Origin of the sequence: Escherichia sp. E2586, assembly GCF_005781105.1 — a bacterium.
In the GTDB taxonomy this organism is placed as follows: Bacteria; Pseudomonadota; Gammaproteobacteria; order Enterobacterales; family Enterobacteriaceae; genus Escherichia.
Genome location: NZ_VATN01000006.1, coordinates 503,386 through 561,056, shown reverse-complemented (window position 1 = coordinate 561,056; position 57,671 = coordinate 503,386). Strand labels below are relative to the sequence as shown.

Genomic DNA, 57,671 nt, shown 5'->3' with positions numbered 1-57,671 from the left:
GTAACCCCGCGCGGTGAACTCCAGCAACTGGAATAGAGTAAAGCATAGCGTCCGTGTATAATGCGCCGCGCTTTTATAACCGGAGTTTTCTTTTTGTCTGAAGTCGAATTTAGTCACGAATACTGGATGCGCCATGCTATGACGCTGGCAAAGCGTGCCTGGGACGAGCGGGAAGTACCGGTCGGCGCGGTATTGGTGCATAACAACCGGGTAATCGGCGAGGGCTGGAATCGTCCGATTGGTCGGCATGATCCTACCGCGCACGCTGAAATCATGGCCCTGCGTCAGGGCGGTCTGGTGATGCAAAATTATCGCCTGATCGACGCCACATTATATGTCACGCTGGAGCCGTGTGTGATGTGCGCCGGAGCGATGATTCACAGCCGGATTGGTCGTGTAGTTTTTGGTGCACGAGATGCGAAAACGGGGGCTGCCGGATCATTAATGGATGTGTTGCACCATCCGGGCATGAATCACCGGGTGGAAATCACGGAAGGGATATTGGCGGAAGAGTGTGCAGCGCTGCTCAGCGACTTCTTTCGCATGCGCCGTCAGGAAATCAAAGCGCAGAAAAAAGCGCAATCTTCTGCGGATTAATTTTGCTTCTTTTCACTTCCCTTCCTGGAAAACAGCAGCGAAGGGGAGTGTGTCAGGTAGTTAGATGACGACTGTGAAAGAAACGAGAGAAAAGGAAATTTCCCTTTACTCAATTCTGTTGGCGACACTGCCGGATAATCCTGAGCCAGCTGCATCGCCGCTTCTGTTGCCTGCTTTTCTTTCTCTTGCAGATACCCCACCAGACTAATCTGATACTTACGGATATTCTCGACATAGGCGTAAGCTTCATGTCCCCGCGCATAACCGTAAGTCAGCTTGCTGTAATAGGGTTTCTGGCTAAGTAAAGGCAGACGTTGTTTAACATCGGTCCAACTGTCTGGATTACCTTTGGTTTTTGCCGTCAGGGCGCGAGCATCCAGCATATGCGCATAACCCATATTGTAAGCGGCGAGCGCAAACCAAATCCGTTCATTTTCTGGCACGCTTTCCGGCACTTTACTCATCATATCCTGCAAATAACGCGCGCCGCCGCTGATGCTTTGTTCAGCATCGGTACGATCGGTAATGCCCAGGCTTTGCGCGGTATTTTTGGTCAACATCATCATGCCGCGCACACCGGTCGGCGAGGTGGCCTGCGCGTCCCAATGTGATTCCTGGTAAGCAATAGCCGCCAGCAAACGCCAGTCAATTTCCTCGGCGTATTTCTCAAATAAAGGTTTTAATTGTGGCAGCACCGCATCGACGGCGCGTAAAAATGTGCGCGTATCGACATAATCAAAATCATCGCCATGCCCCAGGTATTTCTCTTCAATGCGTGCCAGCGTGCCGTCCTCATTCATTTTGTTGAAGAAGTCGAGCAGAGCTGCGGAAAGGGTATTATCGTCATCTAACTGGCTAAACCAGGTCACTGGTTGTTCATCGGTGATATCGAGTGCCACGGCGAGTTCCGGATGAACTCGCTGGAACAGGCTGATGGCGACAGAATCAGCAATGGTGTAATCCAGCTTACCTCCGATGACATCTTCCAGTAATTCCGCTGAGCCTTTTTTGTCGTCCACCTTCCAGCTTAAATCCGGGAATTTAGTTTCTTTCAGTCTTTGTAGATCGTTAACGACGACGTGTCCTGGTGCGATGGAGAGCTGTTCCGCCGTCAAATTGCCCAGCGTGCGTGGGCGATATTGACCCACTTTGTAAACCAGTTGTTGTGATACGGAATAATAGGTAGGACCAGGCTGATAGTTTTTTACCCGCTCACTGTTATAAACCAGACCTGCTGCCAGCAGGTCGGCGTTGCCGTTGTCGAGATCGTCAAACAACTGGCTGATATTCTGCCGTACGGTCACTTTCAGTTTCACGCCGAGGTAGTCGGCAAATTGTTTGGCCAACTCATAATCCAGCCCGGAAGATTTACCGTTAATCTCATTCCATGTGAGGGGAGTATGAATGGTGCTCACGCGCAATTCTCCCCGCGCTTGAATGGCGGCGATACGGTTGTCGGCTTTACCAAACCAAGGAATAGATGGCCAGAGAGCTACCGCGAGAAGCAGTGCCAGAATGCCAATGAACAGATAATTAATCTTTAATTTTTTCAATTAGTTAATTCTCTGTGTCGTTCGTGTCCTGGCTTGAAAAAACGATATGCTAAACAAAGGTATAATCATCAATGAGCGGCATTTTGCGTAAACCTGTGCCAGTTGGCAACTTATTACAACCATTGGCGGCACGCGTTGCTAATTCACGATGGTGATTTTATTTCCACGCAAACGGTTTCGTCAGCGCAGCAGATTCTTTATAATGACGCCCGTTTCCCCCCCTTGGGTACACCGAAAGCTTAGAAGACGAGAGACTTATGATGGAAATTCTGCGTGGTTCGCCTGCACTGTCGGCATTCCGAATCAATAAACTGCTGGCGCGTTTTCAGGCTGCCAGGCTCCCGGTTCACAACATTTACGCCGAGTATGTCCATTTTGCTGACCTCAATGCGCCGTTAAACGAAGAAGCGCACGCGCAACTTGAACGCCTGTTGAAATATGGTCCGGCACTCGCCAGCCATGCCCCGGAAGGCAAATTACTGCTGGTGACCCCGCGCCCAGGCACCATCTCTCCCTGGTCTTCAAAAGCGACCGATATCGCCCATAACTGCGGGCTGCAACAGGTAAACCGCCTTGAGCGCGGCGTGGCTTACTATGTAGAAGCCGCTACGCTGACCAATGAACAGTGGCAGCAGGTTACCGCTGAACTACACGACCGTATGATGGAAACGGTCTTTTTTGCTTTAGATGATGCAGAGCAGCTGTTTGCGCATCATCAACCGACTCCAGTCACCAGCGTTGATTTACTGGGGCAGGGCCGTCAGGCGCTGATCGACGCTAACCTGCGTCTCGGCCTGGCACTGGCGGACGATGAAATTGACTATCTGCAGGATGCTTTCACAAAGCTTGGTCGTAATCCGAACGACATCGAGCTGTATATGTTCGCCCAGGCGAACTCTGAGCACTGCCGCCACAAAATTTTTAACGCCGACTGGATTATCGACGGTGAACAGCAGCCGAAATCGCTGTTTAAGATGATCAAAAACACCTTCGAAACCACGCCGGATCACGTTCTCTCAGCTTATAAAGATAACGCCGCGGTGATGGAAGGTTCTGAAGTTGGCCGCTACTTTGCCGACCACGAAACGGGCCGCTACGATTTCCATCAGGAACCGGCGCACATCCTGATGAAAGTCGAAACTCACAACCACCCGACGGCGATTTCTCCGTGGCCGGGCGCGGCGACGGGGTCTGGCGGTGAAATCCGTGATGAAGGTGCCACCGGACGCGGCGCGAAGCCGAAAGCCGGTCTGGTCGGTTTCTCCGTTTCCAACCTGCGTATTCCTGGCTTTGAACAGCCGTGGGAAGAAGATTTCGGTAAGCCTGAGCGCATTGTCACCGCGCTGGACATCATGACCGAAGGTCCGCTGGGCGGCGCGGCATTTAACAACGAATTTGGTCGTCCGGCACTGAACGGCTACTTCCGTACTTATGAAGAAAAAGTGAACAGCCACAACGGCGAAGAGCTGCGCGGTTATCACAAACCGATCATGCTGGCGGGCGGGATCGGCAACATTCGCGCCGATCACGTACAAAAAGGCGAGATCAACGTTGGTGCGAAGCTGGTCGTTCTCGGCGGTCCGGCAATGAACATTGGTCTTGGCGGCGGTGCGGCGTCTTCTATGGCGTCTGGTCAATCTGATGCCGACCTCGACTTTGCTTCTGTTCAGCGCGACAACCCGGAAATGGAACGTCGTTGCCAGGAAGTGATCGACCGTTGCTGGCAGCTTGGTGATGCCAACCCAATCCTGTTTATCCACGACGTTGGCGCAGGCGGTCTTTCTAACGCGATGCCGGAACTGGTAAGCGACGGCGGGCGCGGCGGTAAATTTGAACTGCGCGACATCCTGAGCGACGAACCGGGCATGAGCCCGCTGGAAATCTGGTGTAACGAATCCCAGGAACGTTACGTGCTGGCGGTTGCTGCCGATCAGTTACCGCTGTTTGACGAACTGTGTAAGCGTGAACGCGCGCCCTACGCGGTGATTGGTGAAGCGACCGAAGAACTGCATCTTTCTCTGCACGATCGTCATTTTGATAATCAGCCGATCGATCTGCCGCTGGACGTACTGCTTGGTAAAACACCGAAGATGACCCGCGATGTGCAAACGCTGAAAGCGAAAGGCGACGCGCTGGTCCGTGAAGGGATCACCATTGCTGACGCGGTGAAACGTGTGCTGCATCTGCCGACCGTGGCGGAGAAAACCTTCCTTGTGACCATTGGCGACCGTAGCGTAACCGGCATGGTGGCGCGCGATCAGATGGTTGGCCCGTGGCAGGTGCCGGTCGCTAACTGTGCGGTCACTACTGCCAGCCTCGACAGCTACTACGGTGAAGCGATGGCAATTGGCGAACGTGCGCCAGTTGCGCTGCTGGATTTCGCCGCTTCTGCCCGTCTGGCGGTCGGTGAAGCGTTAACCAACATCGCCGCAACACAAATTGGCGATATCAAACGCATCAAACTTTCCGCCAACTGGATGGCGGCGGCAGGCCACCCTGGCGAAGATGCTGGCCTGTATGAAGCTGTTAAAGCGGTGGGCGAAGAGCTTTGTCCGGCGCTGGGCCTGACGATCCCGGTGGGTAAAGATTCAATGTCGATGAAAACCCGCTGGCAGGAAGGTAACGAAGAGCGTGAAATGACGTCGCCGCTGTCGCTGGTCATTTCTGCATTTGCCCGCGTGGAAGATGTGCGTCACACCATCACGCCGCAGCTTTCTACCGAAGATAACGCACTGTTGCTGATTGATCTGGGCCTTGGCAATAATGCGCTGGGCGCAACGGCGCTGGCGCAGGTTTATCGTCAGCTTGGCGACAAACCGGCTGATGTGCGCGACGTCGCACAACTGAAAGGCTTCTATGACGCGATTCAGGCGCTGGTTGCACAGCGTAAGCTGCTCGCGTACCACGACCGCTCTGATGGTGGTCTGTTGGTGACGCTGGCGGAAATGGCATTTGCCGGTCATTGCGGCATTGAAGCGGATATCGCCTCTCTGGGCGACGATCATCTGGCGGCGCTGTTTAACGAAGAGCTGGGTGCGGTGATTCAGGTTCGTGCCGCTGACCGTGAAGCGGTCGAAGCGGTACTGGCACAGCATGGCCTTGCTGAGTGCGTCCATTATGTTGGCCAGGCGGTTTCCGGTGACCGTTTTGTGATTACCGCCAACGGGCAGGCTGTATTCAGCGAAAGCCGTACTACGTTGCGTGTCTGGTGGGCAGAAACCACCTGGCAGATGCAGCGCCTGCGTGACAACCCGGAGTGCGCCGATCAGGAACATCAGGCGAAATCCAACGACGCTGATCCGGGCCTGAATGTGAAACTGTCGTTCGATATTAACGAAGATGTAGCAGCTCCGTTTATCGCTACTGGCGTGCGCCCGAAAGTTGCCGTACTGCGTGAGCAAGGCGTGAACTCGCATGTTGAAATGGCGGCAGCTTTCCATCGTGCGGGCTTCGATGCTATCGACGTGCATATGAGCGATCTGCTGGCTGGACGCAATGGTCTGGAGGATTTCCACGCCCTGGTCGCGTGCGGTGGTTTCTCCTACGGTGATGTGCTGGGTGCCGGTGAAGGTTGGGCGAAGTCTATTCTGTTCAACAACCGTGTACGCGATGAGTTTGCAACCTTCTTCCATCGTCCGCAAACGCTGGCGCTGGGGGTATGTAACGGTTGCCAGATGATGTCTAATCTGCGTGAGCTGATCCCAGGTAGCGAACTGTGGCCTCGTTTCGTGCGTAACACCTCCGATCGCTTTGAAGCGCGTTTCAGCCTGGTTGAAGTGACCCAAAGCCCGTCTCTGCTGTTGCAGGGGATGGTGGGCTCGCAGATGCCGATTGCTGTGTCTCACGGTGAAGGGCGCGTTGAAGTACGCGACGCGGCGCATCTGGCGGCACTGGAAAGCAAAGGGCTGGTTGCGTTGCGCTATGTCGATAATTTCGGCAAAGTCACCGAAACCTACCCGGCTAACCCGAACGGTTCCCCGAACGGTATTACAGCGGTCACTACCGAAAGCGGTCGTGTCACCATTATGATGCCGCACCCGGAACGTGTTTTCCGTACTGTCAGCAACTCCTGGCATCCGGAAAACTGGGGCGAGGATGGCCCATGGATGCGTATTTTCCGTAATGCGCGTAAGCAGCTGGGGTAAGGCTGCGGAAATTCCACGCAACCCATTGTTTTGTAGGCCGGATAAGGCTTTCACGCCGCATCCGGCATTACACACAACCACTTCGCCAACAATTATAAGCTCCCAACTCCGGGAGCTTTTTTTGTGTCTGTAAATCACGACAATGGGTGGTTTGCCGTGTCGCTTATAGGTGACATATAACTTATTGATTTAATTTAAAACGAATAATTTAAGCTTTGGGCGTCTCTTTTAAGCGACACACTGGCTGATTTATAGCCAACCAGTGGAACAGCCATTAATCCATTAAAGTTATGTTTTATCAGTACGTTATAAAACTATTTTATTTATTGGCACAGTTACTGCATAATAATAACCAGTGGCTCATTCACCCACTTATGTCAGCCCCTTCGGGACGTGCTACATAAAATTCGAATGACGCACAACAAGGTGCCTGCCGTCCAACTTCTGATATCAGCGTAGCTATATCAACCATCGGGCGAAACGTCGAGTTAGGCACCGCCTTATTCCACAACAAAGCCGGGTAATTCCCGGCTTTGTTGTATCTGAACTCCCCCTCGGTTAGCATCAGGCTATTCGCGTCTGACGAGAGTAACACCTTGAAACGCTGGCCTGTTTTTCCCCGTTCATTACGACAATTAGTCATGCTGGCATTCTTGCTGATTCTGCTGCCTCTGCTGGTACTGGCATGGCAAGCCTGGCAAAGCCTTAATGCGCTTAGCGATCAGGCGGCGCTGGTCAATCGCACAACGCTTATTGACGCCAGGCGCAGTGAGGCAATGACTAATGCGGCACTGGAGATGGAGCGTAGCTACCGTCAGTATTGCGTGCTGGACGACTCAACCCTGGCGAAGGTCTATCAAAGCCAGCGTAAACGTTACAGCGAAATGCTCGATGCCCACGCTGGCGTGCTGCCGGACGATAAACTTTACCAGGCATTGCGTCAGGATTTGAACAATCTTGCCCAACTCCAGTGTAACAACAGTGGGCCGGATGCGGCGGCTGCCGCGCGTCTGGAAGCTTTTGCCAATGCCAATGCCGAAATGGTACAGGCCACGCGCACCGTGGTGTTTTCACGCGGGCAGCAACTCCAGCGAGAGATAGCCGAACGCGGACAGTATTTCGGCTGGCAGTCACTGGTGTTGTTTCTGGTGAGTCTGATAATGGTGCTGCTTTTCACCCGAATGATTATTGGTCCGGTGAAAAATATCGAGCGGATGATCAACCGTCTGGGGGAAGGACGCTCACTGGGTAATAGCGTCTCGTTTAGTGGACCGAGCGAGTTACGCTCGGTAGGGCAACGTATTCTTTGGTTAAGTGAACGCCTGTCATGGCTGGAATCCCAGCGCCATCAATTTTTAAGACATTTATCTCATGAATTAAAAACGCCACTGGCGAGTATGCGCGAGGGCACTGAATTACTGGCTGACCAGGTTGTCGGGCCGCTTACGCCAGAGCAAAAAGAGGTGGTGAGCATCCTTGATAGCAGCAGCCGCAATTTGCAAAAACTGATAGAACAACTGCTTGATTACAACCGTAAACAGGCAGATGGCGCGGTGGAACTGGATAATGTTGAGTTAGCACCGTTGGTGGAGACGGTAGTTTCCGCTCACAGTCTGCCAGCTCGGACTAAAATGATGCATACCGACGTTGATCTCAAGGCAACAGCATGCCTGGCGGAACCCATGCTGCTGATGAGCGTGCTGGATAATCTTTACTCCAATGCGGTGCACTACGGGGCTGAATCCGGTAACATTTGCCTTCGCAGCAGTTTACATGGCGCACGGGTTTATATTGATGTCATCAATACAGGCACGCCCATTCCGCAAGAGGAACGCGCCATGATCTTCGAACCCTTTTTTCAGGGAAGTCACCAGCGAAAAGGGGCGGTGAAGGGGAGCGGTCTGGGATTAAGCATTGCCAGGGATTGTATTCGCCGTATGCAGGGGGAACTGTATCTGGTCGACGAGAGCGGGCAAGACGTTTGCTTCCGCATTGAATTGCCTTCGTCGAAAAACACGAAATAATGTTAAGGCCTATCCCATTAGGCTATTTTATTTGCCAGTTCGGCCCCGGGCAGTGCTCGAAATCCTCACGTACTACGTGTACGCTCCGGTTTCTCCGCGCTGTCCGTGTCCAAACTGCCTGCAACAATTACGCCCACTGGGATAGGCTCTGAGTCTGGTGAATATGCGACACATTTTTCAACGATTTTTATCCCGACGGCTGTGGCTGGCGGGGTTGCCTTGTCTGGCGCTGCTGGGCTGCGTGCAGAATCACAATAAGCCAGCCATTAATGCGCCAGTAGAAGAAAAAATCCCGGTTTATCAACTGGCTGATTATCTTCCTACTGAATGTAGCGACATCTGGGCGTTGCAAGGTAAATCAACTGAAACTAACCCGCTTTACTGGCTACGGGCGATGGATTGCGCCAACCGCTTAATGCCAGCGCAGTCGCGTCAGGAAGCGCGCAAGTATGGTGATGGCAGCTGGCAAAATACCTTTAAGCAGGGGATTTTGCTTGCCGATGCCAAAATCACGCCTTTTGAGCGCCGCCAACTGGTCGCGCGCATTGATGCGTTAAGTACTGAGATCCCGGCGCAGGTTCGCCCGTTGTATCAACTCTGGCGCGACGGACAGGCGTTGCAACTGCAACTGGCGGAAGAGCGCCAACGCTACAGCAAACTCCAGCAATCCAGCGACAGCGAACTGGACGCCCTGCGCCAGCAACATCACGTTCTACAGCAACAACTGGAACTTACCACCCGCAAGCTGGAGAACCTGACGGATATTGAACGCCAACTCTCGACTCGCAAACCGGCCGGAAATTTCCCACCGGACACGCCGCACGAGAGTGAAAAAACCGCGCCATCCACCAATGAGGTCACCCCTGATGAGCCATAAACCTGCGCATTTATTATTGGTCGATGACGATCCGGGATTACTGAAATTACTTGGCCTGCGCCTGACCAGCGAAGGCTACAGCGTGGTCACGGCAGAAAGTGGTGCCGAGGGGCTGCGGATACTGAATCGTGAAAAAGTGGATTTAGTCATCAGCGACCTGCGGATGGATGAAATGGATGGTATGCAACTGTTTGCTGAAATCCAGAAAGTGCAGCCAGGTATGCCGGTAATCATCCTCACCGCGCATGGCTCCATTCCCGATGCCGTTGCCGCGACACAGCAGGGCGTGTTTAGTTTCCTCACCAAGCCCGTTGATAAAGACGCGCTATATCAGGCAATTGATGATGCACTGGAGCAATCTGCCCCAGCCACCGACGAACGTTGGCGCGAGGCGATTGTCACTCGCAGCCCGCTGATGCTGCGCTTGCTGGAACAGGCGCGGCTGGTGGCGCAATCAGACGTTAGCGTTTTGATTAACGGTCAGAGCGGCACCGGGAAAGAGATTTTTGCCCAGGCTATCCACAACGCCAGCCCGCGTAACAGCAAGCCGTTTATTGCCATTAACTGTGGCGCATTGCCCGAGCAGTTGCTGGAGTCGGAGCTGTTTGGTCATGCACGCGGCGCGTTTACTGGTGCCGTCAGCAATCGCGAAGGTTTATTCCAGGCGGCGGAAGGCGGTACGCTGTTTCTCGATGAGATTGGCGATATGCCTACGCCGTTACAGGTCAAATTGCTGCGCGTATTGCAGGAACGAAAAGTCCGTCCGCTGGGCAGTAACCGCGATATTGATATCGACGTGCGGATTATTTCTGCGACTCACCGCGACCTGCCAAAAGCGATGGCGCGCGGGGAATTCCGTGAAGATCTCTATTACCGCCTCAACGTTGTCAGCCTGAAAATTCCGGCACTGGCGGAGCGCACGGAAGACATTCCGTTACTGGCAAACCACTTATTGCGTCAGGCAGCAGTACGGCATAAACCGTTTGTCCGCGCGTTCTCCACCGATGCGATGAAACGCCTGATGACTGCCAGCTGGCCGGGAAATGTGCGCCAGTTGGTGAACGTGATTGAACAGTGCGTGGCGCTGACATCATCTCCGGTGATTAGTGATGCGCTGGTGGAGCAGGCGCTGGAGGGCGAAAACACGGCGCTGCCCACCTTTGTTGAGGCGCGTAATCAGTTTGAACTCAACTACCTGCGCAAGCTGCTGCAAATCACTAAAGGCAACGTCACTCACGCGGCGAGAATGGCGGGGCGCAACCGGACAGAATTTTATAAACTGCTTTCCCGACACGAGCTGGATGCAAACGATTTCAAGGAATGAATCGGTGTAATGTGTTACGTTTAGCAGATCAAAAGACAGGCGACCTTTTCAAGGAATAGCATGAAAAAGATTGATGCGATTATTAAACCCTTCAAGCTGGACGATGTCCGTGAAGCACTGGCCGAAGTCGGTATTACCGGCATGACCGTGACCGAAGTGAAAGGCTTTGGGCGTCAGAAAGGCCACACTGAGCTGTATCGCGGTGCGGAATATATGGTGGATTTTCTGCCGAAGGTGAAAATTGAGATCGTCGTGCCAGACGACATTGTCGATATCTGCGTAGACACGATTATTCGTACGGCGCAAACCGGTAAAATTGGTGACGGTAAAATTTTCGTCTTTGACGTGGCACGGGTCATTCGTATCCGTACCGGCGAAGAGGACGACGCGGCGATTTAAACCGCGTCATGGTTGCCGGATGTTTCCATCCGGCAACATCAAATCACAGCACTTTATGTGGGCCAAAGCATTCGTAATGAATGTTTTCCTGCTTCACACCCAGGTCCACTAACTGTTTTGCCGCAAACTGCATGAAGCCGACCGGACCGCAGAGATAGAACTGCATGGCCGGATCGCTGAACGCACCTTCCAGTTTGCTCAAATCCATCAGGCCTTCGCTATCAAACTGACCTTTAGCGCGATCGGCTTCGCTCGGCTGGCGATACCAGGTATGCGCGGTAAAGCGCGGTAGTGCTTGCCCCAGTTCCTTAACTTCATCAGCAAAGGCGTGAACATCGCCATTTTCTGCCGCGTGGAACCAGTTCACTTGTGCTGTGTGGCCTGTTTTTGCCAGCGTGTCGAGCATTGCCAGCATTGGCGTTTGCCCTACACCCGCAGAGATCAGTGTTACCGGCGTGTCATCTGTCACATCCATAAAGAAATCACCCGCCGGAGCGACCAGTTTCACGACATCGCCAACGTTGGCGTGATTGTGCAGCCAGTTGGATACCTGCCCGCCATCTTCGCGTTTCACCGCAATACGATAGCCTTTGCCATCAGGTTTACGAGTCAAAGAGTACTGACGAATTTCCTGATGCGGGAAACCTTCTGGTTTCAGCCAAACGCCGAGATACTGTCCTGGACGGTATTCTGCCACTGCGCCACCGTCGACCGGTTCCAGTTCGAAGCTGGTGATAAGCGCGCTGCGCGGCGTTTTAGCCACAATGCGGAAATCGCGAGTACCTTCCCAGCCACCGGCTTTGCTGGCGTTTTCGTTATAGATTTCCGCCTCGCGATTGATAAATACATTAGCCAGTACGCCATAGGCTTTACCCCACGCGTCCAGCACTTCCTGGCCTGGGCTGAACATTTCGTCCAGGGTCGCCAACAGGTGTTCGCCAACGATGTTGTACTGTTCCGGTTTGATCTGGAAACTGGTGTGCTTCTGCGCGATTTTTTCTACCGCTGGCAGCAGCGCAGGCAGGTTTTCAATATTACTGGCGTAGGCGGCAATAGCGTTAAACAGGGCTTCACGTTGATCGCCATTACGCTGGTTACTCATGTTAAAAATTTCTTTGAGTTCTGGGTTATGAGTAAACATACGGTCGTAGAAATGGGCGGTTAACTTTGGCCCTGTTTCCACCAGTAAAGGGATGGTGGCTTTTACTGTAGCGATGGTTTGAGCGTCAAGCATATGGTCTTCCTTTTTTTGCATCTTAATTGATGTATCTCAAATGCATCTTATAAAAAATAGCCCTGCACTGTAAATGGTTCTTTTGGTGTTTTTCATCAAGAATGTGATGAAGTGAAAAATTTGCATCACAAACCTGAAAAGAAATCCGTTTCCGGTTGCAGGCCCTTTATTCTCCAAAGCCTTGCACAGCTTGAAGGTAATCGTTTGCGTAAATTCCTTTGTCAAGACCTGTTATCGCACAATGATTCGGTTATACTGTTCGCCGTTGTCCATCAGGACCGCCAAAATTAGGCGAAAAAATTTTATTGTTAGCTGAGTCAGGAGATGCGGATGTTAAAGCGTGAAATGAACATTGCCGATTATGATGCCGAACTGTGGCAGGCTATGGAGCAGGAAAAAGTACGTCAGGAAGAGCACATCGAACTGATCGCCTCCGAAAACTACACCAGCCCGCGCGTAATGCAGGCGCAGGGTTCTCAGCTGACCAACAAATATGCTGAAGGTTATCCGGGCAAGCGCTACTACGGCGGTTGCGAGTATGTTGATATCGTCGAACAACTGGCGATCGATCGCGCGAAAGAGCTGTTCGGCGCTGATTACGCTAACGTTCAGCCGCACTCCGGCTCTCAGGCTAACTTTGCGGTCTACACCGCGCTGCTGGAACCAGGTGATACCGTTCTGGGTATGAACCTGGCGCATGGCGGTCACCTGACTCACGGTTCTCCGGTTAACTTCTCCGGTAAACTGTACAACATCGTTCCTTACGGTATCGATGCTACCGGTCATATCGACTACGCCGATCTGGAAAAACAAGCCAAAGAACACAAACCGAAAATGATTATCGGTGGCTTCTCTGCATATTCCGGCGTGGTTGACTGGGCGAAAATGCGTGAAATCGCTGACAGCATCGGTGCTTACCTGTTCGTTGATATGGCGCACGTTGCGGGCCTGGTTGCTGCTGGCGTCTACCCGAACCCGGTTCCTCATGCTCACGTAGTGACTACCACTACTCACAAAACCCTGGCGGGTCCGCGCGGCGGCCTGATCCTGGCGAAAGGCGGTAGCGAAGAGCTGTACAAAAAACTGAACTCTGCCGTTTTCCCTGGTGGTCAGGGCGGTCCGTTGATGCACGTAATCGCTGGTAAAGCGGTTGCTCTGAAAGAAGCGATGGAGCCTGAGTTCAAAACTTACCAGCAGCAGGTCGCTAAAAACGCTAAAGCGATGGTAGAAGTGTTCCTGGAACGCGGCTACAAAGTGGTTTCTGGCGGTACTGATAACCACCTGTTCCTGGTTGATCTGGTTGATAAAAACCTGACCGGTAAAGAAGCAGACGCCGCTCTGGGCCGTGCTAATATCACCGTGAACAAAAACAGCGTACCGAACGATCCGAAGAGCCCGTTTGTAACTTCTGGTATTCGTGTAGGTACTCCGGCGATTACGCGTCGTGGCTTCAAAGAAGCAGAAGCGAAAGAACTGGCTGGCTGGATGTGTGACGTGCTGGACAGCATCAATGATGAAGCGGTTATCGAGCGCATCAAAGGTAAAGTTCTCGACATCTGCGCACGTTACCCGGTTTACGCATAAGAGAAACGGTGATTTGCTGACAACGTGCTCGTTGTTCATGCCGGATGCGGCGTGAACGCCTTATCCGGCCTACAAAACTTTGCAAATTCAATATATTGCAATATCCGTGTAGGCCTGATAAGCGTAGCGCATCAGGCAATCTTACGTTTGTGATCGTCAAGGCTTCCTTCGGGAAGCCTTGTTACGTTATCGCGCCATCAAATCTGTCGTAACTGCGCCTCAACATACAAATAGCCAATCCCCAGCACCTGTTGTGCACGGCTTAATTGCCCGAAGCCAATTTGCGTCGCTTTCACGCTCGGTCCTTCGTCGCGGTCGAACGGGTTAAATCCCGTCTGGCGAATAATGGTATTAAGCCAGTTCTCACCAAAGGCACAGCTGCGACCGTACAACCAAATCTGATTAATATTGAGGATGTTGAGGAAGTTATACAGACTCAAACCAATGGCGTTGGCACTGCGGTCAACCCAACTGGTGATCCACGGTTCTCCACTCTGCCAGGCAGCGATTAATTGCGCTGTAGTCAGTTTTTCTGGATCAAGTTGAGTATTGCCAGGTTGTGATTTTAGCCATACTCGCGCCTGTTTTTTTAATGCGCTTAACGAGGCGACGGTTTCCAGGCAGCCATAACGTCCACAGTCGCAGGCGACGCCATCCGGATTAACAATGGTGTGACCAATCTGCCCGCTACCATACAAACTACCGCGATAAATTTGCTCGTTAATCACGAACGACGAGCCAATGCCGTAATCAACGTTGATCACGCAGAAATCCCGTCCCTGCGAATTATTTTGCCATTTCTCCGCCAGCGCCAGCATCACGCAGTCATTATCAACCATTACCCGAATACCGAGCTTCTCTTCCAGCAGGTACTTCACCTCAACTGGCGTTGTCCACGGGGCTTGCGGCATGGTTTGCGATACACCAGTTACCGGATCAACCTGACCGTGAATTGCCAGCGCCAGGTTGATGGTGCGGCCCGGCCACAGTTTGCGATGACGATGCCAGCATTTTTCGATTTCGGACAGCAGTGCCTGCGGTGTCGGTGCATCAATCTGAAAATATTCAAATTCGCCTTTCGGACTTAAACAAGCGTTAGCGACCTGGCACTCAATGCTGGTGGGCGTCACGTTCAGGCATAGCGTCCAGTCACCTTCCGGCGCAATCAGCCATGTGCCGCTGCTATGCCCGCGCGTCTGGCTTTCATCGTCGATATTCACCACCCGCTTTTCGTTTTCCAGTTCCTGCAAAATATTACTGACCGCCGGAATTGAAATTTGCGCCAGCCGGGCCAGCGTCGACTTGTTGGCGCGCTTTTGCCGGTACAGCAGTTCCAGAATCACGCATTTGTTATGGTGGCGGATCTGTTGATTGTTAATGCAGGCTCTCATCTTCACTAAACCTTGTTTAGTTAATTGCGTGATTATTCCGCGAAAACATTGCCAGATTGTTCAATACACTGCCACAAATCTTTTAATTCAGTATGTCTTGTTAATATTGAGGGCACCATGACTCCAGTAAAAGTGTGGCAAGAGCGCGTTGAGATCCCGACCTATGAAACCGGGCCGCAGGATATACATCCCATGTTCCTGGAAAATCGCGTTTATCAGGGATCGTCCGGCGCGGTTTATCCCTATGGCGTGACCGATACGCTGAGCGAGCAGAAAACCCTGAAATCCTGGCAGGCGGTGTGGCTGGAAAACGACTACATCAAAGTGATGATCCTGCCGGAACTGGGCGGTCGCGTGCATCGCGCATGGGATAAAGTGAAACAGCGAGATTTTGTCTATCACAATGAAGTCATTAAGCCGGCGCTGGTGGGGCTGCTGGGGCCGTGGATTTCGGGCGGGATTGAGTTTAACTGGCCACAACACCATCGCCCGACCACCTTTATGCCCGTTGATTTCACCATCGAAGCCCATGACGACGGCGCACAGACGGTGTGGGTCGGCGAAACGGAGCCGATGCACGGTTTACAAGTGATGACTGGTTTCACACTGCGCCCTGACCGGGCGGCGCTGGAAATCGCCAGCCGCGTCTATAACGGCAACGCTACGCCGCGTCATTTCTTGTGGTGGGCCAACCCGGCAGTGAAAGGTGGTGAAGGGCATCAGAGCGTTTTCCCGCCGGATGTGACTGCGGTGTTTGATCACGGCAAACGGGCTGTTTCAGCTTTCCCCATCGCCACCGGCACCTACTACAAAGTGGACTACTCCGCCGGAGTGGACATTTCTCGCTATAAAAATGTGCCAGTGCCGACTTCGTATATGGCTGAAAAATCGCAGTACGATTTTGTCGGCGCGTGGTGTCACGATGAAGATGGCGGTTTGCTGCACGTTGCCAACCACCATATTGCGCCAGGTAAAAAACAGTGGAGCTGGGGACACAGTGAATTTGGCCAGGCGTGGGATAAGAGTCTGACCGACAATAACGGTCCGTATATCGAGCTGATGACCGGTATTTTTGCCGATAACCAGCCCGATTTTACCTGGCTTGATGCTTACGAAGAGAAGCGTTTCGAACAGTATTTTCTGCCTTATCATTCTCTGGGCATGGTGCAAAATGCCTCCCGCGATGCGGTGATAAAACTCCAGCGTAGCGAGCGGGGGATTGAGTGGGGGCTGTATGCCATCTCCCCGTTGAGTGGATATCGTCTGGCGATCCGCGAAATCGGCAAATGCAACGCGTTGCTCGATGATGCCGTGGCCCTGACACCAGCGACCGCCATCCAGGGCGTGTTGCACGGTATCAATCCTGACAGACTGACCATCGAACTTTCCGATGCTGACGGCAATATTGTACTGAGTTATCAGGAACATCAGCCGCAAGAGTTGCCGTTGCCGGACGTTGCCAAAGCGCCACTGTCAGCACAAGACATTACCAGTACAGATGAAGCCTGGTTTATCGGTCAGCATCTGGAGCAATATCATCACGCCAGCCGTTCACCGTTCGATTACTACCTGCGCGGCGTGGCGCTGGATCCGCTGGATTACCGCTGTAATCTGGCGCTGGCGATGCTGGAGTATAACCGCGCAGATTTCCCGCAAGCGGTGGCGTATGCCACTCAGGCTCTGAAACGCGCACATGCGCTGAACAAAAATCCGCAGTGCGGACAGGCGAGTTTGATTCGCGCCAGTGCTTACGAACGTCAGGGACAATATCAACAAGCCGAAGAGGATTTCTGGCGTGCGGTCTGGAGCGGCAATAGTAAAGCGGGCGGCTATTATGGTCTGGCACGGCTGGCTGCGCGTAATGGTAACTTCGACGCGGGTCTGGATTTTTGCCAACAAAGTCTTCGCGCCTGCCCAACCAATCAGGAAGTGCTTTGCCTGCATAACCTGCTGCTGGTATTAAGTGGTCGTCAGGACAACGCACGTTTGCAGCGCGAGAAACTGCTGCGTGATTATCCGCTGAACGCCACTCTGTGGTGGCTGAACTGGTTCGATGGTCGTAGCGAATCAGCCCTCGCGCAGTGGCGCGGTCTGTGTCAGGGACGCGACGTTAACGCCCTGATGACCGCCGGGCAACTGATTAACTGGGGAATGCCCGCCCTGGCGGCAGAGATGCTGAACGTACTGGACTGCCAGCGCACGCTTCCGCTTTACCTGCAAGCTAGCTTGCTGCCGAAAGCCGAACGCGGCGAACTGGTCGCAAAAGCCATTGATGTCTTCCCACAGTTTGTCCGTTTCCCGAATACGCTGGAAGAAGTGGCGGCGCTGGAGAGTATTGAAGAGTGCTGGTTTGCCCGTCATTTACTGGCCTGCTTCTACTACAACAAGCGTAGCTACAACAAAGCCATTACTTTATGGCTGCGTTGCGTAGAGATGTCACCGGAGTTTGCCGACGGCTGGCGCGGGTTAGCGATCCATGCGTGGAATAAGCAACACGATTATGAGCTGGCCGCGCGTTATCTTGATAATGCTTATCAGCTTGCGCCGCAGGATGCACGTCTGCTTTTCGAACGGGATTTGCTGGATAAGTTAAGCGGAGCCACACCGGAGAAACGACTGGCACGTCTGGAAAATAATCTGGAAATTGCTCTGAAACGCGACGACATGACCGCAGAACTGCTCAATTTGTGGCATCTCACAGGTCAGGCCGACAAAGCGGCGGATATTCTCGCCACGCGAAAATTCCACCCGTGGGAAGGCGGGGAAGGGAAGGTCACCAGTCAGTTTATCCTTAACCAAATGTTACGCGCCTGGCAACACCTTGATGCCAGACAACCGCAGCAGGCCAGCGAACTGCTTCATGCCGCGCTGCACTATCCGGAGAATTTAAGCGAAGGCCGTTTACCGGGGCAAACTGACAACGACATCTGGTTCTGGCAGGCGATATGTGCCAAAGCTCAGGGCGATGAAACTGAAGCGACGCGTTGTTTACGTCTGGCGGCGACCGGCGATCGTACCATTAACATCCACAGTTATTACAACGATCAGCCGGTTGATTATCTCTTCTGGCAAGGAATGGCGCTGCGACTGCTGGGCGAACAACAAACCGCACAGCAACTGTTTAGTGAAATGAAACAGTGGGCGCAAGAGATGGCGAAAACCAGTATCGAGGCGGATTTCTTTGCCGTCTCGCAACCTGACTTGTTGTCGCTGTATGGCGATTTACAACAGCAGCATAAAGAAAAATGCCTGATGGTGGCGATGCTGGCGGCCGCGGGACTAGGGGAGATTGCGCAATACGAATCTGCTCGCGCTGAATTGACTGCGATTAATCCGGCCTGGCCGAAAGCGGCATTATTCACCACCGTGATGCCTTTTATTTTTAACCGCGTTCACTAAACCCTATTAACTGTAATATTTGAGCGGCACGCGCTGCCGCTCACGCTCAAATAATTAAAATAAGCCGTTGTAAATAAAAACCCTACAGGAGGCACTATGCCTAAAAAAATGAGAACAACCCGTAATCTATTATTAATGGCTACGCTATTAGGTAGCGCACTATTTGCCAACGCTGCGGATAAAGAAATGACCATTGGCGCAATATACCTTGATACCCAGGGATATTACGCTGGAGTGCGTCAGGGCGTTCAGGATGCGGCAAAAGATTCTTCAGTACAGGTACAGTTAATTGAAACTAACGCCCAGGGCGATATTTCGAAAGAAAGTACTTTTGTAGATACCCTCGTGGCGCGTAATGTCGATGCCATTATTTTATCGGCAGTGTCTGAAAATGGCAGTAGCCGCACCGTTCGCCGCGCCAGTGAGGCGGGTATTCCGGTGATTTGCTACAACACCTGTATTAATCAAAAGGGTGTCGATAAATATGTCTCGGCGTATCTGGTGGGCGATCCGCTGGAATTTGGTAAAAAACTGGGTAACGCTGCCGCCGATTATTTTATTGCCAACAAAATTGACCAGCCGAAAATTGCCGTCATCAATTGCGAAGCCTTTGAAGTTTGTGTGCAACGACGTAAAGGGTTTGAAGAAGTATTAAAAGCCCGCGTTCCCGGCGCGCAAATTGTCGCTAATCAGGAAGGGACTGTTTTAGATAAAGCGATTTCTGTCGGTGAAAAACTGATTATCTCCACGCCAGATCTCAACGCCATTATGGGGGAATCGGGCGGAGCGACACTCGGCGCGGTAAAAGCGGTACGCAATCAAAATCAGGCCGGAAAAATTGCCGTTTTCGGTTCGGACATGACCACTGAAATTGCTCAGGAGCTGGAAAACAACCAGGTGCTGAAAGCGGTAGTGGATATTTCCGGTAAGAAAATGGGCAATGCTGTTTTCGCGCAAACATTGAAGGTTATCAATAAACAAGCCGACGGTGAAAAAGTGATTCAGGTGCCAATCGATCTCTATACCAAAACTGAAGACGGTAAACAGTGGCTGGCAACGCACGTTGATGGTCTGCCCTAATAGCTGATTCGCAGAGGTCCCTATGTTCACGGCAACAGAGGCAGTCCCGGTAGCAAAAGTGGTGGCAGGAAATAAGCGTTACCCCGGCGTCGTTGCGCTGGATAACGTTAACTTCACGCTCAATAAAGGCGAAGTTCGCGCGCTGTTAGGCAAAAACGGTGCGGGAAAATCGACCCTCATTCGAATGCTTACCGGTAGCGAACGTCCGGATAGCGGTGATATCTGGATTGGCGAGACGCGACTGGAAGGCGACGAAGCTACGCTGACTCGCCGTGCCGCTGAACTGGGGGTACGCGCGGTTTATCAGGAATTAAGTCTGGTGGAAGGGCTGACGGTGGCAGAAAACCTCTGCCTTGGTCAATGGCCTCGCCGCAACGGCATGATTGACTACCCGCAAATGGCGCAGGATGCCCAACGTTGCTTACAGGCGCTGGGCGTTGACGTTAGTCCTGAACAACTTGTTTCAACGCTAAGCCCGGCGCAAAAGCAACTGGTGGAAATTGCGCGGGTGATGAAGGGCGAGCCGCGCGTGGTCATCCTTGATGAACCCACCAGCTCGCTTGCCAGTGCGGAAGTTGAACTGGTGATCAGCGCCGTGAAAAAAATGTCGGCACTGGGCGTGGCGGTGATTTACGTCAGCCACAGGATGGAGGAAATCCGCCGTATCGCCTCTTGTGCCACCGTCATGCGCGACGGGCAGGTGGCGGGCGATGTGATGCTCGAAAACACCTCAACTCGCCATATTGTGTCGTTGATGCTCGGACGCGATCACGTTGATATTGCACCGGTTGCAGCTCAGGAGATTGCGGACCAGACCGTACTGGAAGTTCGCGCGTTACACCACAGACCAAAACTTACGGAGATCAGTTTTTCACTGCGTCGTGGCGAAGTGCTCGGCATTGCTGGCCTGCTGGGGGCAGGGCGCAGTGAATTGCTGAAAGCGATAGTTGGGCTGGAAGCGTATGAACAGGGCGAAATTGTTATCAACGGCGAGAAAATCACGCGCCCCGATTACGGCGACATGCTGAAACGCGGCATTGGCTATACGCCAGAAAACCGCAAAGAAGCGGGGATCATTCCCTGGCTGGGCGTTGACGAAAATACAGTGCTGACCAATCGGCAAAAAATCAGCGCCAACGGCGTACTGCAATGGTCCACCATCCGCCGCCTGACCGAAGAGGTGATGCAGCGGATGACGGTTAAGGCTGCCAGTAGCGAAACACCCATCGGCACGCTTTCTGGCGGTAATCAGCAAAAAGTGGTGATCGGTCGTTGGGTCTATGCCGCCAGCCAGATTTTGTTGCTCGACGAGCCAACGCGCGGCGTCGATATCGAAGCCAAACAGCAGATTTACCGTATTGTCCGCGAGCTGGCTGCCGAAGGAAAAAGCGTGGTGTTTATCTCCAGTGAAGTGGAGGAGTTACCGCTGGTGTGCGACCGCATTCTGTTGTTACAGCACGGTACGTTCTCGCAGGAGTTTCACTCTCCAGTCAATGTGGATGAGCTGATGTCCGCCATTCTGTCTGTGCACTGATGAATTTTACCGAGGAACCTGAAGATGTCTGCTTCGTCATTACCATTGCCGCAGGGCAAGAGCGTCTCGCTCAAACAATTTGTCAGTCGCCATATTAATGAGATCGGTTTGCTGGTAGTGATTGCCATTTTGTATCTGGTCTTCTCCCTGAACGCGCCTGGCTTTATCTCATTGAATAACCAAATGAACGTACTGCGCGATGCCGCTACCATCGGGATCGCCGCCTGGGCGATGACGCTGATTATTATCTCCGGGGAAATTGATGTCAGCGTTGGGCCGATGGTGGCTTTTGTCTCGGTGTGCCTGGCATTTTTGCTGCAATTTGACGTTCCGCTGGCGATTGCTTGTCTGCTGGTGTTGCTGTTAGGTGCGCTGATGGGAACGCTGGCCGGGGTGCTGCGCGGTGTGTTTAACGTACCAAGTTTCGTTGCCACGTTGGGGCTGTGGAGCGCCCTGCGCGGAATGGGGCTGTTTATGACTAACGCCCTGCCAGTGCCAATTGACGAAAACGAGGTGCTGGACTGGCTGGGCGGACAATTTCTCGGAGTGCCGGTATCCGCGCTGATCATGATGGTGTTGTTTGCGCTGTTTGTGTTCATCAGTCGTAAAACCGCTTTCGGGCGCTCGGTTTTTGCCGTTGGCGGTAATGCTACGGCGGCGCAGTTGTGCGGCATCAACGTTCGTCGGGTGCGCATTCTTATCTTTACCCTTTCGGGATTATTAGCGGCGGTGACCGGCATTTTGTTGGCGGCGCGTCTTGGTTCTGGTAACGCAGGTGCCGCAAACGGTCTGGAGTTTGACGTCATCGCCGCGGTCGTGGTCGGCGGTACGGCACTTTCCGGCGGTCGCGGTTCCCTGTTCGGTACATTGCTTGGTGTGCTGGTAATTACACTAATCGGTAACGGTCTGGTATTGCTCGGGATTAACTCCTTTTTCCAGCAGGTGGTACGCGGCGTCATCATCGTGGTGGCAGTGCTGGCGAATATCTTGCTGACCCAGCGAAGCAGTAAAGCGAAACGCTAAACCTTAACGCCCCTGGCGCGGGTGCGGCAGGGATGAAAATTAATCGTATTGTTAATGAGGGATTTATGAAAACGATGCTGGCAGCTTATTTACCAGGAAATTCGACCGTCGATCTGCGGGAAGTTGCGGTGCCGATGCCGGGGATTAACCAGGTGCTGATCAAAATGAAATCCTCCGGGATTTGCGGAAGCGATGTCCACTATATCTACCATCAACACCGCGCCACGGCGGCGGCGCCCGATAAACCGTTATACCAGGGCTTTATCAACGGTCATGAGCCGTGCGGGCAAATTGTGGCGATGGGGCAAGGCTGTCGCCATTTTAAAGAGGGTGATCGCGTGCTGGTGTATCACATTTCTGGCTGTGGTTTTTGCCCGAACTGCCGCCGCGGCTTTCCTATCTCTTGTACTGGCAAAGGAAAAGCGGCTTACGGCTGGCAGCGTGACGGCGGTCATGCCGAATATCTGTTGGCGGAAGAAAAAGATCTGATCCTCCTGCCGGATGCACTGAGTTACGAAGATGGTGCGTTTATCAGTTGCGGCGTTGGCACGGCCTATGAAGGGATTTTGCGCGGCGAAGTCTCCGGCAGCGATAACGTGCTGGTGGTCGGTCTGGGACCGGTCGGGATGATGGCGATGATGCTGGCGAAAGGTCGCGGTGCAAAACGGATCATCGGAGTTGATATGCTGCCGGAACGTCTGGCGATGGCGAAACAGTTAGGGGTGATGGATCACGGTTATTTAGCGACGACCGAAGGTCTGCCGCAGATAATCGCTGAACTCACTCACGGCGGCGCGGATGTTGCGCTCGATTGTTCCGGTAATGCTGCGGGGCGCTTGCTGGCATTGCAATCCACCGCCGACTGGGGGCGCGTGGTTTACATTGGTGAAACCGGAAAAGTGGAGTTCGAAGTCAGCGCCGATCTGATGCACCATCAACGGCGGATTATTGGCTCCTGGGTAACCAGTCTGTTCCATATGGAAAAATGCGCTCATGATCTGACCGACTGGAAACTATGGCCACGTAACGCCATTACCCACCGCTTCTCGCTGGAACAGGCGGGAGATGCCTACGCACTGATGGCGAGCGGCAAGTGCGGGAAAGTTGTGATTAACTTCCTGGATTAAGGAGTTAGCGGATGACCATCTATACCTTATCTCACGGGCCGCTAAAGCTGGACGTTTCTGACCAGGGCGGCGTAATCGAAGGCTTCTGGCGCGATACGACGCCGCTGCTACGTCCTGGTAAAAAAAGCGGTGTGGCAACCGATGCCTCTTGTTTTCCGCTGGTGCCATTTGCAAACCGGGTGAGTGGTAACCGTTTTGTCTGGCAGGAGCGAGAGTATCAACTGCAACCGAATGTTGAGTGGGATGCGCACTATCTACACGGCGATGGCTGGTTGGGGCAGTGGCAATGTGTCTCGCGCAGTGATGATAGTTTGTGTCTGGCGTATGAACATCACTGTGGCGTTTATCATTATCGTGTAAGCCAGGCATTTCATTTAACGGCGGATTCACTGACGGTCACGCTCTCTGTCACCAATGAAGGCACTGAGACGCTGCCATTTGGTACTGGCTGGCATCCTTATTTTCCGTTGTCGTCGAAAACGCGGATTCAGGCACAGGCGAATGGTTACTGGCTGGAGCGGGAGCAGTGGTTGGCGGGCGAGTTTTGCGAGCAGTTACCGCCAGAACTGGATTTCAACCAGCTCGCGCCGTTGCCGCGCCAGTGGGTGAACAATGGTTTTGCCGGATGGAATGGTCAGGCCCGCATCGAGCAGCCGCAGGAGGGTTACGCCGTCATCATGGAAACGACGCTGCCTGCGCCGTGCTATTTCATCTTTGTCTCCGATCCCGCGTTTGATAAAGGGTATGCGTTTGATTTCTTCTGTCTGGAGCCGATGAGTCATGCGCCAGATGACCATCATCGCCCGGAAGGTGGTGACCTCATTGCGCTTGCGCCGGGGGAATCAACAACCTCAGAGATGTCGTTGCGGGTAGAGTGGCTGTAATTTATAAAATGCCGGATGCACAGGCCTACAGGGTAATTTCGATTTTGTAGCACTCGGCGCACCATGCCTGATGCGACGCTTGCCGCGTCTTATCAGGCCTACAATTGGTGTTGGAGCGGTCGGCCGGATAAGGCGTTCACGCCGCATCCGGCATCTTTCCTAACGCCGATCGAGAGAAATTGCCCCCGGCCCGGTAATTGCCAGCAGCAGGAATGCGCCAGCAATGCTGATATTCTTCCAGAAATTAATCATATTTGGCCCAACCGCATCGCCAGTCATATCCCAGTAATGATGACCAATCACCGCAGTTCCCAGCGTGTAGAAAATAAACAGCACCGCCAGCGGACGGGTGAAAAAGCCAAGTATGATTAATATCGCGGCGGGTACTTCCATAATCACCGCAATAACTGCCGCCAGCATCGGCATCGGTGCGCCCAGCGAGGCCATATATTGTACCGTTCCGTCAAAGCCCATCATTTTGGGAAAACCAAAAATAATGAAAATTAAGATGACGGCGATACGGGCAATTAATAACAAAACGGGGCGGGCAGCACCAAAATCAAAATAACGTAGTGAGTTCATAACCAATCTCTTTGCAAGATAATGTGATTTAAACGTAATACACACTCTTGCACCTCGCCACGCCCCAGCGGATGAGAAATTTGGTAATTATCCAGGTCAATATCCAGCACATTTTCTTTAGGTGATATTTTGTTAGCGGTATTAACGATATTTTTTCCAGCTCTGTGTACTGGAAGCAAACTCGAATTTTCTTATTTTTCAACTTGCACCAACATTCGATTAACTCCAGACTAACGCCTCCTGACGGGAGGGACTCATGGTTTTGCAATCCACGCGCTGGTTGGCGCTCGGTTATTTCACATACTTTTTTAGCTACGGTATTTTTCTACCTTTCTGGAGCGTCTGGCTTAAGGGGATTGGCTTAACGCCAGAAACCATCGGCCTGTTGTTGGGGGCCGGGCTGGTTGCCCGTTTTCTCGGTAGTTTGATAATTGCGCCTCGCGTCAGCGATCCTTCTCGCCTGATTTCTGCGCTGCGTGTGCTGGCGTTGCTGACGCTACTCTTTGCCATCGCCTTCTGGGCGGGTGCGCATGTGGCGTGGTTGATGGTGGTGATGGTTGGTTTTAACCTCTTTTTCTCACCGCTGGTGCCGTTGACCGATGCGCTGGCGAATACCTGGCAAAAGCAGTTCCCGCTTGATTATGGCAAAGTGCGACTTTGGGGCTCGGTGGCGTTTGTCATTGGCTCGGCGCTAACGGGGAAACTGGTCAGCGTATTCGATTATCGGGTTATTCTGGCATTGCTGACGTTGGGCGTGGCATCCATGCTGCTCGGCTTTCTTATCCGTCCGACGATTCAGCCACAAGGGGCCAGCCGTCAACAGGAGAGCACGGGGTGGCCAGCGTGGTTGGCGCTGGTCCGCCAGAACTGGCGTTTTCTGGCCTGCGTTTGTTTATTGCAGGGGGCGCATGCGGCCTATTACGGTTTTAGCGCCATTTACTGGCAGGCAGCTGGCTACTCGGCCTCGGCGGTGGGCTATTTGTGGTCGCTGGGCGTGGTGGCGGAAGTCATTATCTTTGCGCTGAGTAATAAGCTTTTCCGCCGCTGTAGCGCCCGTGATATGTTGCTGATCTCGGCGGTATGCGGGGTAGTACGTTGGGGCATTATGGGGGCAACCACTGAGTTGCCGTGGTTGATTATGGTGCAAGTTCTGCATTGCGGCACCTTTACCGTGTGCCATCTGGCCGCTATGCGCTACATTGCCGCTCGTCAGGGAAGTGAGGTTATCCGCTTGCAGGCAGTTTATTCTGCCGTCGCGATGGGCGGCAGTATCGCCATCATGACCGTCTTCGCCGGTTTTCTGTATCAATATCTGGGGAATGGCGTGTTCTGGGTGATGGCATTGGTGGCGTTTCCGGCAATGTTTTTGCGCCCGAAAGTCGTTCCCTCATGCTGATTCAAGTATTTTGCGGATCTGTTCCTGTTGATGTGCCGTCAGGGTCAGATCCGTATAAATCAGCGGTGGTGAAAAAAGCGGTAGCGGCATGGTATAAGGCGCAATAATAAGTGCGGCATTGCGCGGCGCGCCAATCTGCAAAAATGTCTTCACAGACATGTGTTTAATATTGAGCGGCAGTATCGTTAGCTCACGCAATTGCAGCTCAATATTCGCTTCTCGTTCGCTGTCATTGCCCGTCAGCAAAATAATCTGCTTTTCGTGAATTTCATTTGCCTGCATCAGCCATGCACCGAAAATCACTGCCACCAGACAACTTTCTTCATCGGAAAGACTGACATTGTACTCATTTTCAAACCCGACCAGCGCTTCGCGGGTGGTGTGCACGAGCCGTGGATAAAGTCGACGGAACTCTTCCGGTAAAGTGTTATCAATGCCGATAGAAAACAAACAGCGGTTTAACGCCTGGGCCAGGTGAGTATAAAGCTGATAGCACAACCCCTGTTCATCATAGAAACGGACGTTACTCAACTGCCGAAAATGCTGTACCAGACGGTTAATTGACTGGCGCAACTGTTTGCCATGCTGATGGGTGTCTCGCAGTGGATCGGGAACCCGCAACATGGAAAAAAGTAATGCCATAAATAGCGGTTCAGCTGGGGGAACAGGTTGACGCGCCCGCCGTTGCCAGTGGCGGCCAATTTCCTGTGCAACCTGAAATTCAATGCAAGATTCCAACCAGTGGCGTTGCAGCGGGTTAAATAGGGGCGAGATTCCGGCATGGTGTTGCAATAAGCAATATTGCAGATACAAACACAGGAAATGAACATCACGCGCGTCAAAGCGTTTTTGCAGCCTTCGCGAGCAGAGATTAACTAACGCCAGTAGATTTGTGTCGTCATAAAAATTACGAGCAATCCCCCGACGCTTTAGCTCCCCCTTTAACGCGGGCGTAAAATGGCTGCTGATAAATGACGGACAAAGGCGAAAAGCGCGTCGTAGCCAATGAAATAAACATAAGCGTTGATTAAGTATTGTACCTTCAATCCGGTAGCACCCGTCATATCCAGTTGTAATGGTGAGTTGATGATAGCGCTGGATCTCCCGTCCTGTTTCGCTGATATCGCGACCCACCATTTCATCATCCACACCATTAATCTCGCTGAAAGTTGCCGTGGTGGCGCTCAACCCCGGCTGGAACAGCGTCAGCAATACCTGGCAACGGCGCTGGGGAGCTGAAAGTACAGATGGTGGGGCAAGTGTAGGTATCATCTGTAGATCTCCCATAAGCATAATTTATAAGAATAGCTAAAGTTTGCTTAGGGATACGGTGAATGGAATGCTATTAATCAGAAATGATGACAAACATCACAGAATTTTTATCGATATAAACACTTTCTGGCAGTTTAATGCCATCCCTTAAGGTGATTTCTTGCTGTTTTATCTGGTTTCGACCATAAGGTTAATTCTGTGGATTCAATGCGCTAAGGATAAAGTCCACCATTTGCTCGCGATAAACGTCTCCGTGACGATCGGAAAAGGCATCAAGATGTTCGCCATCGGGGATCAAAATCAGGCGTTTTGGCTCTTTCGCCAGGGCAAATAATTTCTCGCTATGCTGCCATGGAATAACATGATCAGCTTTGCCGTGAATCAGTAAAAGCGGGATCGGGCTGACGCTGGCGATGTAATTTTCGCCGCTGTAACTCTCATCAAGTAAGTAGCCACTGCCGGGTATCATCTGGTTAGCGATGGTCGAATAAGAGGCAAATGTGGAGTCGAGGATCACCGCACGTATGCCCTCGCGATCTCCTAACCCAATAACGTCAAGAATATTCGCCCCGCCAATACTCTGCCCGAACAGCACCAGCCGCTTGGGGTTTACATCGCTACGATGGCGCACCACGTTGATGGCACTTTGCGTATCGTCCAGTAATCCGGCTTGTGATGGAGTACCTTTAGATTTACCAAACCCGCGATAATCAAACATAAAAACATTGAAATTATGTTCTGGTAACCAACTGACCAGCGGCCAGTGGGCGGACATATTCCCGGCATTGCCATGAGCATGAATTACGGTAGCAATAGCGTTTTCGGCGGGACCAGTGGAAGAGGGGATAAACCAGCCTTGTAGCCGTGTGCCATCTTTAGCAGTAAATTCAACAGATTCAGCAGACCATGGATCAGAACCGTAAATTTTGTCGTCGGGATAATAAAAGAAGTTGATGGCGATGCGCGGCACTAAATAAACGCAGAAAGCAGAAATAAAAAGAATAAACAGAATCTTGAGAACGCGTTTGTTCGCTGGCAGAACCATGACCTTTCCTTACGACTTGCTTTGTAATCCATTAATCGGGAAAGGATGGTGGGAGAGTGGCGCAGGAAAGTAAAGTGGTGCGAAAGTATTTCGGAATAGCGCCTGAAAGGCAAGGGCGGGTGAGGAACGTCACCCGCCAGAGAAATTAACGCTTCAGTGCGTCGCTTAACTCGTCACGCATGTTCGCCAGCATGGCTTTAACAACGCGCGGGTTACCGGCAACGATGTTACCGGTCAGCATGTAGTTATGGCCACCGATGAAGTCGCTGACGATACCGCCCGCTTCACGAACCAGCAGCTCGCCTGCCGCGAAGTCCCACGGACGCAGACCGATTTCAAAGAAACCGTCAACGCGACCCGCAGCGACGTAAGCCAGATCCAGCGCCGCGGAACCGGTACGACGGAAGTCTGCACATTCGTTGAACAGTTTGCCAACGATGTTGATGTAGGTGGTGGCGTACTGTTTTGCTTTGAACGGGAAGCCGGTCGCCAGAATAGTACCGTCGAGATCGCGAGCGGTGCTGCCGCGCAGACGGTAGCCGTTCAGCTGTGCGCCCTGACCGCGAGTCGCGGTGAACAGTTCGTTACGCATAGGATCGTAAACCACAGCAACTTCGGTGCGGCCTTTGATACGAACAGCGATAGATACCGCGAAGTGCGGCAGACGTTTGATAAAGTTGGTAGTGCCATCCAGTGGATCGATAACCCATTGAACATCCTGATCAGTACCTTCAAGTTCACCACTTTCTTCGGTGATGATGGTGTGCTGTGGGTAAGATTTACGAATCGTGTCGATAATCACCGCTTCGGCAGCTTTATCTACGTTGGTCACGAAATCGTTACTGCCTTTCTGGCTCGCCTCTACAGCGTCCGGGGTTTCATAGTTTTTGGCAATTAAATTACCCGCCTTGCGCGCTGCGCGCACGGCGATGTTCAGCATCGGATGCATCGGTTTCTCTCACTGGATGTTAAAGAACGGGAAAACGGCGCAGAGTATAGCAGCGAGATCGGCATCTGTCTTCGTTTTATGTTAAGATGCGCGAATAATCTTTAGACGAAGAAAGACAATGCTGCAAAATATTCGAATTGTGCTGGTGGAGACGTCACACACCGGCAATATGGGTTCTGTTGCCCGTGCCATGAAAACAATGGGATTAACTAATCTGTGGCTGGTTAATCCACTGGTGAAACCCGACTCCCAGGCGATTGCCCTGGCGGCAGGCGCCAGCGATGTGATTGGTAATGCTCACATCGTCGATACGCTCGACGAAGCGTTAGCCGGTTGTAGCCTGGTGGTTGGCACCAGTGCACGTTCGCGCACGTTGCCGTGGCCGATGCTCGACCCGCGCGAATGCGGTCTGAAAAGCGTCGCTGAAGCGGCAAATACCCCGGTGGCGCTGGTTTTTGGTCGCGAACGTGTCGGCCTGACCAATGAAGAGTTGCAGAAGTGCCATTATCATGTCGCGATTGCCGCTAACCCGGAATACAGCTCGCTGAACCTGGCGATGGCGGTTCAGGTTATTGCCTATGAAGTGCGTATGGCCTGGCTGGCAACTCAGGAAAACGGCGAGCAGGTTGAGCATGAAGAGACGCCGTATCCGTTGGTCGATGATCTGGAGCGTTTTTATGGTCATCTCGAACAAACGTTGCTGGCAACCGGTTTTATCCGTGAAAACCATCCGGGTCAGGTGATGAATAAACTGCGTCGTCTGTTTACCCGTGCGCGCCCGGAAAGCCAGGAATTGAATATCCTGCGCGGGATTCTGGCTTCTATTGAACAGCAGAATAAAGGTAATAAGACCGAATAACAGTGATTGCCTGATGCGACGCTTAACGCGTCTTATCAGGCCTGGAAGTGCACGCAATCCCAGGTCGGATAAGGCGTTCACGACGCATCCGACAACAGGTACAAACGGCACGATAAAAAATGGCACTGAAGGTTAAATACCTGACTAAATCAGTCAAGTAAATAGTTGACCAAATTACTCGGGAATGTCAGACTTGACCCTGCTATGCAATATCCCCACTTTTACAATAAAAACCCCGGGCAGGGGCGAGTTTGAGGTGAAGTAAGACATGAGACTGACATCTAAAGGGCGCTATGCCGTGACCGCAATGCTTGACGTTGCGCTCAACTCCGAAGCAGGCCCGGTACCGTTGGCTGATATTTCCGAACGACAGGGAATTTCCCTTTCTTATCTGGAACAACTTTTTTCCCGTCTGCGTAAAAATGGTCTGGTTTCCAGCGTACGCGGACCAGGCGGTGGTTATCTGTTAGGCAAAGATGCCAGCAGCATCGCCGTTGGCGAAGTGATTAGCGCCGTTGACGAATCTGTAGATGCCACCCGTTGTCAGGGTAAAGGCGGCTGCCAGGGCGGCGATAAATGCCTGACCCACGCGCTGTGGCGTGATTTGAGCGACCGTCTCACCGGTTTTCTCAACAACATTACTTTAGGCGAACTGGTTAATAACCAGGAAGTGCTGGATGTGTCTGGTCGTCAGCATACTCACGACGCGCCACGCACCCGCACACAAGACGCGATCGACGTTAAGTTACGCGCTTAATTTAACCGTCCTGTTTCGTGTTGCATCTGCGTTGACTGCACATACTCACTCCGGTCACTTACTTATGTAAGCTCCCGGAGATTCGTAAGTTTGTCAACTTGCTGAAACCCGAAACAGTTAGGTTAAAGATAACAAGATATTAGAATCAGGCCGGGGCGTATAGCGCTCCGTAAACACGGTCGTACATCCAGCCGGTAGCCTGATTCCTTGCATTGAGTGATGTACGGAGTTTATAGAGCAATGAAATTACCGATTTATCTCGACTACTCCGCAACCACGCCGGTGGACCCGCGTGTTGCCGAGAAAATGATGCAGTTTATGACGATGGACGGAACCTTTGGTAACCCGGCCTCCCGTTCTCACCGTTTCGGCTGGCAGGCTGAAGAAGCGGTAGATATCGCCCGCAATCAGATTGCCGATCTGGTCGGCGCTGATCCGCGTGAAATCGTCTTTACCTCTGGTGCAACCGAATCTGACAACCTGGCGATCAAAGGTGCAGCCAACTTTTATCAGAAAAAAGGCAAGCACATCATCACCAGCAAAACCGAACACAAAGCGGTACTGGATACCTGCCGTCAGCTGGAGCGCGAAGGATTCGAAGTCACCTACCTGGCACCGCAGCGTAACGGCATTATCGACCTGAAAGAACTCGAAGCGGCGATGCGTGACGACACCATCCTCGTTTCTATCATGCACGTGAATAACGAAATCGGCGTGGTGCAGGATATCGCGGCTATCGGCGAAATGTGCCGTGCCCGTGGCATTATCTATCACGTTGATGCAACCCAGAGCGTGGGCAAACTGCCTATCGATCTGAGCCAGTTAAAAGTTGACCTGATGTCTTTCTCCGGCCACAAAATTTATGGCCCGAAAGGTATCGGTGCGCTGTATGTGCGTCGTAAACCGCGCGTACGTATCGAAGCACAAATGCACGGCGGCGGTCACGAACGCGGTATGCGTTCCGGCACTCTGCCTGTTCACCAGATCGTCGGTATGGGCGAAGCCTATCGCATCGCAAAAGAAGAGATGGCGACCGAGATGGAACGTCTGCGCGGCCTGCGTAACCGTCTGTGGAACGGCATCAAAGATATCGAAGAAGTTTACCTGAACGGTGACCTGGAACACGGTGCGCCGAACATTCTCAACGTCAGCTTCAACTACGTTGAAGGTGAGTCGCTGATTATGGCGCTGAAAGACCTCGCTGTTTCTTCAGGTTCCGCCTGTACGTCAGCAAGCCTCGAACCGTCCTACGTGCTGCGCGCGCTGGGGCTGAACGACGAGCTGGCACATAGCTCTATCCGTTTCTCTTTAGGTCGTTTTACTACTGAAGAAGAGATCGACTACACCATCGAGTTAGTTCGTAGATCTATCGGTCGTCTGCGTGACCTTTCTCCGCTGTGGGAAATGTACAAGCAGGGCGTGGATCTGAACAGCATCGAATGGGCTCATCATTAATCGGTATCGGAATCAGGAGAATTTATAATGGCTTACAGCGAAAAAGTTATCGACCATTACGAGAATCCGCGTAACGTGGGTTCCTTTGACAACAACGACGAGAACGTCGGCAGCGGCATGGTGGGTGCACCGGCCTGTGGCGACGTGATGAAGTTGCAGATTAAAGTCAACGATGAAGGTATCATTGAAGACGCGCGTTTTAAAACTTACGGCTGCGGTTCCGCTATCGCTTCCAGCTCTCTGGTCACCGAATGGGTGAAAGGGAAGTCTCTCGACGAAGCACAGGCGATCAAAAACACCGATATTGCTGAAGAACTTGAACTGCCGCCAGTGAAAATTCACTGTTCTATTCTGGCAGAAGACGCGATCAAAGCCGCCATTGCGGACTATAAAAGCAAACGTGAAGCAAAATAAGAGTTGAGGTTTGGTTATGTCGATTACACTGAGCGACAGTGCAGCAGCGCGAGTAAATACCTTTCTGGCTAACCGCGGCAAAGGGTTTGGCCTGCGTCTGGGCGTGAGAACCTCCGGATGTTCAGGTATGGCTTATGTACTGGAATTTGTTGACGAACCGACGCCGGAAGACATCGTGTTTGAAGACAAAGGCGTGAAAGTCGTGGTCGATGGCAAAAGCCTGCAATTTCTGGACGGTACGCAGCTGGACTTCGTAAAAGAAGGTCTGAACGAAGGGTTTAAATTCACCAACCCGAACGTTAAAGATGAGTGTGGTTGCGGCGAAAGCTTCCACGTTTGATGCGCATACCGATAACCCCACCGTGGTCGCCTGCGCGTGGGGTTTGTTTTACCTGATTCGCCGTTATCGCGGCGGATCGCAGCCCTGAGAATGTTATGGATTACTTCACCCTCTTTGGCTTGCCTGCCCGTTATCAACTCGATACTCAGGCGCTGAGCCTGCGTTTTCAGGATCTACAACGTCAGTATCATCCTGATAAATTCGCCAGCGGAAGCCAGGCGGAACAACTCGCCGCCGTACAGCAATCTGCAACCATTAACCAGGCCTGGCAAACGCTGCGTCATCCGTTAATGCGCGCGGAATATTTGCTTTCTTTGCACGGCTTTGATCTCGCCAGCGAGCAGCATACTGTGCGCGACACCGCGTTCCTGATGGAACAGTTGGAGCTGCGCGAAGAGCTGGACGAGATCGAACAGGCGAAAGATGAAGCGCGGCTGGAAAGCTTTATCAAACGTGTGAAAAAGATGTTTGATACCCGCCATCAGTTGATGGTTGAACAGTTAGACAACGAGACGTGGGACGCGGCGGCGGATACCGTGCGTAAGCTGCGTTTTCTCGATAAACTGCGAAGCAGTGCCGAACAACTCGAAGAAAAACTGCTCGATTTTTAATTTCTGGAAGCTAAACATGGCCTTATTACAAATTAGTGAACCTGGTTTGAGTGCTGCGCCGCATCAGCGTCGTCTGGCGGCCGGTATTGACCTGGGCACAACCAACTCGCTGGTGGCAACAGTGCGCAGCGGTCAGGCCGAAACGTTAGCCGACCATGAAGGCCGTCACCTGCTGCCGTCTGTTGTTCACTATCAACAGCAAGGGCATTCGGTGGGTTATGACGCGCGTACTAACGCAGCGCTCGACACCGCCAACACCATTAGTTCTGTTAAACGCCTGATGGGGCGCTCGCTGGCTGATATCCAGCAACGCTATCCGCATCTGCCTTATCAATTCCAGGCCAGTGAAAACGGCCTGCCGATGATTGAAACGGCGGCGGGACTGCTGAACCCGGTGCGCGTTTCTGCGGACATCCTCAAAGCACTGGCGGCGCGGGCAACTGAAGCCCTGGCGGGCGAGCTGGATGGTGTAGTTATCACCGTTCCGGCGTACTTTGACGATGCCCAGCGTCAGGGCACCAAAGATGCCGCGCGTCTGGCGGGCCTTCACGTCTTGCGCTTACTTAACGAACCGACCGCCGCGGCTATCGCTTACGGGCTGGATTCCGGTCAGGAAGGCGTGATCGCCGTTTATGACCTCGGCGGCGGGACGTTTGATATTTCCATTCTGCGCTTAAGTCGTGGCGTGTTTGAAGTGCTGGCGACCGGCGGTGATTCCGCGCTCGGCGGCGATGATTTCGACCATCTGCTGGCGGATTATATTCGCGAGCAGGCGGGCATTCCTGACCGTAGTGATAATCGCGTTCAGCGTGAACTGCTGGATGCCGCCATTGCGGCCAAAATCGCGCTGAGCGATGCGGACTCTGTGACCGTGAATGTTGCGGGCTGGCAGGGCGAAATCAGCCGTGAACAATTCAACGAACTGATCGCGCCACTGGTTAAACGGACGTTACTGGCCTGTCGTCGCGCGCTGAAAGACGCGGGCGTTGAGGCTGATGAAGTTCTGGAAGTGGTGATGGTTGGCGGTTCTACCCGCGTGCCACTGGTGCGTGAACGGGTAGGTGAATTTTTCGGTCGTCCGCCGCTGACTTCCATCGATCCGGATAAAGTCGTCGCCATTGGTGCAGCAATTCAGGCGGATATTCTGGTGGGTAACAAGCCGGACAGCGAAATGCTGCTGCTTGATGTGATCCCGTTGTCGCTGGGCCTCGAAACGATGGGCGGCCTGGTGGAGAAAGTGATCCCGCGTAATACCACGATTCCGGTGGCCCGCGCCCAGGATTTCACCACCTTTAAAGATGGTCAGACGGCAATGTCTATCCATGTAATGCAGGGTGAGCGTGAACTGGTGCAGGACTGCCGCTCGCTGGCGCGTTTTGCGCTGCGTGGTATTCCGGCGTTACCGGCTGGCGGCGCGCATATTCGCGTAACGTTTCAGGTCGATGCCGACGGTCTTTTGAGCGTGACGGCGATGGAGAAATCCACCGGCGTTGAGGCGTCTATTCAGGTCAAACCTTCTTACGGTCTGACCGATAGCGAAATCGCTTCGATGATCAAAGACTCAATGAGCTATGCCGAGCAGGACGTAAAAGCCCGAATGCTGGCAGAACAAAAAGTAGAAGCGGCGCGTGTGCTGGAAAGTCTGCACGGCGCGCTGGCTGCTGATGCCGCGCTGTTAAGCGCCGCAGAGCGTCAGGTCATTGATGCTGCCGCCGCTCACCTGAGTGAAGTGGCGCAGGGCGATGACGTTGACGCCATCGAACAAGCGATTAAAAACGTAGACAAACAAACCCAGGATTTCGCCGCTCGCCGCATGGACCAGTCGGTTCGTCGTGCGCTGAAAGGCCATTCCGTGGACGAGGTTTAATATGCCAAAGATTGTTATTTTGCCTCATCAGGATCTCTGCCCTGATGGCGCTGTTCTGGAAGCGAATAGCGGTGAAACCATTCTCGACGTTGCGCTGCGTAACGGTATCGAGATTGAACACGCCTGTGAAAAATCCTGTGCTTGCACCACCTGCCACTGCATCGTTCGTGAAGGTTTTGACTCGCTGCCGGAAAGCTCAGAGCAGGAAGACGACATGCTGGACAAAGCCTGGGGGTTGGAGCCGGAAAGCCGTTTAAGCTGCCAGGCGCGCGTTACCGACGAAGATTTAGTGGTCGAAATTCCGCGTTACACTATCAACCATGCGCGTGAGCATTAACAGAGGTTAGTATGGGACTTAAGTGGACCGATAGCCGCGAAATTGGCGAAGCACTGTACGATGCGTATCCCGATCTTGATCCGAAAACGGTTCGATTCACCGATATGCATCAGTGGATTTGCGATCTGGAAGATTTCGACGATGATCCGCAGGCATCCAACGAGAAAATCCTCGAAGCGATTTTGTTGGTCTGGCTGGACGAAGCCGAATGAATAAACGGGCTGCCTGGGGGTAGCCCGTTTTGCTGTTAAACGAATAAGGATAACTAAAATGACAGAAGCGATGAAGATTACCCTCTCTCCCCAACCTGCCGACGCGCGCTGGGGAGAAAAAGCGACTTACAGCATTAATAATGATGGCATTACCCTGCATTTGAATGGGGCTGACGATCTGGGGCTGATCCAGCGTGCGGCGCGCAAGATTGACGGTCTGGGCATCAAGCATGTTCAGTTAAGCGGTGAAGGTTGGGATGCGGATCGCTGTTGGGCATTCTGGCAAGGTTACAAAGCCCCGAAAGGGACGCGTAAAGTGGAGTGGCCGGATCTGGACGATGCCCAGCGTCAGGAACTGGATAACCGCCTGATGATCATCGACTGGGTGCGTGACACCATCAATGCACCTGCTGAAGAATTAGGGCCATCGCAACTGGCACAGCGTGCTGTTGATCTGATCAGCAACGTCGCAGGCGATCGTGTGACTTACCGGATCACCAAAGGCGAAGATTTGCGTGAGCAAGGTTATATGGGGCTGCACACCGTCGGACGCGGTTCAGAACGTTCTCCGGTATTGCTGGCGCTGGATTACAACCCAACTGGCGATAAAGAAGCGCCGGTGTACGCGTGCCTGGTAGGTAAAGGCATCACCTTTGATTCCGGCGGTTACAGCATCAAACAGACCGCGTTTATGGACTCAATGAAGTCTGATATGGGCGGTGCGGCAACGGTTACCGGGGCGCTGGCGTTTGCCATTACGCGCGGACTGAACAAGCGCGTGAAGTTGTTCCTCTGCTGTGCGGATAACCTGATCAGCGGCAACGCGTTCAAACTGGGCGATATCATCACCTATCGCAACGGTAAAAAAGTCGAAGTGATGAACACTGATGCCGAAGGGCGTCTGGTGCTGGCCGATGGCCTGATTGATGCCAGTGCGCAGAAACCGGAACTGATCATTGATGCGGCGACCCTCACCGGGGCGGCGAAAACCGCGCTGGGTAATGATTATCACGCGCTGTTCAGTTTTGACGATGCGCTTGCCGGTCGCTTGCTGGCGAGTGCCGCGCAGGAGAACGAACCGTTCTGGCGTCTGCCGTTGGCGGAGTTCCATCGCAACCAGCTGCCGTCTAACTTTGCCGAACTGAACAACACGGGCAGTGCTGCTTATCCGGCAGGTGCAAGTACGGCGGCGGGCTTCCTGTCGCACTTTGTTGAGAACTATCAGCAAGGCTGGCTGCATATTGACTGTTCGGCGACTTACCGTAAAGCGCCGGTTGAACAGTGGTCAGCGGGGGCGACCGGGCTGGGTGTGCGCACGATTGCCAATCTGTTAACGGCGTAAACGTCTTATTTGGCCTACAAAATTGCGAAAATTCAATAGATTGCGACTCACTTGTAGGCCTGATAAGCGTAGCGCATCAGGCATTTTCGCTCCGAACGTTGAATGAATTGTGGTTCTTATGTCCGAAACAAAAAACGAACTTGAAGACCTGCTGGAAAAAGCAGCAACCGAACCGGCGCACCGCCCGGCCTTTTTCCGTACTCTACTGGAATCCACTGTCTGGGTGCCTGGTACGGCGGCGCAGGGCGAGGCTGTAGTTGAAGATAGCGCGCTCGATTTACAGCACTGGGAAAAAGATGACGGCACCAGCGTCATTCCTTTTTTCACCTCGTTAGAAGCACTTCAACAGGCGGTTGAAGACGAACAGGCATTTGTCGTAATGCCCGTTCGCACATTGTTTGAGATGACCCTTGGCGAAACGCTCTTCCTTAACGCCAAACTGCCAACCGGTAAAGAATTTATGCCGCGTGAAATCAGTTTGCTGATTGGTGAAGAAGGGAATCCGCTGAGCAGTCAGGAAGTACTGGAAGGCGGTGAATCGCTGATATTATCGGAAGTCGCAGAGCCGCCAGCACAAATGATTGATTCACTCACCACCTTATTTAAAACCATTAAGCCAGTGAAGCGTGCTTTTATTTGTTCAATTAAAGAGAGCAAAGAGGCACAGCCTAATTTACTTATTGGCATTGAAGCCGATGGCGATATCGAAGAAATTATTCAGGCAGCGGGAAGTGTAGCGACCGATACATTACCTGGCGATGAACCAATCGATATTTGTCAGGTGAAAAAAGGGGAAAAAGGAATTAGCCATTTTATTACCGAACATATTGCGCCATTCTATGAACGTCGCTGGGGTGGTTTTTTGCGTGACTTTAAACAGAATCGGATAATCTAAAATATGCCGCCCCAAAGGGCGGCATTCGGGCTTACCTGCTGTTCTGAAGGTTGTTAACCACCAGTAAATTGTTACCGGAGAGATTCCGGTTATTATTTACTTCGGAAAACAGCGCACCAGAAACAATAAGTACGATACAAAAGCACCGTATCTTCATTGTGCGGTCCATGCGAAGACCGCATCACGACAGCACCACTGGCGATATTGCCGCGATAGCAAGCGCTGAGACGCGCTTGCCCTAACGGTCGCGGAACATCCTTTCCTGAAGCCAGCGCCCGCTTGCGAGACGGCGGAAAGGGCCGCAGTGGATAATACACTAACAGAACAATAATAACTCTCTTTTGCTTGACAAAAAGAGAGTTACTGGCGAGTATTGTCTTCGCTGAGACGCGCTTGCATTACTACGGTAATACAACCTGCTGGAAAGGCCGCGAACCAAACCGGCAACAAATAACCGCCTGATTTTGGCGGTTTTTTGTTGTTTAAAGAAAGTGAATTTACACGTTTAAGTAATATCTTTTACCAGTTAGTGTTTTTAATATTAAGCGGGCTTTGTTTATATTTGTCTGAATTCGGACTACTAAGCCAGGTTATTTTATTACCGGACATATTGCGCCATTCTATGAACGTCGCTGGGATGGTTTTTTGCGTGACTTTAAACAGAATCGGATAATCTAAAATATGCCGCCCCAAAGGGCGGCATTCGGGCTTACCTGCTGTTCTGAAGGTTGTTAACCACCAGTAAATTGTTACCGAAGAGACTCCGGTTATTATTTACTTCGGAAAACAGCGCACCAGAAACAATAAGTACGATACAAAAGCACCGTATCTTCATTGTGCGGTCCATGCGAAGACCGCATCACGACAGCACCACTGGCGATATTGCCGCGATAGCAAGCACTGTGGGGTGCCTGTATTTACGGTCATGGAACATCCTTTCCTGAAGCCAGCGCCCGTTTGCGAGACGGCGAAAAGGGCCGTTAAGAATAATACTCTCACGCTTGAATAATTACTCTGTTTATTATCTTGACATAGCCAGGTATAAAAGAGAGGATTTCACCACTGTGGGGTGCCTGCGTTGTTCATGCAACACAAGTCAACCTGCTGGAAAGGCCGCGAACCAGACCAGCAATAAAAAACCGCCAAATTCGGCGGTTTTTTATTGCCTGTAAAAAGCTTATTTCATTGGCTCAACCGGTAAATCTGCCCGTGCGCCCCATTCACTCCACGCCCCGTCGTATAGTTTCACATTTGGAACATCCAGCGTTGCGAGGGCCAACAAAACCACGGCTGCCGTTACACCAGAGCCGCAGCTGACAATAATTGGTTTGTCATAGCTGACGCCGCGACCAAAAAATATCGCATCCAGTTCATCGGTCGTTTTCAGTTCGCCTTCGCGCACCAGTTCTGTCCATGGAACATTCAGCGCGCCGGGAATATGTCCGCGACGTAAACCTGCGCGAGGTTCATCAACTTCCGCGTTAAAACGTGCAGCCGGGCGGGCATCGATAATTTGTGCCGTTTTTTCATGACTTGCCAATAACACATCGGTCACTTTCACCACGGCTTCCGGGGTAAACGCGACGTTAAACTCACCTTCCGGCAGTTCCACTGCGCCTTCTTCTAACAGCAGATCATCACGTTGCCAGCCCGCTAAGCCACCGCCAAGGATTGACACTTTCTCCACACCAAAAGCGCGCAGCATCCACCACGCGCGCGGCGCAGAAAATAGGCTTCCTTCATCATAGACAATCAGATGCTTGTCCTGATTAACGCCCAGTTCACGCATCGCGACGGCGAACGTTTCCGGGCGAGGCAGCATGTGCGGAAGGGGGGATGTATGATCAGAAAGAGCTTCGATATCGAAAAATACTGCACCGGGGATATGACCGTTCAGATACTCTTGGGCAACGTTACGATCTTCCTGCCCGGGCGGCGCCATACGAGCATCAATAATCTGAATTTCCGGGTCATCAATATGTTCGGCGAGCCAGTCGGCTCCTACAAACCATGTCGTGGACATAGGCATCTCCATTTTTGCCGGGGTTAAGTTAAATTGTCGGATGTTTGCCGAAAAGCGACAAGCAAAAGAGGCTGATTTGGCTGCCTGAGCCACATTTCTCACTAAAATTCGGATTTTGTAGATGTGATAGTGAATTACATAACGTCATTTCTCACGCATAATAATCATTCGACGTTGCTAACGGGCCATTGTGGCAGGGATGAGAGATGAAAAAGTTACGCTTAGCCGCCTGTATGTTGATGCTGGCGCTGGCAGGGTGCGACAACAACGATAACGCGCCAACTGCAGTGAAAAAAGATACGTCTTCTGAAGTTGCTAAAGAGTCATCTTCGACAAATGCGACTTCTGCGAAACTCTCCTCGCCGGCGCGACAAAAACTGGCACAACAGAGTGCGGGTAAGGCACTGACATTGCTGGATCTCTCTGAGGTGCAGCTCGATGGCGCAGCCACGCTGGTACTGACTTTCTCTGTCCCCCTCGACCCGGATCAGGACTTCTCTCGTGTTATTCATGTCGTCGATAAAAAGAGCGGCAAAGTGGATGGCGCCTGGGAGTTGTCAGATAATCTCAAAGAACTGCGTTTACGCCACCTCGAACCGAAACGTGATTTGATCGTCACTATTGGCAAGGAAGTTAAGGCACTCAATAACGCAACCTTCAGTAAAGATTACGAAAAAACCATCACCACCCGCGATATCCAACCCAGCGTCGGCTTTGCCAGCCGTGGTTCGCTGCTACCCGGAAAAGTCGTGGAAGGACTGCCGGTAATGGCGCTCAACGTTAACAATGTCGATGTTAACTTCTTCCGTGTTAAGCCGGAATCGCTGCCAGCTTTCATTAGCCAGTGGGAATATCGTAACTCACTGGCGAACTGGCAATCGGACAAACTGTTGGAGATGGCGGACTTGGTCTATACCGGGCGGTTTGATCTCAATCCTGCGCGTAACACCCGCGAAAAATTATTGCTGCCGCTGGGCGATATCAAGCCGCTTCAGCAGGCTGGCGTGTATCTGGCTGTAATGAATCAGGCCGGACATTACGATTACAGTAATCCAGCCACGCTATTTACGTTAAGTGATATCGGCGTATCGGCCCACCGTTATCGCAATCGTCTGGATATCTTTACTCAAAGCCTGGAAAACGGCGCGGCCCAGCAAGGAATTGAAGTCTCGCTATTAAATGAGAAAGGGCAGACCCTGACTCAGGCGACCAGTGATTCACAGGGCCATGTACAGCTGGAAAATGATAAAAACGCGGCGCTACTGCTGGCGCGTAAAGACGGTCAGACAACGCTGCTCGATTTAAAACTACCGGCACTGGACTTAGCGGAATTTAACATTGCTGGCGCGCCAGGCTACAGCAAACAGTTCTTTATGTTTGGTCCGCGCGATCTTTATCGCCCTGGCGAAACGGTAATCCTCAACGGCTTACTGCGTGATGCAGACGGTAAAGCTCTGCCGGATCAACCCATCAAACTGGACGTGATTAAACCTGACGGGCAGGTACTGCGTAGTGTTGTTAGCCAGCCGGAAAATGGCCTCTACCACTTTACCTGGCCGCTGGATAGCACTGCGGCAACTGGAATGTGGCATATCCGAGCCAACACTGGGGATAACCAGTATCGGATGTGGGATTTCCACGTCGAAGATTTTATGCCGGAGCGCATGGCGTTGAATCTGACCGGCGAGAAAACGCCATTAACGCCAAAAGATGAAGTGAAGTTCTCCGTGGTGGGGTACTACCTGTACGGTGCGCCCGCTAATGGCAATACCTTGCAGGGACAGCTTTTCCTGCGACCGCTGCGTGAAGCGGTTTCTGCATTGCCTGGTTTCGAATTTGGTGATATTGCTGCCGAAAACCTTTCGCGCACGCTGGATGAAGTCCAGCTGACGCTGGATGATAAAGGACGCGGCGAAGTTTCCACTGAAAGCCAGTGGAAGGAAGTACATTCCCCATTACAGGTTATTTTCCAGGGGAGTTTGCTGGAATCGGGCGGTCGCCCGGTGACGCGCCGCGCTGAACAGGCTATCTGGCCTGCCGATGTGCTGCCAGGGATCCGTCCGCAGTTCTCTTCAAAATCAGTTTACGATTATCGTACTGACAGCATGGTAAAACAGCCCATTGTTGATGAAGACAGTAACGCTGTTTTTGATATCGTTTATAGCGATGCGCAGGGCGTGAAAAAAGCAGTGTCGGGCTTGCAGGTGCGACTGATTCGCGAACGTCGCGATTACTACTGGAACTGGTCGGAAGATGAAGGCTGGAAGTCACAGTTCGATCAAAAAGATCTGATCGAAAATGAGCAAACGCTGGATCTGAAAGCGGATGAAACCGGCAAGGTAAGTTTTCCGGTAGAGTGGGGCGCTTATCGTCTGGAAGTCAAAGCGCCGAATGAAGCGGTCAGTAGCGTGCGTTTTTGGGCCGGATATAGCTGGCAGGATAATAGCGACGGTAGCGGCGCAGTGCGTCCGGACCGTGTCACGCTGAAACTGGATAAGGCCAGTTATCGCCCGGGCGACACCATTAAGTTGCATATCGCCGCGCCAACGGCGGGTAAAGGTTATGCGATGGTCGAGTCCAGTGAAGGGCCGCTGTGGTGGCAAGAGATTGATGTTCCGGCTCAAGGGCTGGATCTGACGATTCCGGTCGATAAAACCTGGAATCGTCATGATCTTTATTTGAGTACTCTGGTGGTGCGTCCTGGCGATAAATCTCGCTCCGCGACGCCAAAACGCGCGGTTGGTGTGTTGCATTTGCCGCTTGGTGATGAAAACCGTCGCCTCGATCTGGCGCTGGAAACACCATCAAAAATGCGTCCCAATCAACCATTAACCGTGAAAATTAAAGCCAGCACTAAAAATGGCGAGAAGCCAAAACAGGTGAATGTGCTGGTGTCTGCCGTTGATAGTGGTGTGCTGAATATTACTGACTACGTCACGCCAGATCCGTGGCAGGCGTTCTTTGGTCAGAAACGCTATGGCGCAGACATTTACGATATTTACGGTCAGGTTATTGAAGGTCAGGGGCGTCTGGCTGCACTGCGCTTTGGTGGCGATGGTGATGAACTGAAACGCGGTGGCAAACCGCCAGTAAATCACGTCAATATTGTCGCGCAACAGGCGCTGCCGGTAACGCTCAACGAACAGGGCGAAGGCACGGTTACATTGCCGATTGGCGATTTTAACGGTGAATTGCGCGTCATGGCGCAAGCATGGACGGCCGATGACTTCGGCAGCAACGAAAGCAAAGTGGTTGTTGCGGCACCCGTGATAGCGGAACTGAACATGCCGCGCTTTATGGCTAGCGTCGACACCTCACGTCTGACGCTGGACATCACTAATCTTACCGATAAACCGCAAAAACTTAACGTTGCTCTGACCGCCAGTGGCTTGCTTGAACTGGTGAGTAATTCCCCCGCACCTGTTGAATTAGCGCCAGGTGTGCGAACCACGCTGTTTATCCCGGTGCGTGCTCTGACGGGGTTTGGCGATGGTGAAATTCAGGCCACCATTAGCGGGTTAGCGTTACCTGGTGAAACCGTTGCCGATCAGCATAAGCAGTGGAAAATCGGCGTCCGTCCGGCATTCCCGGCACAAACGGTCAATTACGGTACGGCATTACAGCCTGGTGAAACATGGGCGCTCCCGGCTGATGGGTTGCAAAACTTCTCGCCTGTTACGCTGGAAGGGCAGTTGTTGTTGAGCGGCAAGCCACCGCTGAACATCGCGCGTTATATCAAAGAGTTAAAAGCATATCCCTACGGCTGCCTGGAGCAAACCACCAGCGGCCTGTTTCCGTCACTTTATACCAATGCAGCCCAACTGCAGGCGTTGGGTATAAAAGGTGACAGCGATGATAAACGCCGTGCGGCAGTCGATATTGGCATTTCGCGTTTGCTGCAAATGCAACGTGATAACGGCGGCTTTGCCCTGTGGGATAAAAACGGTGACGAAGAGTACTGGCTGACCGCCTACGTGATGGATTTCCTGACCCGTGCTGGTGAACAGGGTTACAGCGTGCCGACAGAAGCCATTAATCGTGGAAACGAGCGTCTGCTGCGCTATTTACAAGATCCGGGCATGATGTCGATTCCGTACGCTGATAATCTTAAAGCCAGTAAGTTTGCCGTTCAGTCTTACGCTGCACTGGTCCTGGCACGGCAGCAAAAAGCACCGCTGGGTGCGCTACGTGAAATCTGGGAGCGTCGTGCAGATGCGGCTTCTGGTTTACCGCTGCTGCAACTTGGCGTTGCGCTGAAAACCATGGGTGATGCGACGCGTGGTGAAGAAGCGATTGCGCTGGCGCTGAAAACGTCGCGTAACGATGCACGGAAATGGCTGGGCGATTACGGTAGCCCACTGCGCGATAACGCGCTGATGCTCTCTTTACTTGAAGAGAACAAGCTACTGCCTGATGCACAGCAGGCATTGATTAACACCCTTTCACAGCAGGCATTTGGCGAACGTTGGCTCTCGACCCAGGAAAGTAACGCGCTGTTCCTGGCCGCCCGTACTCTTCAGGATTTACCGGGTAAATGGCAGGCGCAGACGTCTTTGTCTGCCGAGCCGTTGACAGGCGAGAAAGCGCAAAACAGCAATCTGGATAGCGATCAACTGGCAGCGTTGCAGGTGACCAACCGTGGCGACCAGCCGTTATGGCTGCGTGTGGATGCCAGCGGTTATCCGCAATCCGCACCACAACCTGCGAGCAATGTGCTGCAAATTGAGCGTCATATTCTTGGTACTGACGGTAAGAGTAAGTCTCTGGACTCGTTGCGTAGCGGCGATCTGGTGCTGGTCTGGTTGCAGGTAAAAGCCAGTGACAGCGTGCCGGATGCTTTGGTCGTTGATTTACTGCCAGCGGGCCTGGAACTGGAAAACCAGAACCTGGCTAACGGCAGCGCCAGCCTGGAGCAAAGTGGCAGCGAAGTGCAAAACCTACTCAATCAAATGCAACAAGCGAACATTAAGCATATTGAGTTTCGGGACGATCGCTTTGTAGCGGCGGTTGCTGTAGATGAATATCAGCCGGTAACGCTGGTGTATCTGGCGCGGGCGGTAACGCCGGGAACGTATCAGGTTCCGCAACCGATGGTGGAATCAATGTATGTTCCCCAATGGCGGGCGACTGGCGCTACTGAAGATTTGCTGATTATCAGACCGTAAATGCCTCGTCTGTTAACCAAACGTGGCTGCTGGATAACGCTGGCAGTCACGCCCTTTATTATCATTCTGGCAGCGTGGGGGGCAGATAAACTCTGGCCTCTGCCGCTACATGAAGTTAACCCCGCGCGCGTCGTCGTGGCGCAGGATGGGACGCCGCTCTGGCGCTTTGCCGATGCTGACGGCATCTGGCGTTATCCAGTAACCATCGAAGATGTTTCTCCGCGTTATCTCGAAGCACTGATCAATTACGAAGATCGCTGGTTCTGGAAGCATCCAGGCGTGAACCCATTCTCGGTGGCTCGTGCTGCCTGGCAGGATCTTACTTCTGGTCGGGTTATCTCCGGCGGCAGTACGCTCACTATGCAGGTAGCTCGCCTGCTTGATCCACATTCGAAAACCTTTGGCGGTAAAATTCGCCAACTCTGGCGCGCATTTCAACTGGAATGGCACCTGTCTAAACGTGAAATTCTGACCTTGTATCTTAACCGCGCCCCGTTTGGCGGTACGTTACAGGGGATCGGTGCGGCAAGCTGGGCTTATCTCGGGAAATCGCCTGCAAATTTGAGCTATTCCGAGGCAGCAATGTTGGCGGTGTTACCGCAAGCGCCCAGCCGACTGCGCCCGGATCGCTGGCCGGAACGTGCTGAGGCCGCACGTAATAAAGTGCTCAAACGGATGGCTGCGCAAGGAGTGTGGTCCCGTGAGCAGGTAAAAGAATCTAGTGAAGAGCCCATCTGGCTGGCCCCCAGGCAAATGCCGCAATTGGCACCGCTGTTTTCGCGCATGATGCTCGGTAAAAGTAAAAGCGACAAAATCGTTACTACGCTGGATGCAGGTCTTCAACGACGTCTGGAAGAATTGGCGCAAAACTGGAAAGGACGATTGCCGGCGCGCAGCTCACTGGCGATGATCGTGGTTGATCATACCGATATGCATGTTCGCGGCTGGGTAGGATCGGTCGATCTCAACGATGATTCACGCTTTGGTCATGTTGATATGGTTAATGCGATCCGATCGCCAGGATCGGTGCTCAAACCATTTGTTTATGGTCTGGCGCTGGATGAAGGTTTGATCCACCCGGCATCGCTGTTGCAAGACGTCCCCCGACGCACCGGTGATTATCGACCTGGTAACTTTGACAGCGGTTTTCATGGCCCGATCAGCATGAGCGAGGCGCTGGTGCGCTCGCTGAACTTACCTGCTGTGCAGGTGCTGGAAGCCTATGGCCCGAAACGGTTTGCGGCAAAATTACGTAATGTTGGATTGCCGTTGTATCTGCCCAACGGTGCTGCGCCCAATCTTTCGCTCATTCTTGGCGGCGCTGGTGCAAAACTGGAAGATATGGCTGCAGCGTATACCGCGTTTGCTCGCCACGGTAAGGCGGGTAAGTTGCGCTTACAGCCGGGCGACCCATTACTTGAGCGACCGTTAATGTCGCCGGGGGCCGCGTGGATTATCCGCCGTATTATGGCAGATGAAGCGCAGCCGCTTCCGGATAGCGCCTTGCCACGCGTCGTACCACTGGCGTGGAAAACAGGAACCAGTTATGGCTACCGCGATGCATGGGCAATAGGGATAAACGCTCGCTATGTGGTCGGTATCTGGACCGGCAGGCCGGACGGCACGCCCGTTGTCGGTCAGTTTGGCTTTGCCAGCGCCGTACCGCTGTTGAATCAGATCAATAATATCTTACTGTCGCGCAGTGCGAATCTGCCGGAAGACCCGCGTCCTGACTCTGTAAGCCGTGGCGTTATCTGCTGGCCTGGCGGACAGTCTTTGCCGGAAGGTGACGGTAACTGTCGCCGCCGCCTGGCAACCTGGCTGCTGGACGGGAGCCAGCCGCCAACTCTGTTACTGCCGGAGCAGGAAGGCATTAATGGCATTCGTTTCCCCATCTGGCTGGATGAAAACGGTAAACGTGTTGCCGCTGATTGCCCTCAGGCGCGACAAGAAATGATAAATGTCTGGCCGCTACCGCTGGAACCCTGGCTGCCTGCATCGGAGCGCCGCGCCGCACGCCTGCCATCGGCATCAACAAGTTGCCCGCCGTACGGTCACGATGCCCAGCTCCCGCTGCAGCTGACAGGCGTTCGCGATGGCGCGATTATTAAACGTTTACCTGGCACTGCTGATGCTTCTTTGCCTGTGCAAACCACGGGTGGCACAGGTGAACGATGGTGGTTTCTTAATGGTGCGCCGTTAACTGAACGTGGGCGTAACATTACGTTGCGTTTGAGTGAAAAAGGTGATTATCAGTTACTGGTGATGGATGAAATGGGACAGGTCGCGACGGTGAGATTTGCCATGCAGTAGTCTGTTTTGTCAGATTTTGTTGCTTAAACTCGGTTTATTTTAAAAAAATGTTACCTTCATCAATAGTCAACGGCCCTGTAGCTCATTATAATCCGCGCCATCTCGTACGCTGGTACAGACAACAACAGAATAATTTACAGAGGTAAAAATGGCTATTGAACGTACTTTTTCCATCATCAAACCGAACGCGGTAGCAAAAAACGTTATTGGTAATATCTTTGCGCGCTTTGAAGCTGCTGGATTCAAAATTGTCGGCACCAAAATGCTGCACCTGACCGTTGAACAGGCTCGTGGCTTTTATGCTGAACACGATGGAAAACCGTTCTTTGATGGTCTGGTTGAGTTCATGACCTCTGGCCCGATCGTGGTTTCCGTACTGGAAGGTGAAAACGCCGTTCAGCGTCACCGCGATCTGCTGGGCGCGACCAACCCGGCAAACGCACTGGCCGGTACTCTGCGTGCTGATTATGCTGACAGCCTGACCGAAAACGGTACCCACGGTTCTGATTCCGTAGAATCTGCCGCTCGCGAAATCGCCTTCTTCTTCGGTGAAGGCGAAGTGTGTCCGCGCACACGTTAATATTTTCGTAAATGCCGCGTGCAAACGTGGCATCCATGCGCCAGAATTTGTACAATGCAGCGCCCCCGGACGAGCAGTCGCTCACCGGGGCGTTTCTTTTTTCAACCCTCCAGGGGCCATAACGTGTAATAACGAGGCCGGAATAGCATATGTCTGAACAATTAGTCACACCTGAAAACGTCACCACGAAAGATGGAAAAATCAACCTGCTGGATCTCAACCGTCAGCAGATGCGGGAGTTTTTTAAAGATTTGGGTGAAAAACCCTTCCGCGCCGATCAGGTGATGAAGTGGATGTATCACTATTGCTGCGACAACTTTGATGAGATGACCGACATCAACAAAGTGTTGCGTGGCAAGCTGAAAGAGGTGGCGGAGATCCGCGCACCGGAAGTGGTTGAAGAACAGCGTTCATCTGACGGCACCATTAAATGGGCAATTGCCGTGGGCGATCAGCGCGTTGAAACGGTGTACATTCCGGAAGACGACCGCGCCACACTTTGCGTCTCCTCGCAGGTCGGCTGTGCGCTGGAGTGTAAATTTTGTTCCACTGCCCAGCAAGGTTTCAACCGTAACCTGCGGGTGTCGGAAATTATCGGCCAGGTGTGGCGTGCGGCGAAAATCGTCGGCGCAGCAAAAGTCACCGGTCAGCGCCCGATCACTAACGTAGTGATGATGGGCATGGGCGAACCGCTGCTCAACCTGAACAATGTCGTTCCGGCGATGGAAATCATGCTCGACGATTTTGGCTTTGGCTTGTCTAAACGTCGCGTGACGCTCTCTACATCGGGTGTTGTTCCGGCACTGGATAAACTGGGCGATATGATTGACGTTGCGCTGGCAATCTCTCTGCACGCGCCGAACGACGAAATTCGTGACGAAATTGTACCGATCAACAAAAAGTACAATATCGAAACTTTCCTCGCTGCGGTACGCCGCTATCTGGAAAAGTCCAATGCCAATCAGGGCCGCGTCACCATTGAATACGTGATGCTTGACCATGTTAACGACGGTACAGAGCACGCGCATCAACTGGCGGAGCTGCTGAAAGATACGCCGTGTAAGATCAACCTGATTCCGTGGAACCCGTTCCCGGGCGCGCCGTATGGCCGCAGTTCGAACAGTCGTATCGATCGCTTCTCAAAAGTGTTGATGAGCTATGGATTCACAACCATCGTGCGTAAAACGCGTGGGGATGATATCGACGCAGCCTGCGGGCAATTAGCGGGCGAGGTTATCGACCGCACTAAACGTACCCTGCGCAAACGGATGCAGGGTGAAGCCATCGACGTGAAAACGGTTTGATGTCTCTTGCGCCACGGTTACTTTTTGTACCGTGGCGTAATCTTTTATGAATATAGCATTAAGTTGCAATTGTCTGATCAATATTAACGGTGCGTTTTTGCTGACTTTAAGGCAGTATGTAACGATGCAACAGTGAGTTAGCTTTGATTCATGTGGGCTTTGTCATGAGCACACAGACAGTCTTATACTGTATGATAAAGGTTAACTTAATGGATGTCTCGCGGTGTGGGTGAGCATGATGGCTCACCGGCATCTCAATTCTCATTTAAACGTACCTGCAGCGAATGAATACTGAAGCCACGCACGACCAAAATGAAGCACTTACTACCGGCGCTCGCTTGCGTAATGCCCGCGAACAACTTGGACTTAGCCAGCAAGCCGTTGCCGAACGACTTTGTCTGAAGGTTTCCACGGTACGCGATATTGAAGAGGATAAGGCGCCAGCCGACCTTGCATCAACATTCCTGCGCGGGTATATCCGGTCTTATGCACGACTGGTGCATATTCCGGAAGAAGAACTGCTGCCGGGGCTGGAAAAACAGGCTCCGTTACGGGCCGCAAAAGTTGCGCCTATGCAGAGTTTCTCTCTCGGCAAGCGACGTAAAAAACGCGATGGCTGGCTGATGACCTTCACCTGGCTGGTGTTATTCGTGGTGATTGGACTGAGCGGTGCCTGGTGGTGGCAAGATCACAAAGCCCAGCAGGAAGAGATCACGACTATGGCCGATCAGACCACAGCGGAACTGAACGGTAATAGCGGCCAGGCGCAGAGCGTGCCGTTAGATACCTCCTCAAACGCTAGTCAGAGTGACTCCACCACGACGTCAGCACCTGCGGATACTACCGCTGCAAACACGCAAACGTCAGACGTGACCACGCCAGCACCTGCCGTTGAACCACAGCAGAACGCAGTTGTTCCGCCTTCGCAGGCGAATGTGGATACCACTGCTACGACCGCGCCAACGGCAACGACGTCAGATGACACAGCACCACTGCCAACCGATCAGGCAGGCGTGACTACGCCGGCGGCTAACCCGAATGCACTGGTGATGAACTTTACTGCCGATTGCTGGCTGGAAGTCACTGATGCTACCGGTAAAAAACTGTTCAGCGGGATGCAGCGTAAAGACGGTAATTTGAATTTAACCGGCCAGGCACCGTATAAACTGAAAATTGGTGCGCCGGCCGCAGTACAGATCCAGTATCAAGGGAAACCTGTCGATCTGAGTCGTTTTATCAGAACTAACCAGGTTGCGCGTCTGACCCTAAATGCCGAACAATCACCGGCGCAGTAACAGACGGGTAACGCGGGAGATTTTGCATGCATAACCAGGCTCCAATTCAACGTAGAAAATCAACACGTATTTACGTTGGGAATGTGCCGATTGGCGATGGAGCTCCCATCGCCGTACAGTCCATGACTAATACGCGCACGACGGACGTCGAAGCGACGGTCAATCAAATCAAGGCGCTGGAACGTGTTGGTGCCGATATCGTTCGTGTTTCAGTACCGACGATGGACGCGGCAGAAGCGTTCAAACTCATCAAACAGCAGGTTAACGTACCGCTGGTGGCCGACATCCACTTTGACTATCGCATTGCGCTGAAAGTGGCGGAATACGGCGTCGACTGCCTGCGCATTAACCCAGGCAATATCGGTAATGAAGAGCGTATTCGCATGGTGGTTGACTGTGCGCGCGATAAAAACATTCCGATCCGTATTGGCGTTAACGCGGGATCGCTGGAAAAAGATCTGCAAGAAAAGTATGGCGAACCGACGCCGCAGGCGTTGCTTGAGTCCGCCATGCGCCATGTTGATCATCTTGATCGTCTGAACTTCGATCAGTTTAAAGTCAGTGTCAAAGCGTCAGACGTTTTCCTGGCAGTAGAATCGTATCGTCTGCTGGCAAAACAGATCGATCAGCCGCTGCATCTTGGGATCACCGAAGCCGGCGGCGCACGCAGTGGGGCGGTGAAATCTGCCATCGGTTTAGGTCTGTTGCTGTCTGAAGGTATTGGTGACACGCTGCGCGTTTCGCTGGCTGCCGATCCGGTTGAAGAGATCAAAGTCGGTTTCGATATCCTTAAATCGCTGCGAATCCGTTCGCGCGGGATCAACTTCATTGCCTGCCCGACCTGTTCTCGTCAGGAGTTTGACGTCATTGGTACGGTTAACGCACTTGAGCAGCGTCTGGAAGATATCATTACCCCGATGGACGTTTCGATCATTGGTTGCGTGGTGAATGGCCCTGGCGAGGCACTGGTTTCTACACTCGGCGTCACGGGCGGCAATAAGAAAAGCGGCCTTTATGAAGATGGCGTGCGCAAAGACCGTCTGGACAACAATGACATGATCGACCAGCTGGAAGCGCGCATTCGTGCGAAAGCCAGTCAGCTGGACGAAGCGCGTCGAATTGACGTTCAGCAGGTTGAAAAATAATAACGTGATGGGAAGCGCCTCGCTTCCCGTGTATGATTGAACCCGCATAGCTCCCGAAACATTGACGGAAGCGTTGAGGGTTCATTTTTATATTCAGAAAGAGAATAAACGTGGCAAAAAACATTCAAGCCATTCGCGGCATGAACGATTACCTGCCTGGCGAAACGGCCATTTGGCAGCGCATTGAAGGCACACTGAAAAACGTGCTCGGCAGCTACGGTTACAGTGAAATCCGCTTGCCGATTGTAGAGCAGACCCCGCTATTCAAACGTGCGATTGGTGAAGTCACCGACGTGGTTGAAAAAGAGATGTATACCTTTGAGGATCGCAATGGCGACAGCCTGACTTTGCGTCCTGAAGGGACGGCGGGCTGTGTACGCGCCGGCATCGAGCATGGTCTTCTGTACAATCAGGAACAGCGTCTGTGGTATATCGGGCCGATGTTCCGCCATGAGCGTCCGCAAAAAGGCCGTTATCGTCAATTTCATCAGCTAGGTTGTGAAGTCTTCGGTCTGCAAGGTCCGGATATTGACGCCGAACTGATCATGCTTACTGCTCGCTGGTGGCGTGCGCTGGGTATCTCTGAACACGTTACCCTCGAACTGAACTCAATCGGTTCACTGGAAGCGCGAGCGAACTACCGCGACGCTTTAGTGGCATTCCTCGAACAGCATAAAGAAAAGCTGGACGAAGACTGCAAACGCCGCATGTACACCAACCCGCTGCGCGTGCTGGATTCCAAAAATCCGGAAGTGCAGGCGTTACTCAATGACGCTCCGGCGTTAGGCGATTATCTTGACGAGGAGTCTCGCGAGCATTTTGCTGGTCTGTGCAAACTGCTGGAGAGCGCAGGTATTGCCTACACCGTCAACCAGCGTTTGGTGCGTGGTCTGGATTACTACAATCGTACCGTTTTCGAATGGGTGACTAACAGTCTCGGTTCCCAGGGAACCGTGTGCGCAGGCGGTCGTTATGACGGTCTGGTGGAACAGCTGGGTGGCCGTGCAACACCGGCAGTAGGTTTTGCGATGGGCCTCGAACGTCTTGTGTTGTTAGTTCAGGCAGTTAATCCGGAATTTAAAGCCGATCCCGTTGTCGATATATACCTGGTGGCTTCAGGCGCCGATACACAATCTGCGGCGCTGGCATTAGCTGAGCGTCTACGTGATGAATTACCGGGTGTGAAATTGATGACCAACCACGGCGGCGGCAACTTTAAGAAACAGTTTGCCCGTGCTGATAAATGGGGCGCACGCGTTGCTGTGGTGCTGGGTGAGTCCGAAGTGGCTAACGGCACGGCAGTAGTGAAGGATTTGCGCTCTGGTGAGCAAACGGCAGTTGCGCAGGATAGCGTAGCCGCGCATTTGCGCACGTTACTGGGTTAAGGAAGGAGAAGGACAGCGTGGAAATTTACGAGAACGAAAACGACCAGGTTGAAGCGGTTAAACGCTTTTTTGCTGAAAATGGCAAAGCACTGGCTGTTGGGGTGATTTTGGGCGTTGGCGCACTGATTGGCTGGCGCTACTGGAACAGCCATCAGGTTGATTCCGCACGCTCCACTTCTCTTGCCTATCAAAATGCGGTTACCGCAGTTAGCGAAGGCAAACCAGACAGCATTCCGGCGGCGGAAAAATTCGCTGCTGAAAATAAAAATACTTATGGCGCGCTGGCTTCTTTGGAACTTGCGCAGCAATTTGTTGACAAAAATGAACTAGAGAAAGCTGCCGCCCAATTGCAACAGGGGTTGGCGGACACGAGCGATGAAAATCTCAAAGCCGTGATAAATCTGCGTCTTGCCCGAGTTCAGGTGCAGCTCAAGCAGGCTGATGCCGCGCTGAAAACCCTTGAAACCATTAAAGGTGAAGGGTGGGCTGCCATTGTTGCCGACCTGCGTGGTGAAGCATTGCTGAGCAAAGGTGATAAGCAAGGTGCGCGTAGTGCATGGGAAGCAGGCGTGAAAAGCGATGCTACCCCGGCACTGAGCGAAATGATGCAGATGAAAATTAATAATTTGTCCATCTGAGAGGGACCCGATGCAATTGCGTAAATTACTGCTGCCAGGACTGCTTTCCGTTACTCTTTTAAGCGGCTGTTCGCTGTTTAACAGCGAAGAAGATGTGGTAAAGATGTCCCCATTGCCGACCGTTGAAAACCAGTTTACGCCGACCACGGCGTGGAGCACCTCTGTTGGTAGCGGCATTGGCAACTTCTATTCTAATCTTCATCCGGCGCTGGCGGACAACGTTGTCTATGCAGCAGACCGCGCTGGTTTAGTAAAAGCGATGAATGCGGATGACGGCAAAGAAATCTGGTCTGTCAGTCTGGCTGAGAAAGATGGCTGGTTGTCTAAAGAGCCGGCATTGCTTTCTGGCGGCGTGACCGTAGCAGGTGGTCACGTTTACATTGGCAGCGAAAAGGCGCAGGTTTACGCGCTGAATACCAGCGATGGTACTGTAGCATGGCAAACTAAAGTCGCAGGTGAAGCACTTTCTCGCCCGGTGGTTAGCGATGGTCTGGTACTTATCCACACCAGTAATGGTCAGTTGCAAGCGCTGAACGAAGCAGACGGTGCTGTTAAATGGACAGTTAACCTTGATATGCCTTCGCTCTCTTTGCGTGGCGAATCTGCGCCAGCCACAGCGTTTGGCGCAGCAGTTGTTGGTGGTGATAATGGCCGTGTCAGTGCAGTACTGATGCAACAGGGCCAGATGATTTGGCAACAGCGCATCTCTCAGGCGACCGGCTCTACTGAAATCGACCGTCTGAGCGATGTTGACACAACTCCGGTAATCATTAACGGCGTTGTTTTTGCACTGGCCTATAATGGTAACCTGACGGCGCTTGATCTGCGCAGCGGTCAGATTATGTGGAAACGTGAACTGGGTTCGGTGAATGATTTCATCGTCGACGGCAACCGCATCTATCTGGTCGATCAAAATGACCGGGTGATGGCGTTGACCATTGATGGCGGCGTTACGCTGTGGACGCAAAGCGATCTGTTGCATCGCCTGCTGACTTCTCCGGTGCTGTATAATGGCAACCTGGTGGTGGGTGACAGTGAAGGCTATCTGCACTGGATTAACGTCGAAGATGGTCGTTTCGTTGCCCAGCAAAAAGTTGATAGCTCCGGTTTCCAGACCGAACCGGTTGCCGCTGATGGCAAACTGCTGATCCAGGCAAAAGACGGGACTGTGTACTCCATTACACGTTAATCGTCTCTGTCGTTCACTTTGAAAACGGCTCCTGGACAGGGGCCGTTTTCCTGTTTTTAACAACGACGCAAAAAAAGCGATCGTTGTCTGATGATATATAAAAATGAGGCTTTAAACATGGTACCTGTGGTCGCGCTTGTCGGGCGCCCTAACGTAGGAAAATCCACGTTATTTAACCGTCTAACTCGCACCCGAGATGCGCTGGTTGCGGATTTCCCGGGTCTGACTCGTGACCGTAAGTACGGTCGTGCAGAAATTGAAGGCCGCGAGTTTATCTGTATTGATACCGGCGGTATTGACGGTACGGAAGACGGTGTTGAAACCCGCATGGCGGAACAGTCGCTACTGGCGATTGAAGAAGCAGACGTTGTACTGTTTATGGTTGATGCGCGTGCTGGCCTGATGCCGGCAGATGAAGCTATTGCCAAGCACCTGCGCTCCCGAGAAAAACCTACCTTCCTGGTGGCAAACAAAACTGATGGTTTAGATCCAGACCAGGCAGTTGTTGATTTCTATTCGCTCGGTTTAGGCGAAATCTACCCAATTGCCGCGTCTCATGGTCGTGGTGTATTAAGCCTGCTGGAGCACGTCCTTCTGCCGTGGATGGAAGATCTCGCGCCGCAAGAAGAAGTGGACGAAGACGCAGAATACTGGGCGCAATTTGAAGCGCAAGAGAACGGCGAAGAAGAAGAGGAAGACGACTTCGACCCGCAAAGTCTGCCGATCAAACTGGCGATTGTGGGGCGTCCGAACGTCGGTAAGTCTACGCTCACTAACCGTATTCTCGGTGAAGAACGCGTTGTGGTTTACGACATGCCAGGCACAACACGTGACAGTATCTACATTCCAATGGAACGTGACGGACGTGAGTATGTACTCATTGACACCGCAGGCGTACGTAAACGCGGCAAAATCACCGATGCGGTAGAGAAGTTCTCAGTAACCAAAACGTTGCAGGCAATTGAAGATGCCAACGTGGTGATGCTGGTCATTGATGCACGCGAAGGTATTTCCGATCAGGATCTCTCTCTGCTGGGCTTTATTCTCAATAGTGGGCGCTCACTTGTGATTGTGGTGAACAAGTGGGATGGCCTGAGCCAGGAAGTGAAAGAGCAGGTGAAAGAGACGCTGGACTTCCGTCTGGGCTTTATTGATTTTGCTCGCGTGCACTTTATCTCTGCATTGCACGGCAGTGGTGTTGGTAACCTGTTTGAATCAGTGCGTGAAGCATATGACAGCTCTACCCGTCGCGTGGGTACGTCTATGCTGACACGAATCATGACCATGGCTGTTGAAGATCACCAGCCGCCACTGGTACGCGGGCGTCGCGTGAAGCTGAAATATGCCCACGCCGGTGGTTATAACCCGCCGATTGTGGTGATTCACGGTAACCAGGTAAAAGACCTGCCGGATTCCTACAAGCGTTATCTGATGAACTACTTCCGCAAGTCTCTGGATGTGATGGGTACGCCGATTCGTATTCAGTTCAAAGAAGGGGAAAACCCATATGCGAACAAGCGTAACACCCTGACGCCGACCCAGATGCGTAAGCGTAAGCGCCTGATGAAGCATATCAAGAAAAGTAAGTAATTACTTATCTGGTTTCCCTTTCCATATGGAAAGGGAAACTCATGAAAATGTGAGGATCATTTATGGAACTCAGCTGCCCAATCTGCCAAAAACCTCTCGAACGTCAAGGCGAGACGGCTCACTGCGTAACTTGCGACAAAGATTTCATCGTTCAGGCACTTTGCCCTGACTGCCACCAACCGTTACAGGTGTTAAAAGCGTGTGGTGCGGTGGATTATTTCTGCCAGCATGGTCACGGTTTAATTTCTAAAACCCGTATTGAATTTGTCATTGCTTAATATCACTGGAATATATAATTTCGCATTATATATTCCTAATATAAATATTATAATCTCTTCTCTATTAGATAAATGGCTAATTAAAAATGAGCAAAGTCTCATTGTTATAACTTTAAGACTATGTTTAGCACTTCTGGTGTGCAGTTGCTGCGTTATCTGGAATACAATGTTAGACATTATTTTAGAATTAAATTCCCACAGGGAAAAACATGTTGCAATGGATCCGCTATATAACACTAATATTTATCTCCGGTGCTG

Annotated in this window: 47 protein-coding genes and 1 pseudogene (1 of these 48 running past the window's edge); 38 read left to right on the top strand and 10 right to left on the bottom strand. The window is 52.4% G+C overall.

Annotated features, from left to right (window positions below; genetic code table 11):
- Positions 1-36 carry the 3' end of a phosphatidylglycerophosphatase C gene (gene yfhb / locus FEK50_RS07740; RefSeq protein WP_130222054.1) on the top strand. 600 nt of this gene lie to the left of the window's left edge, so the window shows 36 of its 636 coding nt (coding positions 601-636); its start codon lies beyond the left edge, outside the window; the stop codon is at positions 34-36.
- Positions 37-93: 57 nt separating this feature from the next.
- Positions 94-597, top strand: coding sequence for a tRNA adenosine(34) deaminase TadA (gene tadA / locus FEK50_RS07735; protein ID WP_064526984.1), 504 nt, complete (start codon positions 94-96; stop codon positions 595-597).
- Here tadA and mltF read toward each other — a convergent pair.
- Entirely contained in the window at positions 594-2,150 is a 1,557-nt protein-coding gene (gene mltF, locus FEK50_RS07730; protein WP_131162555.1) for a membrane-bound lytic murein transglycosylase MltF, read from the bottom strand. The genes tadA and mltF overlap by 4 nt on opposite strands.
- Before the next feature lie 257 nt (positions 2,151-2,407).
- Here mltF and purL point away from each other — a divergent pair, with 257 nt between their 5' ends.
- The 5 genes from purL (at position 2,408) to glnB (ending at position 10,919) form a co-directional block, all read left to right on the top strand.
- Positions 2,408-6,295 (top strand): phosphoribosylformylglycinamidine synthase, encoded by a 3,888-nt coding sequence (gene purL, locus FEK50_RS07725; RefSeq protein WP_131162556.1) that lies wholly within the window; start codon positions 2,408-2,410, stop codon positions 6,293-6,295.
- Positions 6,296-6,891: 596 nt separating this feature from the next.
- On the top strand, positions 6,892-8,319 hold the full coding sequence (gene qseE / locus FEK50_RS07720; RefSeq protein ID WP_130207542.1) for a two component system sensor histidine kinase QseE/GlrK: 1,428 nt from the start codon (positions 6,892-6,894) through the stop codon (positions 8,317-8,319).
- A gap of 163 nt (positions 8,320-8,482) precedes the next feature.
- A complete protein-coding gene (gene qseG / locus FEK50_RS07715; RefSeq protein ID WP_130260417.1) occupies positions 8,483-9,196 on the top strand; it encodes a two-component system QseEF-associated lipoprotein QseG in 714 nt (237 codons plus the stop codon).
- Positions 9,186-10,520, top strand: a complete 1,335-nt coding sequence (gene glrR, locus FEK50_RS07710; protein WP_130207538.1) for a two-component system response regulator GlrR — start codon at positions 9,186-9,188, stop codon at positions 10,518-10,520. Before qseG ends, glrR begins: the two co-directional genes overlap by 11 nt.
- A gap of 60 nt (positions 10,521-10,580) precedes the next feature.
- Positions 10,581-10,919, top strand: coding sequence for a nitrogen regulatory protein P-II (gene glnB / locus FEK50_RS07705; protein WP_000717691.1), 339 nt, complete (start codon positions 10,581-10,583; stop codon positions 10,917-10,919).
- 43 nt (positions 10,920-10,962) lie between these two features.
- Here glnB and hmpA read toward each other — a convergent pair whose 3' ends face one another.
- A complete protein-coding gene (hmpA, locus tag FEK50_RS07700; protein ID WP_131162557.1) occupies positions 10,963-12,153 on the bottom strand; it encodes an NO-inducible flavohemoprotein in 1,191 nt (396 codons plus the stop codon).
- A 330-nt stretch (positions 12,154-12,483) separates the two neighbouring features.
- On the opposite strand from hmpA, the gene glyA reads away from it, so the two are divergent.
- The gene (gene glyA, locus FEK50_RS07695; RefSeq protein WP_000919159.1) at positions 12,484-13,737 is read left to right on the top strand and encodes a serine hydroxymethyltransferase; all 1,254 of its coding nucleotides are present in this window, start codon (positions 12,484-12,486) and stop codon (positions 13,735-13,737) included.
- Between the two features lie 197 nt (positions 13,738-13,934).
- On the opposite strand, the gene FEK50_RS07690 is transcribed toward glyA, so the two are convergent.
- Positions 13,935-15,128 carry an ROK family protein gene (locus tag FEK50_RS07690; RefSeq protein WP_130260414.1) on the bottom strand — a complete coding sequence of 398 codons (1,194 nt, stop codon included), beginning with the start codon at positions 15,126-15,128 and terminating at the stop codon, positions 13,935-13,937.
- 117 nt (positions 15,129-15,245) lie between these two features.
- Between FEK50_RS07690 and FEK50_RS07685 the strand changes: the two genes are divergently transcribed.
- The 6 genes from FEK50_RS07685 to FEK50_RS07660 all read left to right on the top strand — a co-directional run bounded on the left by FEK50_RS07685 (position 15,246) and on the right by FEK50_RS07660 (position 24,175).
- A complete protein-coding gene (locus FEK50_RS07685; RefSeq protein ID WP_131162558.1) occupies positions 15,246-18,527 on the top strand; it encodes a DUF5107 domain-containing protein in 3,282 nt (1,093 codons plus the stop codon).
- Between the two features lie 96 nt (positions 18,528-18,623).
- Positions 18,624-19,607 (top strand): substrate-binding domain-containing protein, encoded by a 984-nt coding sequence (locus FEK50_RS07680; RefSeq protein ID WP_105268353.1) that lies wholly within the window; start codon positions 18,624-18,626, stop codon positions 19,605-19,607.
- A gap of 22 nt (positions 19,608-19,629) precedes the next feature.
- Positions 19,630-21,141: a sugar ABC transporter ATP-binding protein gene (locus FEK50_RS07675; protein WP_131162559.1), complete on the top strand. Its 1,512-nt coding sequence runs from the start codon at positions 19,630-19,632 to the stop codon at positions 21,139-21,141.
- Between the two features lie 24 nt (positions 21,142-21,165).
- Complete coding sequence (locus FEK50_RS07670; protein WP_025238570.1) at positions 21,166-22,164, top strand: ABC transporter permease; 999 nt, start codon at positions 21,166-21,168, stop codon at positions 22,162-22,164.
- A gap of 32 nt (positions 22,165-22,196) precedes the next feature.
- On the top strand, positions 22,197-23,291 hold the full coding sequence (locus FEK50_RS07665; RefSeq protein WP_165489017.1) for a zinc-binding dehydrogenase: 1,095 nt from the start codon (positions 22,197-22,199) through the stop codon (positions 23,289-23,291).
- An 11-nt stretch (positions 23,292-23,302) separates the two neighbouring features.
- Positions 23,303-24,175, top strand: coding sequence for an aldose 1-epimerase (locus FEK50_RS07660; RefSeq protein WP_131162560.1), 873 nt, complete (start codon positions 23,303-23,305; stop codon positions 24,173-24,175).
- A 159-nt stretch (positions 24,176-24,334) separates the two neighbouring features.
- Here the strand turns inward: FEK50_RS07660 and FEK50_RS07655 are convergent, their stop codons facing one another.
- Entirely contained in the window at positions 24,335-24,757 is a 423-nt protein-coding gene (locus tag FEK50_RS07655; protein WP_001087245.1) for a DoxX family protein, read from the bottom strand.
- A gap of 256 nt (positions 24,758-25,013) precedes the next feature.
- Between FEK50_RS07655 and FEK50_RS07645 the strand changes: the two genes are divergently transcribed.
- Complete coding sequence (locus FEK50_RS07645; RefSeq protein WP_131162562.1) at positions 25,014-26,153, top strand: 3-phenylpropionate MFS transporter; 1,140 nt, start codon at positions 25,014-25,016, stop codon at positions 26,151-26,153.
- Here the strand turns inward: FEK50_RS07645 and csiE are convergent.
- The 3 genes from csiE to suhB form a co-directional block, all read right to left on the bottom strand.
- Complete coding sequence (gene csiE / locus FEK50_RS07640; protein ID WP_131162563.1) at positions 26,145-27,425, bottom strand: stationary phase inducible protein CsiE; 1,281 nt, start codon at positions 27,423-27,425, stop codon at positions 26,145-26,147. The genes FEK50_RS07645 and csiE overlap by 9 nt on opposite strands.
- Positions 27,426-27,615: 190 nt before the next feature.
- Positions 27,616-28,470: an alpha/beta hydrolase gene (locus FEK50_RS07635; protein ID WP_131162564.1), complete on the bottom strand. Its 855-nt coding sequence runs from the start codon at positions 28,468-28,470 to the stop codon at positions 27,616-27,618.
- A 145-nt stretch (positions 28,471-28,615) separates the two neighbouring features.
- Complete coding sequence (gene suhB / locus FEK50_RS07630) at positions 28,616-29,419, bottom strand: inositol-1-monophosphatase (RefSeq protein ID WP_130260405.1); 804 nt, start codon at positions 29,417-29,419, stop codon at positions 28,616-28,618.
- 118 nt (positions 29,420-29,537) lie between these two features.
- On the opposite strand from suhB, the gene trmJ reads away from it, so the two are divergent.
- From trmJ to sseB, 11 genes are all read left to right on the top strand, one after another.
- A complete protein-coding gene (gene trmJ / locus FEK50_RS07625; protein WP_000940020.1) occupies positions 29,538-30,278 on the top strand; it encodes a tRNA (cytosine(32)/uridine(32)-2'-O)-methyltransferase TrmJ in 741 nt (246 codons plus the stop codon).
- Between the two features lie 268 nt (positions 30,279-30,546).
- On the top strand, positions 30,547-31,035 hold the full coding sequence (gene iscR / locus FEK50_RS07620) for a Fe-S cluster assembly transcriptional regulator IscR (RefSeq protein ID WP_001241357.1): 489 nt from the start codon (positions 30,547-30,549) through the stop codon (positions 31,033-31,035).
- A 240-nt stretch (positions 31,036-31,275) separates the two neighbouring features.
- A complete protein-coding gene (iscS, locus tag FEK50_RS07615) occupies positions 31,276-32,490 on the top strand; it encodes a cysteine desulfurase (RefSeq protein WP_131162565.1) in 1,215 nt (404 codons plus the stop codon).
- Positions 32,491-32,517: 27 nt separating this feature from the next.
- Positions 32,518-32,904: a Fe-S cluster assembly scaffold IscU gene (gene iscU, locus FEK50_RS07610; RefSeq protein WP_000331707.1), complete on the top strand. Its 387-nt coding sequence runs from the start codon at positions 32,518-32,520 to the stop codon at positions 32,902-32,904.
- Positions 32,905-32,920: 16 nt separating this feature from the next.
- Positions 32,921-33,244, top strand: coding sequence for an iron-sulfur cluster assembly protein IscA (gene iscA / locus FEK50_RS07605; RefSeq protein WP_000028953.1), 324 nt, complete (start codon positions 32,921-32,923; stop codon positions 33,242-33,244).
- Between the two features lie 95 nt (positions 33,245-33,339).
- Positions 33,340-33,855 (top strand): co-chaperone HscB, encoded by a 516-nt coding sequence (hscB, locus tag FEK50_RS07600; RefSeq protein WP_000384413.1) that lies wholly within the window; start codon positions 33,340-33,342, stop codon positions 33,853-33,855.
- 16 nt (positions 33,856-33,871) lie between these two features.
- Positions 33,872-35,722, top strand: a complete 1,851-nt coding sequence (hscA, locus tag FEK50_RS07595) for a Fe-S protein assembly chaperone HscA (RefSeq protein WP_097315650.1) — start codon at positions 33,872-33,874, stop codon at positions 35,720-35,722.
- A gap of 1 nt (position 35,723) precedes the next feature.
- Positions 35,724-36,059: an ISC system 2Fe-2S type ferredoxin gene (gene fdx / locus FEK50_RS07590; RefSeq protein WP_001124471.1), complete on the top strand. Its 336-nt coding sequence runs from the start codon at positions 35,724-35,726 to the stop codon at positions 36,057-36,059.
- Between the two features lie 11 nt (positions 36,060-36,070).
- Positions 36,071-36,271, top strand: a complete 201-nt coding sequence (gene iscX, locus FEK50_RS07585) for a Fe-S cluster assembly protein IscX (RefSeq protein ID WP_000523616.1) — start codon at positions 36,071-36,073, stop codon at positions 36,269-36,271.
- A 58-nt stretch (positions 36,272-36,329) separates the two neighbouring features.
- Complete coding sequence (gene pepB, locus FEK50_RS07580) at positions 36,330-37,613, top strand: aminopeptidase PepB (RefSeq protein ID WP_130260403.1); 1,284 nt, start codon at positions 36,330-36,332, stop codon at positions 37,611-37,613.
- Positions 37,614-37,731: 118 nt separating this feature from the next.
- Positions 37,732-38,508: an enhanced serine sensitivity protein SseB gene (sseB, locus tag FEK50_RS07575; protein WP_131162566.1), complete on the top strand. Its 777-nt coding sequence runs from the start codon at positions 37,732-37,734 to the stop codon at positions 38,506-38,508.
- Between the two features lie 31 nt (positions 38,509-38,539).
- Here sseB and timP (FEK50_RS24705) read toward each other — a convergent pair whose 3' ends face one another.
- Positions 38,540-38,665, bottom strand: a complete 126-nt coding sequence (timP, locus tag FEK50_RS24705; RefSeq protein WP_252152854.1) for a small toxic inner membrane protein TimP — start codon at positions 38,663-38,665, stop codon at positions 38,540-38,542.
- Positions 38,666-39,099: 434 nt separating this feature from the next.
- Here timP (FEK50_RS24705) and FEK50_RS24165 point away from each other — a divergent pair.
- Positions 39,100-39,186: pseudogene (locus FEK50_RS24165) on the top strand (enhanced serine sensitivity protein SseB); the annotation flags it as partial.
- Positions 39,187-39,217: 31 nt separating this feature from the next.
- On the opposite strand, the gene timP (FEK50_RS24700) reads toward FEK50_RS24165, so the two are convergent.
- Both timP (FEK50_RS24700) and sseA read right to left on the bottom strand, forming a co-directional pair.
- Entirely contained in the window at positions 39,218-39,343 is a 126-nt protein-coding gene (gene timP, locus FEK50_RS24700) for a small toxic inner membrane protein TimP (RefSeq protein ID WP_252152855.1), read from the bottom strand.
- A gap of 342 nt (positions 39,344-39,685) precedes the next feature.
- On the bottom strand, positions 39,686-40,531 hold the full coding sequence (gene sseA / locus FEK50_RS07570; RefSeq protein ID WP_131162567.1) for a 3-mercaptopyruvate sulfurtransferase: 846 nt from the start codon (positions 40,529-40,531) through the stop codon (positions 39,686-39,688).
- 206 nt (positions 40,532-40,737) lie between these two features.
- Here sseA and yfhM point away from each other — a divergent pair, with 206 nt between their 5' ends.
- The 11 genes from yfhM to FEK50_RS07515 all read left to right on the top strand — a co-directional run bounded on the left by yfhM (position 40,738) and on the right by FEK50_RS07515 (position 57,413).
- On the top strand, positions 40,738-45,696 hold the full coding sequence (gene yfhM, locus FEK50_RS07565) for an alpha2-macroglobulin (protein WP_131162568.1): 4,959 nt from the start codon (positions 40,738-40,740) through the stop codon (positions 45,694-45,696).
- Positions 45,697-48,009, top strand: coding sequence for a peptidoglycan glycosyltransferase PbpC (pbpC, locus tag FEK50_RS07560; RefSeq protein ID WP_131162569.1), 2,313 nt, complete (start codon positions 45,697-45,699; stop codon positions 48,007-48,009).
- 148 nt (positions 48,010-48,157) lie between these two features.
- Positions 48,158-48,589 carry a nucleoside-diphosphate kinase gene (gene ndk / locus FEK50_RS07555; protein WP_000963835.1) on the top strand — a complete coding sequence of 144 codons (432 nt, stop codon included), beginning with the start codon at positions 48,158-48,160 and terminating at the stop codon, positions 48,587-48,589.
- Between the two features lie 149 nt (positions 48,590-48,738).
- The gene (locus FEK50_RS07550) at positions 48,739-49,893 is read left to right on the top strand and encodes a bifunctional tRNA (adenosine(37)-C2)-methyltransferase TrmG/ribosomal RNA large subunit methyltransferase RlmN (RefSeq protein ID WP_130207500.1); all 1,155 of its coding nucleotides are present in this window, start codon (positions 48,739-48,741) and stop codon (positions 49,891-49,893) included.
- Between the two features lie 284 nt (positions 49,894-50,177).
- Entirely contained in the window at positions 50,178-51,188 is a 1,011-nt protein-coding gene (gene rodZ / locus FEK50_RS07545; RefSeq protein WP_131162570.1) for a cytoskeleton protein RodZ, read from the top strand.
- 26 nt (positions 51,189-51,214) lie between these two features.
- Positions 51,215-52,333 (top strand): flavodoxin-dependent (E)-4-hydroxy-3-methylbut-2-enyl-diphosphate synthase, encoded by a 1,119-nt coding sequence (gene ispG / locus FEK50_RS07540; protein WP_000551807.1) that lies wholly within the window; start codon positions 51,215-51,217, stop codon positions 52,331-52,333.
- Positions 52,334-52,443: 110 nt separating this feature from the next.
- On the top strand, positions 52,444-53,718 hold the full coding sequence (gene hisS / locus FEK50_RS07535; RefSeq protein WP_130237914.1) for a histidine--tRNA ligase: 1,275 nt from the start codon (positions 52,444-52,446) through the stop codon (positions 53,716-53,718).
- A gap of 17 nt (positions 53,719-53,735) precedes the next feature.
- Positions 53,736-54,356: an ancillary SecYEG translocon subunit YfgM gene (yfgM, locus tag FEK50_RS07530; RefSeq protein ID WP_130207491.1), complete on the top strand. Its 621-nt coding sequence runs from the start codon at positions 53,736-53,738 to the stop codon at positions 54,354-54,356.
- Between the two features lie 10 nt (positions 54,357-54,366).
- Positions 54,367-55,545, top strand: a complete 1,179-nt coding sequence (gene bamB / locus FEK50_RS07525) for an outer membrane protein assembly factor BamB (RefSeq protein ID WP_130207489.1) — start codon at positions 54,367-54,369, stop codon at positions 55,543-55,545.
- Positions 55,546-55,662: 117 nt separating this feature from the next.
- Entirely contained in the window at positions 55,663-57,135 is a 1,473-nt protein-coding gene (der, locus tag FEK50_RS07520) for a ribosome biogenesis GTPase Der (protein ID WP_131162571.1), read from the top strand.
- 62 nt (positions 57,136-57,197) lie between these two features.
- Positions 57,198-57,413: a zinc ribbon domain-containing protein gene (locus FEK50_RS07515; RefSeq protein ID WP_130207487.1), complete on the top strand. Its 216-nt coding sequence runs from the start codon at positions 57,198-57,200 to the stop codon at positions 57,411-57,413.
- Positions 57,414-57,671 lie beyond the last annotated feature (258 nt).

Bases quoted from the DNA above. Each gene is read 5' to 3' on its own strand.
- sseB (WP_131162566.1), top strand. From the start codon at position 37,732: ATGTCCGAAACAAAAAACGAACTTGAAGACCTGCTGGAAAAAGCAGCA.
- ispG (WP_000551807.1), top strand. From the start codon at position 51,215: ATGCATAACCAGGCTCCAATTCAACGTAGAAAATCAACACGTATTTAC.
- pbpC (WP_131162569.1), top strand. From the start codon at position 45,697: ATGCCTCGTCTGTTAACCAAACGTGGCTGCTGGATAACGCTGGCAGTC.
- iscR (WP_001241357.1), top strand. From the start codon at position 30,547: ATGAGACTGACATCTAAAGGGCGCTATGCCGTGACCGCAATGCTTGAC.
- qseG (WP_130260417.1), top strand. From the start codon at position 8,483: ATGCGACACATTTTTCAACGATTTTTATCCCGACGGCTGTGGCTGGCG.
- FEK50_RS07665 (WP_165489017.1), top strand. From the start codon at position 22,197: ATGAAAATTAATCGTATTGTTAATGAGGGATTTATGAAAACGATGCTG.
- FEK50_RS07685 (WP_131162558.1), top strand. From the start codon at position 15,246: ATGACTCCAGTAAAAGTGTGGCAAGAGCGCGTTGAGATCCCGACCTAT.
- FEK50_RS07550 (WP_130207500.1), top strand. From the start codon at position 48,739: ATGTCTGAACAATTAGTCACACCTGAAAACGTCACCACGAAAGATGGA.
- hmpA (WP_131162557.1), bottom strand. From the start codon at position 12,153: ATGCTTGACGCTCAAACCATCGCTACAGTAAAAGCCACCATCCCTTTA.
- der (WP_131162571.1), top strand. From the start codon at position 55,663: ATGGTACCTGTGGTCGCGCTTGTCGGGCGCCCTAACGTAGGAAAATCC.
- FEK50_RS07670 (WP_025238570.1), top strand. From the start codon at position 21,166: ATGTCTGCTTCGTCATTACCATTGCCGCAGGGCAAGAGCGTCTCGCTC.
- FEK50_RS07645 (WP_131162562.1), top strand. From the start codon at position 25,014: ATGGTTTTGCAATCCACGCGCTGGTTGGCGCTCGGTTATTTCACATAC.
- FEK50_RS07515 (WP_130207487.1), top strand. From the start codon at position 57,198: ATGGAACTCAGCTGCCCAATCTGCCAAAAACCTCTCGAACGTCAAGGC.
- timP (WP_252152855.1), bottom strand. From the start codon at position 39,343: ATGAAGATACGGTGCTTTTGTATCGTACTTATTGTTTCTGGTGCGCTG.
- sseA (WP_131162567.1), bottom strand. From the start codon at position 40,531: ATGTCCACGACATGGTTTGTAGGAGCCGACTGGCTCGCCGAACATATT.
- fdx (WP_001124471.1), top strand. From the start codon at position 35,724: ATGCCAAAGATTGTTATTTTGCCTCATCAGGATCTCTGCCCTGATGGC.
- iscX (WP_000523616.1), top strand. From the start codon at position 36,071: ATGGGACTTAAGTGGACCGATAGCCGCGAAATTGGCGAAGCACTGTAC.
- iscU (WP_000331707.1), top strand. From the start codon at position 32,518: ATGGCTTACAGCGAAAAAGTTATCGACCATTACGAGAATCCGCGTAAC.
- rodZ (WP_131162570.1), top strand. From the start codon at position 50,178: ATGAATACTGAAGCCACGCACGACCAAAATGAAGCACTTACTACCGGC.
- bamB (WP_130207489.1), top strand. From the start codon at position 54,367: ATGCAATTGCGTAAATTACTGCTGCCAGGACTGCTTTCCGTTACTCTT.
- glrR (WP_130207538.1), top strand. From the start codon at position 9,186: ATGAGCCATAAACCTGCGCATTTATTATTGGTCGATGACGATCCGGGA.
- trmJ (WP_000940020.1), top strand. From the start codon at position 29,538: ATGCTGCAAAATATTCGAATTGTGCTGGTGGAGACGTCACACACCGGC.
- pepB (WP_130260403.1), top strand. From the start codon at position 36,330: ATGACAGAAGCGATGAAGATTACCCTCTCTCCCCAACCTGCCGACGCG.
- FEK50_RS07675 (WP_131162559.1), top strand. From the start codon at position 19,630: ATGTTCACGGCAACAGAGGCAGTCCCGGTAGCAAAAGTGGTGGCAGGA.
- iscS (WP_131162565.1), top strand. From the start codon at position 31,276: ATGAAATTACCGATTTATCTCGACTACTCCGCAACCACGCCGGTGGAC.
- suhB (WP_130260405.1), bottom strand. From the start codon at position 29,419: ATGCATCCGATGCTGAACATCGCCGTGCGCGCAGCGCGCAAGGCGGGT.
- yfhM (WP_131162568.1), top strand. From the start codon at position 40,738: ATGAAAAAGTTACGCTTAGCCGCCTGTATGTTGATGCTGGCGCTGGCA.
- FEK50_RS07660 (WP_131162560.1), top strand. From the start codon at position 23,303: ATGACCATCTATACCTTATCTCACGGGCCGCTAAAGCTGGACGTTTCT.
- FEK50_RS07635 (WP_131162564.1), bottom strand. From the start codon at position 28,470: ATGGTTCTGCCAGCGAACAAACGCGTTCTCAAGATTCTGTTTATTCTT.
- csiE (WP_131162563.1), bottom strand. From the start codon at position 27,425: ATGATACCTACACTTGCCCCACCATCTGTACTTTCAGCTCCCCAGCGC.
- hscB (WP_000384413.1), top strand. From the start codon at position 33,340: ATGGATTACTTCACCCTCTTTGGCTTGCCTGCCCGTTATCAACTCGAT.
- FEK50_RS07655 (WP_001087245.1), bottom strand. From the start codon at position 24,757: ATGAACTCACTACGTTATTTTGATTTTGGTGCTGCCCGCCCCGTTTTG.
- timP (WP_252152854.1), bottom strand. From the start codon at position 38,665: ATGAAGATACGGTGCTTTTGTATCGTACTTATTGTTTCTGGTGCGCTG.
- glyA (WP_000919159.1), top strand. From the start codon at position 12,484: ATGTTAAAGCGTGAAATGAACATTGCCGATTATGATGCCGAACTGTGG.
- glnB (WP_000717691.1), top strand. From the start codon at position 10,581: ATGAAAAAGATTGATGCGATTATTAAACCCTTCAAGCTGGACGATGTC.
- ndk (WP_000963835.1), top strand. From the start codon at position 48,158: ATGGCTATTGAACGTACTTTTTCCATCATCAAACCGAACGCGGTAGCA.
- FEK50_RS07690 (WP_130260414.1), bottom strand. From the start codon at position 15,128: ATGAGAGCCTGCATTAACAATCAACAGATCCGCCACCATAACAAATGC.
- hscA (WP_097315650.1), top strand. From the start codon at position 33,872: ATGGCCTTATTACAAATTAGTGAACCTGGTTTGAGTGCTGCGCCGCAT.
- FEK50_RS07680 (WP_105268353.1), top strand. From the start codon at position 18,624: ATGCCTAAAAAAATGAGAACAACCCGTAATCTATTATTAATGGCTACG.
- purL (WP_131162556.1), top strand. From the start codon at position 2,408: ATGATGGAAATTCTGCGTGGTTCGCCTGCACTGTCGGCATTCCGAATC.
- iscA (WP_000028953.1), top strand. From the start codon at position 32,921: ATGTCGATTACACTGAGCGACAGTGCAGCAGCGCGAGTAAATACCTTT.